The 57,671-nt window shown below is 38.5% G+C and carries 55 protein-coding genes, 1 rRNA gene and 1 riboswitch (1 of these 57 running past the window's edge); of the genes, 42 read left to right on the top strand and 14 right to left on the bottom strand.

The window, feature by feature from the left end; all coding sequences use genetic code 11:
- The 3 genes in view from narH to narI are tightly spaced (at most 27 nt apart) and all read left to right on the top strand, a layout consistent with a single transcriptional unit that may run on beyond the window.
- Nucleotides 1-1,425, top strand: the 3' portion of a protein-coding gene (gene narH / locus G4Z05_RS09245) for a nitrate reductase subunit beta (protein ID WP_163251680.1). 147 nt of this gene lie to the left of the window's left edge; only the last 1,425 of its 1,572 coding nucleotides appear in the window; its start codon lies off the left edge, out of view; the stop codon is at nt 1,423-1,425.
- Nucleotides 1,388-1,948 carry a nitrate reductase molybdenum cofactor assembly chaperone gene (gene narJ / locus G4Z05_RS09240; protein ID WP_328004371.1) on the top strand — a complete coding sequence of 187 codons (561 nt, stop codon included), beginning with the start codon at nt 1,388-1,390 and terminating at the stop codon, nt 1,946-1,948. Before narH ends, narJ begins: the two co-directional genes overlap by 38 nt.
- A gap of 27 nt (nt 1,949-1,975) precedes the next feature.
- Nucleotides 1,976-2,695 (top strand): respiratory nitrate reductase subunit gamma, encoded by a 720-nt coding sequence (narI, locus tag G4Z05_RS09235; RefSeq protein WP_163251726.1) that lies wholly within the window; start codon nt 1,976-1,978, stop codon nt 2,693-2,695.
- Between the two features lie 105 nt (nt 2,696-2,800).
- On the opposite strand, the gene G4Z05_RS09230 is transcribed toward narI, so the two are convergent.
- Entirely contained in the window at nt 2,801-3,232 is a 432-nt protein-coding gene (locus G4Z05_RS09230) for a hemerythrin domain-containing protein (protein WP_163251676.1), read from the bottom strand.
- Nucleotides 3,233-3,417: 185 nt separating this feature from the next.
- Here G4Z05_RS09230 and glsA point away from each other — a divergent pair, with 185 nt between their 5' ends.
- On the top strand, nt 3,418-4,347 hold the full coding sequence (glsA, locus tag G4Z05_RS09225) for a glutaminase A (protein WP_163251674.1): 930 nt from the start codon (nt 3,418-3,420) through the stop codon (nt 4,345-4,347).
- A 111-nt stretch (nt 4,348-4,458) separates the two neighbouring features.
- On the opposite strand, the gene G4Z05_RS09220 is transcribed toward glsA, so the two are convergent.
- Entirely contained in the window at nt 4,459-5,871 is a 1,413-nt protein-coding gene (locus tag G4Z05_RS09220) for a peptide MFS transporter (RefSeq protein ID WP_163251672.1), read from the bottom strand.
- A 575-nt stretch (nt 5,872-6,446) separates the two neighbouring features.
- On the opposite strand from G4Z05_RS09220, the gene G4Z05_RS09215 reads away from it, so the two are divergent.
- The 20 genes from G4Z05_RS09215 to G4Z05_RS09120 all read left to right on the top strand — a co-directional run bounded on the left by G4Z05_RS09215 (nt 6,447) and on the right by G4Z05_RS09120 (nt 30,533).
- On the top strand, nt 6,447-7,211 hold the full coding sequence (locus G4Z05_RS09215; RefSeq protein ID WP_038539859.1) for a MerR family transcriptional regulator: 765 nt from the start codon (nt 6,447-6,449) through the stop codon (nt 7,209-7,211).
- 229 nt (nt 7,212-7,440) lie between these two features.
- Nucleotides 7,441-8,454, top strand: a complete 1,014-nt coding sequence (locus G4Z05_RS09210; protein WP_038539863.1) for an ABC transporter ATP-binding protein — start codon at nt 7,441-7,443, stop codon at nt 8,452-8,454.
- Complete coding sequence (locus G4Z05_RS09205; protein ID WP_038539865.1) at nt 8,435-9,403, top strand: ABC transporter ATP-binding protein; 969 nt, start codon at nt 8,435-8,437, stop codon at nt 9,401-9,403. The genes G4Z05_RS09210 and G4Z05_RS09205 overlap by 20 nt, the downstream gene beginning before the upstream one ends.
- A 45-nt stretch (nt 9,404-9,448) precedes the next feature.
- A complete protein-coding gene (locus G4Z05_RS09200) occupies nt 9,449-11,065 on the top strand; it encodes an ABC transporter substrate-binding protein (RefSeq protein ID WP_163251670.1) in 1,617 nt (538 codons plus the stop codon).
- A 94-nt stretch (nt 11,066-11,159) separates the two neighbouring features.
- Nucleotides 11,160-12,167 carry an ABC transporter permease gene (locus tag G4Z05_RS09195; protein WP_163183474.1) on the top strand — a complete coding sequence of 336 codons (1,008 nt, stop codon included), beginning with the start codon at nt 11,160-11,162 and terminating at the stop codon, nt 12,165-12,167.
- 12 nt (nt 12,168-12,179) lie between these two features.
- The gene (gene nikC, locus G4Z05_RS09190) at nt 12,180-13,082 is read left to right on the top strand and encodes a nickel transporter permease (protein ID WP_038539874.1); all 903 of its coding nucleotides are present in this window, start codon (nt 12,180-12,182) and stop codon (nt 13,080-13,082) included.
- A 130-nt stretch (nt 13,083-13,212) separates the two neighbouring features.
- Nucleotides 13,213-13,749 (top strand): shikimate kinase, encoded by a 537-nt coding sequence (locus G4Z05_RS09185; protein ID WP_038539876.1) that lies wholly within the window; start codon nt 13,213-13,215, stop codon nt 13,747-13,749.
- The gene (aroD, locus tag G4Z05_RS09180) at nt 13,746-14,498 is read left to right on the top strand and encodes a type I 3-dehydroquinate dehydratase (protein WP_038539879.1); all 753 of its coding nucleotides are present in this window, start codon (nt 13,746-13,748) and stop codon (nt 14,496-14,498) included. Before G4Z05_RS09185 ends, aroD begins: the two co-directional genes overlap by 4 nt.
- A gap of 321 nt (nt 14,499-14,819) precedes the next feature.
- Nucleotides 14,820-15,869, top strand: a complete 1,050-nt coding sequence (gene argC / locus G4Z05_RS09175) for an N-acetyl-gamma-glutamyl-phosphate reductase (protein ID WP_338036756.1) — start codon at nt 14,820-14,822, stop codon at nt 15,867-15,869.
- Between the two features lie 32 nt (nt 15,870-15,901).
- Nucleotides 15,902-17,131, top strand: coding sequence for a bifunctional ornithine acetyltransferase/N-acetylglutamate synthase (gene argJ / locus G4Z05_RS09170; RefSeq protein ID WP_420872903.1), 1,230 nt, complete (start codon nt 15,902-15,904; stop codon nt 17,129-17,131).
- Nucleotides 17,132-17,145: 14 nt separating this feature from the next.
- On the top strand, nt 17,146-17,943 hold the full coding sequence (gene argB, locus G4Z05_RS09165) for an acetylglutamate kinase (RefSeq protein WP_163183471.1): 798 nt from the start codon (nt 17,146-17,148) through the stop codon (nt 17,941-17,943).
- Nucleotides 17,943-19,142, top strand: coding sequence for an acetylornithine transaminase (locus tag G4Z05_RS09160; protein WP_163251668.1), 1,200 nt, complete (start codon nt 17,943-17,945; stop codon nt 19,140-19,142). The genes argB and G4Z05_RS09160 overlap by 1 nt, the downstream gene beginning before the upstream one ends.
- A gap of 6 nt (nt 19,143-19,148) precedes the next feature.
- Nucleotides 19,149-20,222: a carbamoyl phosphate synthase small subunit gene (locus tag G4Z05_RS09155; RefSeq protein WP_163251666.1), complete on the top strand. Its 1,074-nt coding sequence runs from the start codon at nt 19,149-19,151 to the stop codon at nt 20,220-20,222.
- A complete protein-coding gene (carB, locus tag G4Z05_RS09150) occupies nt 20,209-23,442 on the top strand; it encodes a carbamoyl-phosphate synthase (glutamine-hydrolyzing) large subunit (RefSeq protein ID WP_163251664.1) in 3,234 nt (1,077 codons plus the stop codon). The genes G4Z05_RS09155 and carB overlap by 14 nt, the downstream gene beginning before the upstream one ends.
- On the top strand, nt 23,426-24,385 hold the full coding sequence (gene argF, locus G4Z05_RS09145) for an ornithine carbamoyltransferase (RefSeq protein WP_163251662.1): 960 nt from the start codon (nt 23,426-23,428) through the stop codon (nt 24,383-24,385). The genes carB and argF overlap by 17 nt, the downstream gene beginning before the upstream one ends.
- A gap of 82 nt (nt 24,386-24,467) precedes the next feature.
- Nucleotides 24,468-25,685, top strand: coding sequence for an argininosuccinate synthase (locus tag G4Z05_RS09140; RefSeq protein ID WP_163251660.1), 1,218 nt, complete (start codon nt 24,468-24,470; stop codon nt 25,683-25,685).
- A 72-nt stretch (nt 25,686-25,757) separates the two neighbouring features.
- The gene (gene argH / locus G4Z05_RS09135) at nt 25,758-27,134 is read left to right on the top strand and encodes an argininosuccinate lyase (RefSeq protein WP_038539903.1); all 1,377 of its coding nucleotides are present in this window, start codon (nt 25,758-25,760) and stop codon (nt 27,132-27,134) included.
- Between the two features lie 163 nt (nt 27,135-27,297).
- Nucleotides 27,298-28,155 carry a carbon-nitrogen hydrolase family protein gene (locus G4Z05_RS09130; RefSeq protein WP_038539906.1) on the top strand — a complete coding sequence of 286 codons (858 nt, stop codon included), beginning with the start codon at nt 27,298-27,300 and terminating at the stop codon, nt 28,153-28,155.
- Nucleotides 28,156-28,197: 42 nt separating this feature from the next.
- Nucleotides 28,198-28,869, top strand: a complete 672-nt coding sequence (locus G4Z05_RS09125; protein WP_163251658.1) for a GNAT family N-acetyltransferase — start codon at nt 28,198-28,200, stop codon at nt 28,867-28,869.
- Nucleotides 28,870-29,129: 260 nt separating this feature from the next.
- Nucleotides 29,130-29,238: riboswitch (SAM riboswitch) on the top strand.
- 65 nt (nt 29,239-29,303) lie between these two features.
- Nucleotides 29,304-30,533, top strand: a complete 1,230-nt coding sequence (locus G4Z05_RS09120) for a homoserine dehydrogenase (RefSeq protein ID WP_038542149.1) — start codon at nt 29,304-29,306, stop codon at nt 30,531-30,533.
- 44 nt (nt 30,534-30,577) lie between these two features.
- Here G4Z05_RS09120 and G4Z05_RS09115 read toward each other — a convergent pair whose 3' ends face one another.
- Both G4Z05_RS09115 and G4Z05_RS09110 read right to left on the bottom strand, forming a co-directional pair.
- Entirely contained in the window at nt 30,578-30,766 is a 189-nt protein-coding gene (locus G4Z05_RS09115; protein ID WP_038539912.1) for a YfhD family protein, read from the bottom strand.
- A 107-nt stretch (nt 30,767-30,873) separates the two neighbouring features.
- The gene (locus G4Z05_RS09110; protein WP_081905137.1) at nt 30,874-31,002 is read right to left on the bottom strand and encodes a YfhE family protein; all 129 of its coding nucleotides are present in this window, start codon (nt 31,000-31,002) and stop codon (nt 30,874-30,876) included.
- 195 nt (nt 31,003-31,197) lie between these two features.
- Here G4Z05_RS09110 and recX point away from each other — a divergent pair, with 195 nt between their 5' ends.
- Entirely contained in the window at nt 31,198-32,007 is an 810-nt protein-coding gene (recX, locus tag G4Z05_RS09105) for a recombination regulator RecX (RefSeq protein WP_038539915.1), read from the top strand.
- Nucleotides 32,008-32,038: 31 nt separating this feature from the next.
- On the opposite strand, the gene G4Z05_RS09100 is transcribed toward recX, so the two are convergent.
- From G4Z05_RS09100 to G4Z05_RS09090, 3 genes are all read right to left on the bottom strand, one after another.
- Nucleotides 32,039-33,523, bottom strand: coding sequence for a sodium:solute symporter family protein (locus G4Z05_RS09100; RefSeq protein ID WP_038539917.1), 1,485 nt, complete (start codon nt 33,521-33,523; stop codon nt 32,039-32,041).
- Nucleotides 33,520-33,723: a DUF3311 domain-containing protein gene (locus tag G4Z05_RS09095; protein ID WP_038539920.1), complete on the bottom strand. Its 204-nt coding sequence runs from the start codon at nt 33,721-33,723 to the stop codon at nt 33,520-33,522. The genes G4Z05_RS09100 and G4Z05_RS09095 overlap by 4 nt, the downstream gene beginning before the upstream one ends.
- A gap of 492 nt (nt 33,724-34,215) precedes the next feature.
- Nucleotides 34,216-34,884: an SDR family NAD(P)-dependent oxidoreductase gene (locus G4Z05_RS09090; protein ID WP_038539923.1), complete on the bottom strand. Its 669-nt coding sequence runs from the start codon at nt 34,882-34,884 to the stop codon at nt 34,216-34,218.
- 87 nt (nt 34,885-34,971) lie between these two features.
- Here G4Z05_RS09090 and G4Z05_RS09085 point away from each other — a divergent pair, with 87 nt between their 5' ends.
- On the top strand, nt 34,972-35,295 hold the full coding sequence (locus tag G4Z05_RS09085) for a YfhH family protein (RefSeq protein ID WP_269153303.1): 324 nt from the start codon (nt 34,972-34,974) through the stop codon (nt 35,293-35,295).
- 58 nt (nt 35,296-35,353) lie between these two features.
- Here G4Z05_RS09085 and G4Z05_RS09080 read toward each other — a convergent pair whose 3' ends face one another.
- The gene (locus tag G4Z05_RS09080) at nt 35,354-35,509 is read right to left on the bottom strand and encodes a small, acid-soluble spore protein K (protein WP_038539929.1); all 156 of its coding nucleotides are present in this window, start codon (nt 35,507-35,509) and stop codon (nt 35,354-35,356) included.
- Nucleotides 35,510-35,640: 131 nt separating this feature from the next.
- On the opposite strand from G4Z05_RS09080, the gene G4Z05_RS09075 reads away from it, so the two are divergent.
- Nucleotides 35,641-35,907 (top strand): YfhJ family protein, encoded by a 267-nt coding sequence (locus G4Z05_RS09075; protein ID WP_038539932.1) that lies wholly within the window; start codon nt 35,641-35,643, stop codon nt 35,905-35,907.
- Between the two features lie 43 nt (nt 35,908-35,950).
- Here G4Z05_RS09075 and G4Z05_RS09070 read toward each other — a convergent pair whose 3' ends face one another.
- Nucleotides 35,951-36,931, bottom strand: coding sequence for a metal-dependent hydrolase (locus G4Z05_RS09070; protein ID WP_038539934.1), 981 nt, complete (start codon nt 36,929-36,931; stop codon nt 35,951-35,953).
- 162 nt (nt 36,932-37,093) lie between these two features.
- Here G4Z05_RS09070 and mutY point away from each other — a divergent pair, with 162 nt between their 5' ends.
- Nucleotides 37,094-38,200 (top strand): A/G-specific adenine glycosylase, encoded by a 1,107-nt coding sequence (gene mutY / locus G4Z05_RS09065; RefSeq protein WP_163251656.1) that lies wholly within the window; start codon nt 37,094-37,096, stop codon nt 38,198-38,200.
- Nucleotides 38,201-38,237: 37 nt separating this feature from the next.
- On the opposite strand, the gene G4Z05_RS09060 is transcribed toward mutY, so the two are convergent.
- The gene (locus G4Z05_RS09060) at nt 38,238-38,429 is read right to left on the bottom strand and encodes a hypothetical protein (protein WP_163251654.1); all 192 of its coding nucleotides are present in this window, start codon (nt 38,427-38,429) and stop codon (nt 38,238-38,240) included.
- A 115-nt stretch (nt 38,430-38,544) separates the two neighbouring features.
- On the opposite strand from G4Z05_RS09060, the gene fabL reads away from it, so the two are divergent.
- From fabL to G4Z05_RS09035, 5 genes are all read left to right on the top strand, one after another.
- Nucleotides 38,545-39,294, top strand: a complete 750-nt coding sequence (gene fabL, locus G4Z05_RS09055; protein ID WP_163251652.1) for an enoyl-[acyl-carrier-protein] reductase FabL — start codon at nt 38,545-38,547, stop codon at nt 39,292-39,294.
- A 75-nt stretch (nt 39,295-39,369) separates the two neighbouring features.
- Nucleotides 39,370-39,582, top strand: coding sequence for a gamma-type small acid-soluble spore protein (locus G4Z05_RS09050; RefSeq protein WP_163251724.1), 213 nt, complete (start codon nt 39,370-39,372; stop codon nt 39,580-39,582).
- Between the two features lie 166 nt (nt 39,583-39,748).
- Complete coding sequence (locus G4Z05_RS09045) at nt 39,749-40,006, top strand: YgaB family protein (RefSeq protein ID WP_163251650.1); 258 nt, start codon at nt 39,749-39,751, stop codon at nt 40,004-40,006.
- Nucleotides 40,007-40,167: 161 nt separating this feature from the next.
- Nucleotides 40,168-40,698, top strand: coding sequence for a nucleoside tri-diphosphate phosphatase (gene ntdP / locus G4Z05_RS09040; RefSeq protein ID WP_038539952.1), 531 nt, complete (start codon nt 40,168-40,170; stop codon nt 40,696-40,698).
- Nucleotides 40,699-40,887: 189 nt separating this feature from the next.
- On the top strand, nt 40,888-42,657 hold the full coding sequence (locus G4Z05_RS09035) for an ABC transporter ATP-binding protein (RefSeq protein WP_163251648.1): 1,770 nt from the start codon (nt 40,888-40,890) through the stop codon (nt 42,655-42,657).
- A gap of 175 nt (nt 42,658-42,832) precedes the next feature.
- Here the strand turns inward: G4Z05_RS09035 and G4Z05_RS09030 are convergent, their stop codons facing one another.
- From G4Z05_RS09030 to G4Z05_RS09020, 3 genes are all read right to left on the bottom strand, one after another.
- Complete coding sequence (locus G4Z05_RS09030; RefSeq protein WP_163251646.1) at nt 42,833-43,903, bottom strand: FUSC family protein; 1,071 nt, start codon at nt 43,901-43,903, stop codon at nt 42,833-42,835.
- A gap of 199 nt (nt 43,904-44,102) precedes the next feature.
- The gene (locus G4Z05_RS09025; RefSeq protein WP_163251644.1) at nt 44,103-48,572 is read right to left on the bottom strand and encodes a glutamate synthase-related protein; all 4,470 of its coding nucleotides are present in this window, start codon (nt 48,570-48,572) and stop codon (nt 44,103-44,105) included.
- Between the two features lie 297 nt (nt 48,573-48,869).
- Nucleotides 48,870-50,165 (bottom strand): glutamate-1-semialdehyde 2,1-aminomutase, encoded by a 1,296-nt coding sequence (locus tag G4Z05_RS09020; RefSeq protein ID WP_276207636.1) that lies wholly within the window; start codon nt 50,163-50,165, stop codon nt 48,870-48,872.
- 169 nt (nt 50,166-50,334) lie between these two features.
- Here G4Z05_RS09020 and G4Z05_RS09015 point away from each other — a divergent pair, with 169 nt between their 5' ends.
- The 7 genes from G4Z05_RS09015 to perR all read left to right on the top strand — a co-directional run bounded on the left by G4Z05_RS09015 (nt 50,335) and on the right by perR (nt 55,375).
- Entirely contained in the window at nt 50,335-51,348 is a 1,014-nt protein-coding gene (locus tag G4Z05_RS09015; RefSeq protein WP_163251640.1) for an ABC transporter ATP-binding protein, read from the top strand.
- A complete protein-coding gene (locus G4Z05_RS09010) occupies nt 51,341-52,132 on the top strand; it encodes an ABC transporter permease (protein ID WP_163251638.1) in 792 nt (263 codons plus the stop codon). Before G4Z05_RS09015 ends, G4Z05_RS09010 begins: the two co-directional genes overlap by 8 nt.
- A 6-nt stretch (nt 52,133-52,138) precedes the next feature.
- The gene (locus tag G4Z05_RS09005) at nt 52,139-52,924 is read left to right on the top strand and encodes an ABC transporter permease (protein WP_163251636.1); all 786 of its coding nucleotides are present in this window, start codon (nt 52,139-52,141) and stop codon (nt 52,922-52,924) included.
- A 107-nt stretch (nt 52,925-53,031) separates the two neighbouring features.
- Entirely contained in the window at nt 53,032-53,430 is a 399-nt protein-coding gene (locus tag G4Z05_RS09000; RefSeq protein WP_338036754.1) for an ion channel, read from the top strand.
- An 82-nt stretch (nt 53,431-53,512) separates the two neighbouring features.
- Complete coding sequence (bcp, locus tag G4Z05_RS08995; protein WP_038539972.1) at nt 53,513-53,980, top strand: thioredoxin-dependent thiol peroxidase; 468 nt, start codon at nt 53,513-53,515, stop codon at nt 53,978-53,980.
- 287 nt (nt 53,981-54,267) lie between these two features.
- Nucleotides 54,268-54,816, top strand: a complete 549-nt coding sequence (locus tag G4Z05_RS08990) for a cob(I)yrinic acid a,c-diamide adenosyltransferase (protein ID WP_163251635.1) — start codon at nt 54,268-54,270, stop codon at nt 54,814-54,816.
- A 106-nt stretch (nt 54,817-54,922) separates the two neighbouring features.
- Nucleotides 54,923-55,375: a peroxide-responsive transcriptional repressor PerR gene (perR, locus tag G4Z05_RS08985; RefSeq protein WP_163251632.1), complete on the top strand. Its 453-nt coding sequence runs from the start codon at nt 54,923-54,925 to the stop codon at nt 55,373-55,375.
- 302 nt (nt 55,376-55,677) lie between these two features.
- Here the strand turns inward: perR and G4Z05_RS08980 are convergent, their stop codons facing one another.
- Complete coding sequence (locus G4Z05_RS08980; protein WP_038539980.1) at nt 55,678-56,028, bottom strand: YgzB family protein; 351 nt, start codon at nt 56,026-56,028, stop codon at nt 55,678-55,680.
- 151 nt (nt 56,029-56,179) lie between these two features.
- On the opposite strand from G4Z05_RS08980, the gene G4Z05_RS08975 reads away from it, so the two are divergent.
- Both G4Z05_RS08975 and G4Z05_RS08970 read left to right on the top strand, forming a co-directional pair.
- The gene (locus G4Z05_RS08975) at nt 56,180-57,055 is read left to right on the top strand and encodes a nucleotidyltransferase-like protein (protein WP_163251630.1); all 876 of its coding nucleotides are present in this window, start codon (nt 56,180-56,182) and stop codon (nt 57,053-57,055) included.
- 272 nt (nt 57,056-57,327) lie between these two features.
- Nucleotides 57,328-57,671: ribosomal RNA gene (locus G4Z05_RS08970) — 16S ribosomal RNA — on the top strand; the annotation flags it as partial.

The raw sequence follows: 57,671 nt of genomic DNA, 5'->3' as shown, positions 1-57,671 counted from the left end.
GTCGGCTATCCGAAAGAGTGGGAAAATCAAGATACCCATAAAGGCGGCTGGGAACTGCGAAATGGAAAAATTGAACTCAAAGCAGGTGGTCGACTCCAGAAGCTTTTAAACATTTTTTACAATCCAAACATGACCAAAATTGATGATTATTATGAGCCTTGGACATATACTTATGATCATTTGATTAAAAGTCCAAGCAAGGAACATCAACCTGTCGCCCGGCCGAAGTCACTTTTAACTGGTGAGTACATGGACATTCAATGGGGACCAAACTGGGAAGATGACTTAGCAGGTGTGTATGAGACGGGAAAGAAAGATCCGAATATGAATGGGGTCGATGCCAAAGTCATTCAAGAATTTGACCAGGCATTTATGATGTATCTTCCGCGGATTTGTGAGCACTGTATCAATCCGCCATGTGTTTCCTCTTGTCCTTCTGGTGCCATTTATAAGAGAGATGAGGATGGAATTGTCCTCATTGATCAGGACGCTTGCCGGAGCTGGCGTTTTTGTACGACCGGGTGTCCTTATAAGAAAACTTATTATAACTGGAAAACAAATAAAGCGGAGAAATGTACGTTCTGCTTTCCGCGGATTGAAAATGGTCAACCGACCGTTTGCTCGGAAACTTGTGTCGGCCGCCTTCGTTATATTGGTGTTGTGCTGTATGATGCCGACCGGGTGACAGCGGCTGCCTCTGTCCAAAATGAAAAAGATTTATATGAAGCACAACTGAATATTTTCTTGGATCCGTTTGACCCAGAAATTATCAAAGAGGCCAAAGCTCAAGGAATTCCGGAGGATTGGATTGAAGCAGCTCAAGCATCTCCCGTTTATAAACTTGCTGTCTTGCACAAAGTGGCTTTGCCGCTTCATCCAGAGTATCGGACATTGCCAATGGTATGGTACATACCTCCGCTTTCACCGATAATTAATCAATTTGGCGGTCTCATTGACAATCTTGATCCAAAAGTGATATTTCCAACAATTGACCAATTTCGAATCCCCATTCAGTATTTAGCGAATCTTATGTCAGCTGGTGATACAGAAGTGATAAGACGTGTATTACGAAAAATGGTGGCCATGAGAACTTTTATGAGAAGTTACCATTTAAATAAACCATATGATGAACAAGTACTTGAATCAGCGGGGCTTACCAAAGAAAGTGCTATTGATTTATACGAGTTGTCAGCCATTGCGAAATACAATGACCGTTTCGTGATTCCGAAATCTCACCGGGAACGTGCAGGTGATATGTATGAAGCCCAAGGCTCTACAGGATATGACTTTATGGAAGTTTGTAATGGTTGCAGAGTAAGTGAGGATAGCTTTGATGCCAAAGAGCTATATGCATTCAGTGAACAATATTGGAGGGATTTTGAAATTGGTGGTGCCATGGACGGAAGAAAAACAGTTGATTTTTAAACTATGTTCTATCATGCTCAGGTATCCTGATCAAGCATGGGTTAAAAGCGAGGAAATGTTAGATATGATTTCCTCGCTTGAGGATCAAAAAGTAAAAAAGGCGTTTCTTGCCTTTTGGGATTACATATCAAAAACAAGCTGGGAAGAGTTAACCGAAAACTATGTAAGATGGTTTGATTTAAGTGAGTCGACTACTTTGTATTTGACATATGGAATTTTCGGTGATAACCGTGAGCGAGGTCCTGCTTTTGTTCGATTAAAATTGGAATTTGCCAAGGCAGGGTTTTATTTGAAAGAAAATGAGCTACCTGATTATTTGCCACTCATTTTAGAGTTTGCTTCGGTCGCAGAGCCTAAGTATGCGCAAAAGGTATTTGCCATTCATTGGAAAGCAATCACTAACTTGCTAGAAGCATTGAAGAAGGAACAGAATCCATACATGAATTTAGTTCATATATGTGTCATGACAATGGAAAGTGTACTTCCGAAGACAGTGCAAAAAATGAATCATCATGCCAGTTAATTGGTGAAAGGAGGATGGTAGGATATGATCACATATTTTGATATATTTCTTTGGGTGGTTGTTCCTTATATCTCTTTGACTATCTTTGTATTAGGGCATATTTACCGATATAATACCGATCAGTTTGGCTGGTCGGCAAAGTCAAGTGAGTTTCTGCATAAAGACGCTTTACTAAAATGGGGTAGTATACTCTTTCACTATGGGATTGTCTTTGTTTTTTTTGGCCATGTAGCAGGAGTGCTCATCCCAAAAGGATTTTATGATGCAATTGGGATATCGGAGGAAATGTATCATTTCGGAGCAGTCTGGTTTGGTGGCTTGGCGGGAGTGGCCACAGTAATAGGTGGCTTTTTACTAACTGTTCGCCGAATGACGAATAAGAGAGTGGCAAGAAATAGTGCCAAAATGGATTTGCTCACTCTACTCTGGATTGGAGTAGTAGTGGTGATTGGATTTACCAATACGGTCGGTTATACTGCTTCTGGCGGAGAATTTGACTATCGGACAACCATTGGTCCGTGGTTTAGAGGAATTTTGACATTTAGGCCTTATCCAGATTTAATAGCTTATGCTCCAATTGGGTTTCAGCTTCATGTATTTGCAGCGTTTATTTTATTTGCGCTATGGCCATTTACCCGTCTTGTTCACGTTTGGAGTTTACCGCTGGAATACTTGACACGAAAATATGTATTGTATCGAAAAATAACACCTCGGAGAACGATCCGTGAGGTAAATAGGAGAAATTAAAGGATTTAAAAAATGTTTTTAAAGCAAAACAAAATGTCCTCATGACAAGCTCATGAGGACATTTTGTTTATGGTGAAACAGTTGTCATAATTCGATTCTATTTGTTTATGAATGGTCTTCAAACAAATACTTTTCTTCGTCTTCATTATGTATCTTTCCTATTACACTAATTGCTTTAAAACGATCGATGATTTCATCAGTTATTTTGCCATCACGCAGTAACTCTCTAATCTCTTTTACAATAATCCGAAAAAGCTCATGATCACGCTTTAACCATGTCACTTTCTCAAGCAAATCTGGATGTTGCTTTACTTTCTCTAAGTAAAATCCCTCTTCTTCTGAATCAGCGTGTGCTATCAATCGGGTTTCCCAATGTTCAACCAACGCTTCTGCGGCCATTAACGCATGTTTTTCATAGTTATCCGCTTTTTCCTGCAAGACTTTTAGTAAAAGCTCTAGTAAATCCCTTCCTTCAGTAAATACTCCTTCATGGATGGAACGATGTGCATCCAATTTATATAATGAAGGTCCTGACATTATGATCAGTCTCCTTTTTTCATTTACTATCCACCAGTATATTCATCAATTCCATCGATTAAACGTAAACGGAATTGCTTTATTATAAATGACAATACGAAAGTAGATTTTGGAGATTAGTTAATATTTCCGAATCTTTTTGTTAACTTTAGACTCATTTGCCCATACTACTAAGGGTGATGCGTATGGCATGTCAATCAAATGATGATTTAAGGGCATTAGTAGAAAAGGCAAGGCCGATAGCAAAAGAGGGAAAGGTTGCTGATTATATCCCAGCACTCGGAAAAGCGAATCCGAATGATTTGTCGATTGCCATTTACTATCCGGATGGGAACTGTATTTCAGCAGGGGATATTGATAGAAAAATCACTTTACAAAGTATATCAAAGGTAATCAGCTTAGCACTTGTATTAATGGATCGAGGTCCAAATTATGTATTCGAGAAAGTAGGAATGGAACCTACTGGTGATCCTTTTAATTCGATTGCTAAGTTGGAAACGACCGTCCCTGCCAAACCTTTAAATCCAATGATTAACGCAGGGGCACTCGTCGTAACCCATATGCTTAAAGGAAACAGTGTGGAGGAAAGGTTTCAACGACTTCTTAACTTTATTCAAGATCTTGCTGGGAATCAATCGATTGATTATTGTGCTGAGGTCGCCCGTTCCGAGTTTGAAACGGCACATTTAAATCGAGCTTTATGTTATTTTTTAAAACAACATCATATAATCGATGAGGATATTGAAGAGCTCATGGATTTATATACGAAGCAGTGTGCTATTGAAATGACCTGTTTAGATTTATCAAGAATCGGCTTGGTATTTGCAATGGACGGAGTAGATCCGGAAAGTGGCAGACAAATCATGCCATTAGATGTTGCTCGTATTTGTAAAACTTTTATGGTTACTTGTGGTATGTATAATGCTTCCGGGGAGTTTGCGATTAAAATCGGGATACCAGCAAAAAGTGGAGTTTCAGGAGGAATTATGGGAGCTGTACCTGGTCGGTTTGGCATCGGGATTTTTGGTCCAGCCTTAGATGAGAAAGGTAATAGTATCGCCGGAATTAAATTGTTGGAACTGTTATCGAAGACTTATAGCTTAAGTATGTTTTAATATCAGTGGAAAGTAATTGAAATTTAAGAGCCTTATTTTTTTATCATTGTAAAAAAAATCGGAAATAAAAAACGAAGTCACCAAAGAGGTTGACTTCGTTTTTAATATAAATTAGTTTGCTTTAGCAACTTGCTCTTCCATATTTTCGTTATCATCGTCTCCTAACATTTTCACAAGCTTCTTAGAAATGGATAGGAGAATAAGTCCAAGAACAATGACAGAAGCACCAATTACTGAGAATACTTCAAAGTATCCCATACTTTCAGTAAGAGCACCTAATTGTCCGGCAATAATATTGGCGACAAAGGAGCTTGCCATCCAAACAGCCATTAATAAAGATGAAAATTTAACTGGTGCATATTTACTTACAAAGGACAGACCAACTGGATTTAAGAATAACTCACCAATAGTATGGAAGAAATAAGTGAGAACGATAAAAAGGATATTTGCTTTTACAGTAATATTGGTTTCGTCGCTACCTGTTTGCATGATCGCAAATAGTAATACGATAAAACCAAGACCAAGCATAATCATACCCAATCCCATTTTTGTTGGAACGGCCAAGTCTCCACGTTTCGAATTAGATAATTTAACCCATAACATAGAAACAATTGGTGCAAAGATTACGATAAATAATGGATTAATGGATTGGAACCAAGAAGTTGGAACTTCCCATCCAAAAACTGTACGGTCAATAAATTTATCCGTATAAATGCTTAGTGCTCCCCCAGCTTGTTCAAATCCAGCCCAGAAGAACACAACGAATGCCGCTAATATGAAAATGACCGTTGTTCTGTTCTTTTCGACTTTCGTCATTTTTTGTTTTTCAACTGCTCCTGTATTGGAAACATTCGGCTTACCAACAGGTTTTTTACCAATATCACCTAAGAAGCGATTTCCTAATGCATTAAATAATATTTGACCAATTACCATACCAATTGCTGAAGCTAGGAAACCATACTTATAACCATATTCAATAACTCCGTTTGCTTGAACGGCAAACCATTTATCTGTAATGGCTCCAATGACTAATGGTGCGAAGAATGCGCCCGTATTAATACCCATGTAGAAAATTGTGAATGCTGCATCTCGTCGTTTGTCTTTTGGACCATATAGTTCACCAACAATGGTGGAAATATTTGGTTTGAAGAATCCATTACCGATAATTAACAAACCTAATCCAATATAAACGGCGGTAAAACTTTGGTGGGCAAACAGGACGAGGTTTCCGAGTGCCATGGTAATACCACCAATAGTAACGGCAAGTCTTTGTCCTAAAAATCGGTCTGATAAATAACCACCAATTAAAGGTGTAAAATAAACGGCTCCAGTGAAAAATCCGTAAAGCATAAGAGCCGTACTTTCTTTCATTCCTAATCCGCCACTAACTAAAGACTTCGTTAGATATAGGATAAGAATGGCTCTCATACCGTAATAACTAAAACGCTCCCACATTTCTGTCAAAAATAACAGATATAAACCAGGTGGGTGTTTTTTGGATTGATGATCCATTGTAGCTTCCATTTTTGTATTCCCCCTGAAGATGAATGTTATTTGGGTATAATTATCTTAATTTAAAAACATTTGAATCGTCAATGAATTATTAATAAAAACCAATATTGGAAAAATTGATAATTCCGTTTATATTTAGTTAATTATGGTGTCTACATTGAAAATAGTGAATTTATGATTTTTATATATGGAATAAATATGTAATAACAACTAATAATTACTATATTAAGAAAACAAGATGAGAGTGTACTACTTTATATCGTTTCATAACCGCTTTCTTCTTATTTAATAATTGTTGTTAGTGCAAAAACTAATTTCTGTAAGAATACTTCCGGCATTGTTTCACAATTGGATCGTATCATTTCATCTAGCTATTTCATTTAGTGTTTCCCCACTTTAATATAAATAATTTGGTCAAAGAGAATTACAAATACTGTAAAGAAACAAAATGAATGGATTAATTTTTCCATTACGCTTGTGAAGTTCCCTTCTTAATTTTTTGAAAAAAAATCAATAAAATGGGCTAATTTTTAATTGACCTTAACGTTGCGTAAAGGTGTATTGTGTACTTAAGAGGAGGTGAAATGATGGAGTATACAGTGCAGAAGCTTGCAAATTTAGCGGGTATTAGTACGAGAACCATTCGATATTATGATGAAATTGGTATTCTTAAGCCGGCAAGAATCAATTCTTCAGGATATCGGATTTATGGTCAAAGGGAAGTGGACCGTTTGCAGCAAATTCTATTTTATCGAGAATTAGGTGTTTGTTTGGATGATATTAAGTCGATCATGACAGACCCTTCCTTTGATGGTGCTAAAGCACTGGAAGAACATCTGAAAAAGCTCCTCGAAAAACGAAAACAATTAGATTTATTAATTGCGAATGTCAAAAAGACAATCGCTGCAAAAGAAGGGAGAATTCACATGTCGGATAAAGAAAAGTTTGAAGGCTTTAAGAATAAAATGCTTGAAGAAAACGAAAAGAAATATGGAAAAGAAATTCGAGAAAAGTATGGGGAAGAAGTGGTAGAAAAATCTAATGAGAAATTCCGAAATATGACAAAAGAGCAATATGAAGAGGTAACTCACTTGGAAAAACAAGTTACTCAGACATTGGCTGAAGCATTTAAAACGGGTGATCCTAAAGGAGAGCTCGCTCAAAAGGCAGCCGATCTGCATAAAAAATGGCTTATGTATTTTTGGCCTGAATATAGCAAAGAAGCCCATGCTGGTTTAGCTCAAATGTATGTAGACGATGAAAGATTCAAAGCCTACTATGATAAAGAACAGCCAGGTACTGCGGAATTTTTAAGAGAGGCTATTCTTGTATATACGGGAATAAAACAATAATATTTCATAAAAACTTTTCTTAAAATAATATAATCTCTTTTTGAGGGTATTTTCATTAGTGCTTTAACGTTTTACTGTTCTAATGAAAATACCCAATTTTTTAAATTTTTAAAAATTCATTATTGACAATTTTCGATAAAAAAGTAAAAATAAAAATAATCTGATTATATATAAATTTACTATATTGTTATATTTTTGAATTATAAATTAATTTCAGGCAGGTGTGAATGTGAGTAAAGAACCAATTCTTCGAATAAATGACTTAAAGATTTCGTTTCAATCCGGAAAGAAGTTGGTAACGGCAGTTGACGGAGTAAGTTTTGAATTAAAAGAAGGAGAGATTCTTGGAATAGTCGGGGAATCTGGTAGCGGAAAGAGTGTCACTTCCCTCGCATCGATGGGACTGATTCCCTCACCACCGGGAAAAATTGAAAAAGGCGAAATTATCTTTAATGGAAAGAATTTAACCAATATTTCTGAAAAAGAATGGCGGAAAATCCGGGGAAACCAGATTTCAATGATTTTCCAAGAACCGATGACCTCTTTAAATCCGTTATTTACTATAGGAAATCAGTTGATGGAAGCGATCCGATTACATACGAACCTCTCTAAGGCAGAGGCGAAAGCAAGAAGTGTAGAATTGCTGAAGCTGGTCGGGATTCCGAGAGCGGAAGGGATTTTAATAGAGCATCCTCACCAGTTATCAGGAGGAATGAGGCAGCGGGTTATGATTGCCATGGCAATGGCGTGTAATCCTAGAGTGTTAATCGCGGACGAACCGACTACAGCCCTTGATGTTACAATTCAAGCCCAAATTCTTGCATTAATGAAAGACTTAAACCAAAAAACGAATACATCTATCATCCTTATCACTCATGATTTGGGGGTTGTTGCGGAAATTTGTGAGCGAGTAATTGTAATGTATGCTGGACAAATCGTCGAGCAGGGGGATGTACGAAAGATATTAAAAGACCCGCAGCATCCTTACACGAGAGGATTGTTGAAATCAGTTCCAGACTTAAGAGGGAAAAAAGACCGCCTTTACAGTATACCAGGGACGGTTCCGGTACCAGGGTCTGTTATCAAAGGGTGCCGTTTTGCTGCCAGATGTGCGGATGCTTTTGAAAAGTGCCGTCACGAGTCCCCTATTCTCCATCAAACGGAAAATGATGGACATGAAGTGCGCTGTTTCCTACATACAATTAAGGAGGGGAGTGACGAGCATGTCAGAGTTACTTCTTGAGGTAAAAGGACTAAAAAAATACTTTCCTATCACAGGCGGACTTTTAGGTAGAAAACAGGGGGAAGTCAAAGCGGTTGATGATGTCTCTTTTTATGTAAAAAAGGGCGAAACATTGGGGATTGTTGGTGAATCTGGATGCGGTAAATCTACCACTGGCCGTCTGCTAATGCGTTTAATAGAGGCGAGTGACGGTAGAATTATTTTTGAAGATAAAGAGATTACAAAAATGTCCAAGTCGGAATTAAGAAGGGTTCGACGAGATATTCAGATGGTATTCCAAGACCCATATGCTTCCTTGAACCCGAGGCATTCGGTTGAGCAAATACTAGAAGAACCACTAATTGTTCATGGAATAGGGTCGAAAGAGGAGCGGAAAAAACGGGTTAAGGAAATGCTTGAAGTAGTAGGTTTAAGTAGTTATCACGCTAAGCGGTATCCTCACCAATTTAGTGGTGGGCAGCGACAGCGGATTGGCATTGCTAGAGCATTAATGACCAAACCTAAGCTAATTATTGCCGATGAACCTGTATCAGCACTTGATGTTTCTATTCAAGCACAGGTTCTCAATTTGATGAAGGACATCCAAAAGGAGTTTAACCTTACCTACATATTTATCGCTCATGATCTGGGCGTCGTTCGCCATATCAGTGACCGTGTTGGGGTTATGTATTTAGGAAGATTAATAGAGTTGGCTGATTGCGAAGAACTCTATGAAAATCCGAAACATCCATATACGAAAGCGCTTCTATCTGCTGTCCCGATTCCGGACCCAGATTTGAAGAAGCAAACTATTTTAATAGAAGGCGAACTGCCAAGCCCGGCCAATCCGCCTTCAGGTTGTGCTTTCCATACAAGATGCACTGAGTGCATGGATATCTGCAAAACAACTAGACCAGAAGAACACAATCTAAATGGTCATTATGTTGCCTGTCATTTATATAACAAATGAGAGGCGACATTTATGATAAAAAATATAGTTTGCAGGGGGTAAGAAATGAACACGAAGAATAAGACCTTTAAATGGCTGTTGATCTCTTTATTAGCCATCAGCATGTTCCTTGTTGGCTGCAGCAGCAAATCGAATGAAAAAACCGGTGGTAAATCTGCTAATGGTAGCCAATCCAAAAAAGATACTCTTGTTTATGGTCGCGGTGGAGACTCCACTTCCCTTGACCCTATTACCACTACTGAAGGGGAAGCATTTAAAGTTACAGAAAACATTTTTGAAACACTTGTTGAGTATGGTGACCAAGATACAACGATTAATCCTGGACTAGCTGAAAAGTGGGAAGTTTCGGAGGATGGTTTGACATATACATTCCACCTTCGTAAAGGGGTTAAATTCCATGATGGCACTGATTTTAATGCCGATGCAGTTGTCTTCAACTTTAACCGCTGGATGAACGGAAATGATGAGAAATTCCCTTACTATTCTATGTTTGGCGGCTATAAGAATGATGAAGGCCATGTAATTAAAGAAGTAAAAGCAGTGGATGAACATACTGTCCAATTTGTATTAAAAAGACCACAGGCTCCATTCCTTAAAAACTTAGCCATGTCTCCATTCGGTATTGCCAGCCCTTCGGCGGTTGAAAAATATGGAGACGATTTTAGAAGCCATCCGGTTGGAACAGGTCCTTTTAAATTCGTAGAGTGGAAACAAAACGATACAATCACACTTGAAAAGAACCCTGATTATTGGAAAGAAGGCTTACCAAAGCTAAATAAAATTATTTTCCGAGTTATTCCTGAAAACACTGCTCGTCTTAATGCACTTGCAAATGGTGAAATTGATGTAATGGATGGATTAAATAACTCTGATGAGGAAACGGTTAAATCCAACCCGAATCTTCAAGTAATCGAACGTCCATCCATGAATGTTGGATATATTGGTTTAACAACTACTCGTAAGCCATTGGATAATAAGCTTGTTCGTCAAGCGATCAATCATGCAGTGGACAAAAAAGCGATTATTGACGCATTCTATGGTGGTAAGGCGGAAGCCGCTGTGAATCCAATGCCTCCTTCAATTGAAGGGTATAATGATGCGATTGAAGATTATCCATATGATCTTGAAAAAGCAAAAGCTTTATTGAAAGAAGCCGGTTATGAAAATGGTTTTGAAATTGACTTATGGGCTATGCCGGTAGCACGTCCATACATGCCTGAAGCACAAAAAGTGGCTGAAGTCATTCAAGAAAGCTTGAGCAAAATTGGCATTAAAGCGAAAATTCAATCTGTTGACTGGGCCACATATTTAGAAAAGGCAACAAAGGGCGAGTTTGATATGTTCATGCTTGGATGGACCGGAGATAACGGGGACGCGGACAACTTCTTATATACATTGCTTGATAAAGATAGTATTGGAAGTAACAACTATACTCATTACAGCAATGACGAGCTTCATGAAGTATTGATTGCCGCTCAGACAGAAACAGATCAAGCAAAACGTAATGAGCTGTACAAGAAAGCACAAGAAATTATTAAAGAAGATGCGCCGTGGGTTCCGCTTGTTCACTCCACTCCATTATTGGCTGCATCAAAAGATGTTGTGAACTACTTGCCACATCCAACTGGCTCAGAAGCATTAACAAAAGTTGAATTTAAATAATCTTTTCTGGAAGGGGAGGGAGCTGTTCCTCCCCTTTTGTTAACAAAACATATTCTTAGTATTTTCTTAAAGAAAAAGAGGTAGGTGAAAACAATTGTTAACATATACGATTCGCCGTGTCCTTTCTTTAATACCAGTACTTTTTGGAATGACCCTTGTAGTTTTTGCGATTATTCATGCCATTCCGGGAAACCCGGCACAGGTTATTCTTGGTCAGAGAGCAACTGCCGAAGCGATTGCCACATTGACAAAGGAATTAGGTTTGGACAGGCCTTGGTACATACAATATTTTGATTATCTTGGTCAGCTTTTCCAAGGGGATTTAGGAACCTCATTAAGGACAAGAGGACCGATTAATGAAGAGATTTGGCCGTATTTAGGGGCAACATTTGAACTTACATTAGTCGCAATGATCATTGCGGTAATTGTTGGGGTCAATGCAGGAATAATCAGTGCCTGGTTCTCCAAATCTTGGTTTGATTATGCAGCAATGGTTTTTGCACTTATTGGGGTTTCCATGCCAATTTTCTGGCTTGGTTTGATGGAGCAGTGGGTTTTTTCTATTGAGCTTGGCTGGCTACCAACGACAGGTCGCGAGAACGTCAGAGATCCTGTAACGTCCATCACCAACTTATATTTAATAGATACATTGCTTCAAGGAAGAACAGATCAATTTTGGACCGTGGTGCAGCATTTAATTTTACCAAGTATGGCTCTTGCTACTATCCCAATGGCGATCATTGCGCGGATGACCCGTGCGACCATGCTTGAAGTGATGAAATCTGATTACGTCCGCACAGCGAGAGCTAAAGGGTTAAGCATGTTCTGGGTTGTGTACAAGCATTCTTTAAAAAATGCTGTTATACCTGTCCTTACGGTGATTGGTTTGCAAACAGGGCTTCTTTTGGGGGGAGCGATTTTAACAGAAACGATTTTTGGCTGGCCAGGGATTGGACGATATTTATATGATGCAATTGCTTATCGTGATTACCCAGTCATTCAGTCAGGAATCTTAATCATCGCCACAATTTTCGTGTTGATCAATTTATTGGTCGACTTGTTATATGTCTTCATTGATCCGCGTATTAAATACAACAAATAGGAGGGATTAAATGTGGCTGAACTTGCTAAAAATACATCAGCAGAAATCACAATGCAAGCTGTTGAGGAAAAGCTGACACCTCCATGGAAAGAAGCATGGCAATCGTTTTATAAAAATAAATTAGCTTTAGCGGGCTTAACTATTGTACTCTTTTTTATCATTATTGCCATTATTGCTCCGTGGGTGGCACCATATGGCTTTAAGGAGCAAGTCTTGACTGATCGAATGCAGCCGCCTTCAAGCAAACATTGGTTTGGTACAGATGATTTTGGCCGTGACATCTTTTCAAGGATTCTCTACGGCGCTAGGATTTCTTTATGGGTTGGCTTCTTTTCTGTCTTAGGTTCCGTGGTGATTGGAACGTTGCTTGGCATTGTGGCAGGTTATTATGGACGCTGGATAGACGCCATTATCTCGCGTATTTTTGATATCATGCTTGCTTTTCCAAGTATTCTATTAGCAATCGCCGTCGTATCCATCCTTGGTCCATCATTAAGGAATGCATTGATAGCGATTGCAGTGATTAACGTTCCCAACTTTGGCCGATTAGTTCGCTCGAAGGTTCTGAGTATCAAACAGGAAGAGTACATTATGTCAGCTAAAGCCATAGGGATGAGGGATACACGAATCCTTTTCCGACACATTTTGCCTAACAGTATTTCCCCGGTCATTGTACAAGCAACACTAGCAATTGCTACAGCTATCATTGAGGCAGCAGCACTTGGTTTTCTAGGATTGGGAGCCCAACCGCCAGAACCGGAATGGGGAAAAATGCTAGCAGATTCCAAAAACTACATTACTCAAGCACCATGGACATTATTCTTCCCAGGTATGGCCATCATGCTCACCGTACTTGGCTTCAACTTAATGGGAGACGGATTGCGCGACGTGCTCGATCCAAAAATGAAACAATAAATTTGGAGACTCCAGAGGGGGTCTCTTTTTGATGTCAGGCATTATTTGTTAAAAATCGTCATTTTTTGTCTTGTCAAGAAGTTTGACAACGAATAAACTCAAATAAAGGTTTTATTTAGGGGTTGTATTTATGGATATTAATGGATTAGAAAAAAGTATTGTATTTATTGGGTTCATGGGTGCAGGGAAGACCACGGTTGGAAATTTAGTGGCTAAAAAATTAGGCAGAAAATTTATGGATACGGATGAAGTGATTGAAAAAGAATTGGGAATGCCTACTTCACAAATTTTTAAAGAATTAGGTGAAGCGGTATTTAGAGAAAAGGAGAAAAGTTTAATTACTAGTCTGGCGCTAGAAAAGAATCTGGTTCTCTCATTAGGTGGTGGGGCATTTTTACAAGAGGAAATTCGCACTGCTTGTTTATCATCCACGTTTGTCATTTTTCTAGAAGTTTCATTTGAAAGCTGGCTTGAGCGAGTCAATCTCATTATTGACAGCCGTCCCGTCTTACAAGGAAAGTCTATAGAAGAGATGAAAGAGCTTTTTGAGAAGCGTCAAGTAATTTATGCCAATCATCATTTGAAAATCCAAACCGATGGGAAAACTCCTGAAGAAATAGCTCATTATATAATAGATAAAATGAGATGGAGTGAGACGGAAAGATGAAGAAAATCATAAAGGTAAAAGGTCTCACCATAGGTGAAGGAGCTCCAAAGATTTGTGTTCCGATGATCGGAAAAACGTTGAAGGAGCTGAAGTTGGAAGCGGAATATATTCAAAAACTTCATGTAGATTTGGTTGAATGGCGGGTTGACTTTTTTGAAAAGGTAGAGAAAATCGAAAAGGTTAAACAGGCACTTTCCGAAATTCGCAGTATTCTTCACAGTACCCCGATTATTTTCACGTTTAGAAGTAAACGTGAAGGAGGAGAAAAGGAAATAAATAACGGTTATTATATGGAGCTTAATAAAGTGGTGGCCGAGACGAGCCTTTCCGATTTCATTGATATTGAATTATTTAATGAAGAACAGGATATAAAAAAGTTAATTGATACCGCTCATTCCAATGGGGTATTTGTTATATTATCTAATCATGATTTTGAAAAAACACCACCAAAGGAAGAAATCATATCACGCCTTTGTAAAGCACAGGAACTTGATGGCGATATTTCGAAAATTGCGGTCATGCCTAATCATCCAGGAGATGTGATTACTTTATTAGAAGCGGCAAATACAATGAATGAGAAATATGCAGATAGACCATTTATCACCATATCGATGGGGGATTATGGAAAAATTAGCCGATTTGGTGGTTTTGGATCAGCCATTTCCTTTGGAGTAGCAACAAACTCCTCTGCTCCTGGGCAAATTTCAGTTGAAGAATTAAGAAAGGTATTGGAAATCTTATATAAATGAGATGACGATCAAATGTATAACTGGGGCTGTCTAAAAAGTCCATTTAAGAGAAAAATGAACCCAAATTAAAAACCCAAGAATGTTGATTTAACAGCATTCTTGGGTTTTGCTTTTATAAAGATTTCGGCTGAAATACCACTTTCCGGACAGCCCCTTTTTTAAGGTCATTTTGCATAAAGATTGTATATTTTATAAAAACAAAATGAAAGCGTTTCCAAATAAAATCCTAATAATTTTAGGATTAGATGAAAAAATCTAAATTTATAGATTGAATATTTATATATATGGATGTATAATAATTCAATATAAAAGGATGCGGGAGTGAGAGAAAGAATGAAGGCAGCAGTTATCGGCGGTACTGGGTATGGAGCAGTGGAACTAATTAGACTTATAAAGATACATCCACACTTAAAGATTGGTACCGTTGTATCTAACTCCCAGGCTGGAAATAGCTTTAGTGAGGCTTACCCTCATCTAACTGGAATACTAGAACAACCGTTAGAAAAATTTGATCCGAAAACATTAGCTGAACAAAATGATGTTGTTTTCCTTGCCACTCCATCTGGCGTAAGTAGCAGATTGGTACCAGAGCTAATGGAAGAAGGGGTAAGATGTATAGATTTATCAGGGGATTTTCGCTTAAAAACCGAGGAACAATATGAATTTTGGTATAAGCATCCATCTGCTGACCGGGCATATTTAAATCAAGCAATCTATGGATTAAGTGAGATTTACGCTGAAAAAATAAGTGATGCACGCTTAATTGCAAATCCAGGGTGTTATCCAACTGCAACAAATTTAGGACTCATACCTATTATAAGAACAAACTTAGTAGATTTTGAATCAATCATCATTGATGCCAAATCAGGTGTTAGTGGTGCGGGTAGAGGTTTATCATTAACAAGTCATTATGTTGAAATAAATGAAAATTTAAAAGCATACAAGTTGGGGAAACATCAACATATTCCGGAAATTGAACAAGTTCTAGAAGAGGAAAGCGGCCATCCAATCACCGTTTCTTTTACAACCCACTTGGTTCCGATGACAAGAGGAATTATGTGCACAATGTATGTAAACCTAAAGCGAAACCTTTCAACTTTAGAAGTGTATGAGTTATACAAAAAGTTTTATAAAAATAAGCCATTTGTCCGAGTAAGGCCGGTAGGGACGATCCCAGCAACTAAAGAAGTTTGGGGAAGTAATTATTGTGATATCGGTTTACATGTTGACGAGCGTACTAACCGTTTAACGATCATCTCTGTCATCGATAATTTAATGAAAGGTGCTTCTGGTCAAGCAATCCAGAATGCAAACCTGATGTTCGGCTGGGATGAAAGCACAGGATTAATCAATATACCAATGTATCCGTAAAAAAATGGTTGTTTACAAAGGGGGAAATGAGATTGGTTCAAGCGATATCAAGTGAAAAAATAGTAGTTTTTGAGAAAGAAAGTGTTACGTTACCGTTAGGTTTTAAAGCAGGTGGTATGCATTGTGGGATTAAAAGAAAACGGCTCGATCTTGGCTATATTGTTTCAGAGGTCCCTGCAACTGCAGCTGGTGTCTATACGACAAATGTGTTTCAGGCAGCCCCCTTATTAGTCACGCAAGAAAGCATTGCCAAAGAGCAAAAGCTTCAAGCCATTCTCGTGAACTCTGGAAATGCAAATGCATGTACTGGGGAACAAGGATTAATGGATGCTTATGAAATGCAGAAAAATTTTGCCGCTGAACTACATATTGATGACCATCTCGTTGCAGTAACATCAACTGGTGTAATCGGAGAATTACTGCCAATGGATAAAATCAATCAAGGCATTAAGCAAATTCTACAGAAAGAATATGAACAGGAAGACAACTTTAAAAAAGCAATTTTGACGACAGATACGACGGTTAAAAACACAGCTGTCCAATTAAAAATTGATGGCAAAACTGTCAGTATCGGTGGGGCCGCTAAAGGGTCTGGCATGATCCATCCCAACATGGCTACCATGCTCGGATTTGTCACAACAGATGCAAACATTGCTTACGATGATCTAGTCTCAGCCTTAAAGGATGTAACGAACCAAACATTCAACATGATTACAGTGGATGGTGACACAAGTACCAATGACATGGTACTAGTCATGGCCAACGGTTTAGCAAAAAATAACCAACTGACAAAAGAACATCCTGATTGGGATTTATTTGTGAGCGGATTAAAAATCGTATGTGAATCTCTTGCTAAAAAAATTGCCAGAGACGGAGAAGGAGCAACAAAGCTCATTGAAGTGAATGTGAGCGGTGCTTATAGTTTAGAAGCAGCACGAGCAGTTGGAAAATCAATTATTTCTTCTAATCTGGTAAAAACAGCGATCTATGGAACAGATGCTAACTGGGGAAGAATCGTGACAGCCATTGGATATAGTGGTGTTCCTGTTGACCCGAACACAGTAAAAGTAGGAATTGGACCAATCACCGTATTTGAAAACGGTCTTCCATGTGTGTTTGTAGAAGAAGAAGCAAAAGAATACTTGGAACAAGAAAATGTCCAAATATTCGTTGAATTAAATCAAGGAGATTGTAGTGCTGCTGCTTGGGGATGCGACCTAACGTATGATTATGTGAAAATTAACGCATCCTACCGCACGTAAGGGAGGGAACCGAAATGAAATACTTAGTCATTAAGTGTGGCGGAAGTGTGTTAGAAAATCTACCGAGATCCTTTTATGAAGACATCGTTTCCCTCCATCAAACTGGTGAATGGACACCCATTATCGTCCATGGTGGTGGCCCTATGATCAATCAATTAGTGAAAAGCTTAAATATTGAAACGAAATTTGTTAATGGCTTGAGGGTAACGAATCAAGATGTTTTGGATATTGTTGAGATGGTTTTGAGTGGTATGGTCAATAAGCAAGTTGTTCGGAATCTGATTGAAGTAGGGGGTACGGCAATCGGCGTGAGTGGAGTTGACGGTGGTCTACTCCAAACAAAGCCCGTTCAAAATGCAAATGAATTAGGTTTTGTTGGTGAAGTGGAAGAGGTGAAACACTTAGTAATTGAAGGGATTATTGCTCAAGGAAGCATCCCGGTCATTTCCCCCATTGGAATCGACGCATTTGGTCAGCGATACAATATCAACGGTGATATAGCTGCTTCCGCGATTGCTAAAGCACTACAGGCAAATCTTTGTTTTATCAGTGATATCCCGGGAATCTTAGTGGAAAAAAACGGGACTAAACAGAAACTTGATAAAGTATCCAAAGCAGTTATCGAAGAAATGATTGAAAAGAAAATCATCTATGGTGGCATGATCCCAAAGGTAAAAGCGGCAATCGATGGGCTTGTCCATAACATCCATGAGGTGGCCATCATTAGTGGTTTAGAAAAAAGTAGTTTGATTGATTACGTGAACGGTAAAAAAATAGGTACAAAAATTGTACTAGAAGAGGAGATTGCATGATGACATCAAATAATTCCATCTCCATGGCAACGCCCATTATGCCAACCTACTCTCGTTTCCCAGTTACCCTTGTAAAAGGGAAAGGGAGTTATGTGTGGGATGACAAAGGGTCCAAATATTTAGATTTCACTTCCGGAATCGCCACTTGCAATCTAGGACATGTTCCGGATGCAGTAAAAAAAACACTGGAGGAACAACTGCAGAATTTATGGCATTGTTCTAACCTTTATCATATTCCAAATCAAGAAAAGCTTGCCGCTTTACTAACAGCTAATTCCTGCGGTGATCAAGTTTTCTTTTGCAACAGTGGGGCGGAAGCAAATGAAGCAGCAATTAAACTTGCAAGAAGATATGCTAGCAAAGTGAAGGGAAGCAATTCCGTTCAAATTGTGACCTTTCAGCAATCCTTCCATGGCCGAACATTAGCTACTTTAACTGCTACTGGTCAGGAAAAAATTCAACATGGTTTTGCCCCTTTAATGCCTGGATTTAGTTACCTTCCGTTTAACGATGTGGCATCACTTGAAGAATTAAGCATTATCAAACCGGCAGCGGTTCTTTTTGAACTTGTTCAAGGAGAAGGAGGCGTCATACCAGCTGAACCAACTTGGGTGCAAAAGCTATCCCAAATTTGTAAAGAAAACGACATTCTCTTGATGGTTGACGAAATTCAGACGGGAATGGGAAGAACGGGAACCCTATTTGCTTATCAACAATACTCCATTCAACCGGATGTGATTAGTCTAGCTAAAGGACTCGGTTCTGGATTCCCAATCGGAGCGATCATTGCTAAAGAAAAAGTAGCAAAGGGCTTCGAGCCTGGCACACATGGCAGTACCTTTGGAGGGAATCCCTTAGCCACGGCAGCTGGAATAGCAACGATTTCACACTTACTTGAGAGTAATATACTGACACACGTGAAAGAAATTTCAGTGTACCTCGACCAGCAGCTTGAAAGTCTGAAGAAGAAGTACACTTGTATTAAAGAGATCCGTGGCAAAGGATTATTAAAGGGCTTGGTGGTTGAAACAGATGCATTAGCTATTGTTAAAAAGGCCATCCAATATAAACTCTTAATTCTAACTGCGGGTCCAAAGGTGGTACGGATTTTGCCTCCACTAAATGTAACACAAGAAGAAATAAACGAATGTATGATAGCATTGGAAAAAACGTTCCAAAGTTTAGAGAAAGGCGAGTGAGGTTAGTTGGAACAGGGGTATCTTACTTTGGAAACGGGAGAAGTGTTTGAAGGGGTATTGATTGGTGCTAAGAAGGATTCCCTCGGTGAAGTGGTATTTAATACGAGCATGACTGGATATCAGGAAATTATTACGGATCCTTCCTATGCTGGTCAAATCATCACATTTTGTTATCCAATCATCGGAAACTATGGAATCAATGCGATGGATGACGAAAGCATTTCACCGGCACTGGCAGGGGTTGTCATCGGAGATTTATGTGAAACACCTAGCCATTATCAATCCATCCAAAAATTTTCTGATAAATTAGCACAAGCCGGTGTTACAGGAATTGCTGGGGTCGATACAAGACTTCTCGTGAAAACGGTCCGTAGTCGTGGGACCGTAAGAGGGTATTTAAGTCACACAAAAAAAGAGGAGCTGCCGCCAGTAAAAAACACTTTTTGGGTGGAAAAAGTATCAACAAAGAAAACGAAATATTTTAAAAATAAAGGACCTCATGTGGTTTTAATGGACTTTGGTTATAAAAAATCTATTCTTACCGCTCTTTTGGATGAAGGCTGTGCAGTGACGGTTGTGCCATACTCTACCCCATTTGAAAAAATAAAAGCCATAGATCCAGATGGTGTCCTATTTAGCAATGGACCTGGCGATCCGATGGAGTTAAAAAAATGGTTCCCGGAAATTAAGAAAATTAGCCAGCATTATCCATCCCTAGGTATTTGCCTTGGCCATCAATTAATTGCCCTTGCCTATGGAGCACAAACGGAGAAGCTTGCCTATGGACATCGTGGAGGAAATCATCCAGTGAAAGAATTGTCAACTGGAAAAGTAAAAATTACTTCCCAAAATCATGGCTATGTCGTCGTTGATTCAAGTATTGATAAGAACGTTTTCAAAATCACTTACTTGAATGTGAACGATAAATCTATTGAAGGATTGAAACATAAACATTATCCAATCCAAACTGTACAATTCCATCCGGAAGCCCATCCGGGACCGAACGATACCGTTCATATTATCACTGAATTTGTAACTCAGATTGCTTCATTGGGAGAGACACGTTATGCCATTAAATAAAAAGCTAAAAAAAGTACTTGTTATCGGCTCTGGGCCTATTGTCATTGGGCAGGCAGCAGAATTTGATTATGCTGGAACCCAGGCTTGCATTGCACTTAAAGAAGAAGGAATAGAGGTTGTCCTCATCAACAATAACCCGGCGACAATCATGACAGACGAAACCATTGCCGATAAAGTCTATATTGAACCGTTAACAGTTGAAACGATTGAAAAAATTATTCAGAAAGAAAAGCCAGACGGGATCATTGGAACGCTTGGCGGTCAAACAGGGTTGAATCTGGCTGTTCAGCTTTATGAACAAAAAATCCTTGATAAATATCAAGTAGAACTCCTCGGGACTTCCGTTGAGTCGATTAAAAAAGGGGAGGATCGTGAGAAATTTCGTAATTTAATGCTAAAAATTGGTGAACCGATTCCGGAATCGTCGATCATTCATACTTATGAAGAGGGCGTCCAATTCGTTAAGGAGATTGGCTTTCCGGTTATTGTGCGCCCAGCCTATACGTTGGGCGGTGATGGCGGAGGCTTTGCCCATAACGAACAAGAGCTTGAAGTTGTTCTAAAAAAAGGTTTAGCAGCAAGTCCGATTCACCAAGTGCTTTTAGAGAAAAGCATTAAAGGGTGGAAGGAAATTGAATATGAGGTCATGCGAGACGCAAATGATACATGCATCATTGTCTGCAATATGGAAAACATGGATCCGGTTGGTGTACATACTGGCGATTCCATCGTTGTGGCTCCATCACAAACATTAACAGATGTTCAATATCAAATGCTCCGTGACGTTTCAATTAAGGTCATTAGAGAATTAGAGATTATTGGAGGATGCAATATCCAGTTTGCACTAAACCCAGAATCCAACCAATACTACATTATTGAAGTAAACCCTCGGGTTAGCCGTTCATCTGCCCTTGCCTCGAAAGCTACTGGTTATCCAATTGCAAGGATGGCGGCAAAATGTGCCATAGGCTATCATTTGGATGAAATTATCAATCCGATAACAGGCAATACCTTTGCTTCATTTGAACCGGCGATTGATTATATCGTGGTTAAACTACCACGTTTCCCATTTGATAAGTTTCCTGAAGCGGATCGAACGCTTGGCACGCAAATGAAAGCAACTGGTGAAGTTATGGCGATAGATCGAACCTTTGAGGGAGCCCTAAATAAAGCGATTCGTTCGCTGGAAATGAATGTATACGGTTTATGCCAAGAAAGTGTTCAATCCATAAAGGAAGCAGAATTATTCAAACTGCTTGAAACGGCCAATGACCAGCGACTATTCGTCCTTGCTGAAGCATTTAGAAGAGGGATCTCCATTGAAAAAATTCAGCAATTAACGCAAATTGATTTTTGGTTTTTACACAAAATAAGCGCAATGGTTGAGTTGGAAAAGAAACTGGCAACCTATGATTGGGGCAATGTTCCTGTTTCATTATTAAAAGAAGCAAAACGATATAATATCTCGGATAAGCTATTGTCTCAAATTTATAAAATTCCGGAAAAACAAGTTAGAGATAAGAGGAAGGAATTGAATTGGAAACCGGGATATAAGATGGTGGATACCTGTTCGGCAGAGTTTGATGCGGTGACACCTTACTATTACTCTACTTGGCACGGTTTTGATGAAGTCGAAACGACTAATTCGAAAAAAATTCTAGTCATCGGGTCAGGACCAATTAGAATTGGTCAAGGAATTGAATTTGACTACTGTTCTGTTCATGCTGCCAAGGCCATCAAGAAAAAAGGGTATGAAGCGGTTGTCATGAATAATAACCCAGAGACGGTAAGTACGGACTATTCTGTAGCTGATCGATTGTATTTTGAACCACTTGCTGTTGAGGATGTCCTTCATGTCATTGAAAAGGAACAGGTTGAAGGAGTATTGATTCAATTTGGTGGTCAAACGGCGATTAATTTAGCGCATGCATTGGAAGAGGAAGGCATTCCTATCTTGGGTACTTCCGTAAAGGATGTGGACCTTTTAGAGGACAGAAAAGAATTTTATCAATTGCTTGAGGACTTGAATATTCCACATATTGAAGGCAAAACGGCCGAAAATGTGGATCAATTGTTGGAAGCAGCAACAGAACTCGGATATCCCGTACTCGTAAGACCGTCTTACGTAATTGGCGGACAGTCAATGTTTACTATTTTTTCAAAAGAAGAATTATTGGGATACATCCAGCAACTACAACAAAATTCACATGAAAAAATGTGGCCATTATTAGTGGACAAATACCTACCTGGGCTTGAATGTGAAATTGATGTCATAAGTGATGGAAAGAATATCGTTGTTCCAGGTATCTTTGAGCATATTGAAAAAGCAGGAGTTCACTCCGGTGACAGTATATCCGTGTTCCCGCCTATTTCATTGGATGAACAAACAAAAGAAGTGCTAATCGATTATGCGAACCGTATTGCAATAGCCGCGCAAATCAAAGGGATGATGAATATCCAGTTCGTTATCCATGGAAATACAGTTTATGTCTTAGAGGTTAACCCACGTTCCTCTAGAACCGTGCCAATCATGAGCAAGGTCACAGGGGTGCCAATGATTGAGTGGGCCGTAAGAGTCCAAATGGGTGAGTCGTTAACTGATTTATGTCCAACAACTGGGTTATTAGTAGAACCAAACTATTATTCTGTGAAAGCACCGATCTTTTCATCAAGTAAGCTGAAAGGAGTCGACCATGTGCTTGGACCTGAAATGAAATCTACTGGAGAAGCACTTGGAATCGACATGAATTATCAACAGGCACTTGATAAAGCTTTACCGTCTATTTCTGGTTCGGTTGTAGGTGATTATATTTTCTGTTCAATTGCAGATCGGGAAAAGCCTGAGAGCCTGCAAATTTTCCAACAGTTGAAAACAAAATACAATTTGGCAGCCACAGAAGGAACAGCCCATTTTCTTCAAAGCCATGGGATTCCTGTTGAAAAGGTAGTTAAAGATGAACAAGATGTTCAGCAATTATTTAAAAATCAAATGGTAAAGTTGGTTGTAAATATTCCAAATCAAGGGAGAAATAAACAGAAATTTGGGTTTCAAATTCGTGAGCAGGCGATTCGATTTAAGGTGCCGGTCCTTACCCATCTGGATACAGTAAAAGTAATGATGGAACGATTAAAAGGATTTACTTCTGATATAGAAGTAAAGACCGTAAGTGAATTTCATAAATTAGAGAAAAGAGGTGCCGTTCATGCTAAATGCCATTAAGCCAAGTGAATTGTTATTTAAAGGGAAAGATTTTTTGCAGCTCTCTGATTTTACACAAGAGGAAATCCTTTATTTACTTGAAGAAGCGCAAGAATTAAAAGCGATGCAAAAACAAGGCAAGCCACATCCTTATCTTGCTGGTAAAGTATTAGGAATGATTTTTGAAAAATCTTCTACGCGCACCAGAGTGTCGTTTGAAGTGGGGATGTTGCAGCTTGGGGGACATGCGATTTTCTTAAGCTCTAAGGATATTCAGCTTGGCAGAGGGGAAAGCATTTCTGATACGGCAAAAGTGCTATCTCGCTATGTGGATGGCATTATGATCCGAACATTTTCTCATGATTCCGTGGAAGAATTGGCAGAGCATGCAACCATACCTGTTATTAATGGATTAACCGATTTACAGCATCCAACCCAAGTGTTAGCGGACCTGTTAACAATATTAGAGCATAAGGGGAAATTGGCCGGCTTAAAACTTTGCTACATTGGTGATGGTTATAATAATATGGCACATTCATTAATGGAAGGTGCGGTTAAGGTTGGAATGAATATTAGTATCGCCAGCCCGCAAGGATATTTACCGGATGAGGCGATTACTGAAAAGGCGATAAAAGTTGGGAAGCAAACGGGAAGCACAGTAACGGTAACGAATGATCCTCTAGAGGCAATTAAGAATGCAGATGTCATCGTTACAGATGTTTGGACCAGTATGGGACAGGAAATGGAGACTGAAAAGAGGTTAAAAGATTTTCAGGGCTATCAAGTGAATCAGGAGCTTTGTCAATATGCGAAAGAAGATTTTATCTTCTTGCATTGCTTGCCAGCTCATCGTGGTGAAGAGGTAACAGCAGAGATAATCGATGGTCCTCATTCCGTGGTTTTTGATGAGGCTGAAAATCGTCTTCATGCACAAAAAGCCATTTTAAAATTATTACTAGGTTAATAGTGGATTTTTTTAAAATTAAATGTATAATAATACTTAAATATGAATAATAATACAAAACTGATAAATAAGGAGCGTAACAATGGCTAAGGAAAAAATCGTATTAGCATATTCTGGTGGTTTAGATACATCTGTTTCCGTGAAATGGATCCAAGAAAAATATGGTTATGATGTGATTGCATTAGGTCTCGATGTTGGTGAGGGGAAAGACTTAGAAGCTATTAAAAACAAAGCATTGAATGTTGGGGCGATCAAAGCCATTATGGTGGACGCAAAAGAAATGCTGGCAAAGGATTATATTTTACCAGCTTTAAAAGCGAATTGTTTATATGAAGGGAAGTATCCGTTATCTTCTGCATTATCAAGACCACTTATTTCAAAATTATTGGTGGATATTGCTGAACAAGAAGGTGCCACAGCAGTGGCTCATGGTTGTACTGGTAAGGGAAATGACCAAGTTCGTTTTGAAGTTTCTGTTCAGGCTCTCAATCCAAGCTTAAAAGTGGTTGCTCCGGTCCGTGAATGGGGGATGACACGTGACGAGGAAATTGATTATGCGAAAAAGCACGGTATTCCTATTCCGGTAGACTTGGATAATCCGTTCTCAATTGATGCTAATATTTGGGGACGTGCTTGTGAGGCTGGGGTTTTGGAAGATCCTTGGGCAGAAGCGCCGGAAGAAGCATACGAATGGACGAATCCAATTGAATTAACACCGGATGTTGCTGAATATGTTGAAATTGAATTTGAACAGGGCGTACCAGTGGCTTTAAATGGAGAAAAAATGACACTTGTTCAATTGATTGAAACATTAAACAAGGTTGGTGGCAAGCATGGTGTGGGCCGTATTGATCACATTGAAAATAGATTAGTAGGAATTAAGTCTCGTGAAGTATATGAGAATCCTGCAGCACTGATTTTGATCAATGCCCATAAAGAATTGGAATTTTTAACATTGCCTCGCGAAGTGACTCAGTTCAAAACACAAGTGGATCAGCAAATGGCGAAAATCATTTATGAGGGACTTTGGTATTCACCGTTAAAAGCAGCTTTAGATGCCTTTATTGAGGAAACACAAAAAGTGGTGTCAGGCACCATTCGTGTGAAGCTTCATAAGGGAAATCATACGGTAGTGGGCCGCAAATCTGTACACAGCTTGTACAATGAAGAACTGGCAACATATACAAAGGGCGATGCATTTGACCATAACGCGGCAGTTGGTTTTATTAAGCTTTGGGGACTTCCTACAAAAGTCTATTCTGAAGTGAACAAGAAAGAAGAATCGGTTGTAAAGCAATAATTTGTTTTAACTTTCGGATTGCCCTCGAAGCTGATTCGAGGGCAATCTTCTTACATTTAGGGGGGAGAAGATATGTCAAAGTTATGGGGCGGACGTTTTACCAAGGAAACAAATAAGCTTGTAGAGGAATTCACAGCATCCATTTTTTTTGATCAAAAGTTGGCCAAGGAGGATATTGCTGGGAGCCTAGCCCATGTACAAATGTTAGGAGAGTGCGGGATTATTCCGAAGGAGGATGCGGAAAAAATCATCGACGGGCTTCTTTTGATCAAAGAAAAGGTGGATCGAAATGAGGTTAATTTCTCAGTAGAAGATGAAGACATTCATATGAATATTGAAAAGCTATTAATTGAACAAATCGGGCCTGTTGGGGGCAAGCTACATACTGGGCGCAGCCGGAACGACCAGGTGGCAACAGATATGCATCTTTATTTGCGCACGAAAACAACAGAGTTAATCAAACTGATTGAAGATGTACAAAAGGCAATACTTAGTCAGGCAAAGGAACATGTCGAGACTTTAATTCCAGGATATACTCATCTGCAGCGAGCTCAGCCTGTCTCGTTTGCCCACCACTTGATGGCCTATTTCTGGATGCTTGAGCGTGATAAGGAGAGATTGTTAGATTCATTAAAACGAATCAACTGGCTTCCGCTCGGTTCCGGTGCTTTAGCAGGGACCACCTTCCCGATCAATCGTGAGCGGGTGGCTGAAATATTAGGATTTGAAACGATTTATCCGAATAGCATGGACGCCGTCAGTGATCGTGATTTTATCCTTGAATTTTTGTCCATTGGTTCCATCATTATGACCCATATTTCTCGTTTATCCGAGGAGTTGGTGATTTGGTCAAGTCAAGAATTCCAATTTATCGAGCTTGATGATTCTTTCTGTACAGGCTCAAGTATCATGCCGCAGAAAAAGAATCCGGACGTGCCGGAATTGCTTCGTGGAAAAACAGGGCGAGTATATGGTAATTTGGTAGGTTTGTTGACAGTGTTAAAAGGGTTGCCACTTGCCTACAATAAAGATTTACAAGAAGACAAAGAAGGCATGTTTGATACGGCAGAAACTTTAGAGGGTTCATTAAAGCTTTTGGCACCGATGATTGAAACGATGACTGTTAATAAAGAAGTTATGCGCAAAGCGATCAATAATGATTTTTCTAATGCGACAGATATTGCTGATTATTTGGTACGCAAGGGACTGCCGTTCCGTGAAGCACATGAGGTAATTGGAAAAATTGTTCTTTATGCGATTCAATCAGGTAAGTTTTTATTGGATTTATCCCTTGACGAGTATCATCAGTTTAGTGGTTTGTTTGAAGAAGATATTTACGATGTGTTAGCACCGGAACATGTTGTAGCCGTCCGCAACAGTTTTGGGGGAACTTCACCAGAGCAGATACGTGAACAAATTAAACTAGCTGAGGCCAAACTTACTAGATAAGTGAAAAATGACGTTTTTCATTTGTTATGTAAATAACTCTACAAAGCCACGTTTGCTGGCTTTTTCTGTTTATTGCAGCATATTATTTGTATTAAAATATTAATTTATAGATAATTTGTATATGGAATCCTTTTTTCAAAATATTACACATGGAGGGTTGCCCATGAAACTGAGAGTATCTGCAGTACAATATCATTTGCATACGATCCATTCTTTTGAGGAATTTGCCGCTCAATGTGAACATTATATAAAAACTGCCCAGGAATTTGGGGCTGAATTTGTCCTTTTTCCTGAATTCTTTACAACACAGCTTTTGTCCATCGGAGACGAAAAAGGGAACAGTTTAACGATTAACGACTTACCAAGCTTTACTGAAAGTTACCGTGAACTGTTCACGAAATTCGCTAAAGAAACCAATATGCATATTATTGCCGGAACTCATGTTTTAGAAAAAAACGGCAAGTTATATAACACAGCACATTTATTTTATCCAGATGGCAGAATTGGCGAGCAGGCCAAACTTCATATTACCCCAACCGAAGTTAACGAATGGAATATGGCCAAAGGAGATTCGTTTCAAATTTTTGAAACGGAAAAAGGAAAAATAGCCATTCTAACATGCTATGATATTGAATTTCCAGAAATCGTCCGTATGGCCAAGGCAAAAGGAGCAGACGTTATTTTCTGTCCATCTTGTACCGATGATCGCCACGGGTTCCACCGAGTCCGGTACACCTGCCATGCTCGGGCAATTGAAAATCAGGTATATGTGGTTCTAACAGGAACAGTCGGCTCATTGCCAACCGTTGATTTTATGCGAGCTAATTTTGCGCAGGCTGCTGTTATCACACCGAATGATATTCCATTCCCTCCGCAGGGCATACAGGTACAAGGGGAAATCAATAATGACATGATCGTAACCGCAGACCTTGACCTTCAATTATTATATGAAGTTCGCGAGCGTGGTTCTGTCACGACATGGCGCGACCGTAGAACCGATCTGTACACTGATTGGAAATAAAAAAAGAAGAACTATAAATAGTTTTATGGAGGGGTTGGTAAAGTGTATCACAGTGAATTGTATGTTTTTGACCAAGATCGTCCGATTCCAGTTTGTATTCGCAATTATACGAAAGACGACTTTGATCAGCTTATTGAAATCCAGTCCGAATGTTTTCCACCTCCTTTTCCATCGGAATTGTGGTGGAACAAAGAGCAATTAACCAATCATGTTACTCTTTTTCCAGAAGGAGCTTTATGTGTTGAGATCAATGGGGAATTAGCTGGGTCACTTACCGGACTTTGCGTAGACTTTGATCCAAATGATGCTGCCCATACGTGGGGAGAGATCACTGACCACGGTTATATTCGCAATCATGACCCTAACGGTAATACTTTATATATTGTCGACATTAGTGTTCGTCCCAAGTATCGCAAACTTGGGCTAGGAAAATTAATGATGCAGGCTATGTACCATGTCGTAATTGAAAAAGGGTATGATCGATTGCTCGGAGGAGGGCGTATACCAGGCTACCATAAAGTGGCTGATCAAATGTCACCAGAAGCCTATTTGCAAGCCATTATTAGCGGGCAGTTAAAGGATCCTGTTATCACGTTTCTACTCCGATGCGGGAGAGTTCCTCTTGGGATTGCCAAAGATTATCTCGAGGATGAAGAATCTTGTAATTATGCGGTTCTTATGGAATGGAAAAACCCTTTTAAAAATAGACAGTGATATACTTTACAGATCATTTTTACTCCACGTTCTTCGTTTTTTGAGGACTGGAGAATTTTCTAAGTGATTTAGCCTGCGGTTTATCCCTGACCAGAATTTGCGCAGGAGTTTAAATGCTTTTCACCCTAGTGTACTTGTACTAATTTATCAATTCTTACAAGTTTTATTGATTATTCTGAAAAGAGAAATATTGACATCCTTAGTATAGTTGACTATTATTGTTATTAATATGTTGGAAAATAATGAATAGTGAAATATAACTCTTATCCAGAGTGGCGGAGGGACTAGGCCCAATGAAGCCCGGCAACCTTCAAGGTATTCCTTGAAAAGGTGCTAATTCCTGCAGGTTTATTACCTGAAAGATAAGAGGAGGAAACAAAAGCCCTCTTCTTATGAAGAGGGTTTTTCATTTTAGTAAAGGGGTGGAAGAGAAAATGTCTGTAATTAAAGTGGCAATACTCGGATTTGGTACGGTTGGTGAAGGAGTTTATCGGACCATTCAATCTCATTCTGATGAGCTGTCAGCTGTTTTAGGAAAAAAGGTCGAAGTAGCGGCTATTCTAATTAAAAACAAAGATCGAAAAAGAAATATTCATGATGAAGTTTTTGTTACTACCAATTTTGAAGAAATCCTTCAACTGCCTCAACTGGATGTGGTTGTTGAAGCAATTGTCGATAAGGAACCTGCTTTTACATATTTGAAAAATGTCATTCAGCGGGGCTGCCACGTGATTACAGCTAATAAGGAAATGTTCGCCCATCATGGAAAAGAGCTACTTGAGCTGGCGGAAAAGAATAGTGTATCTGTTGGATTCGAGGCAACGGTAGCCGGAGGAATACCAGTCATTCAAACGTTGAGACAGTTATTAAAAATTAACCGTGTCCAGCAGATTGAAGGGATTTTAAATGGTACATCAAATTTTATTCTTACAGAAATGAGAGAGAAAAAACAGTCGTTTGAAGAAAGTTTGTTGCAGGCGCAGGAAAATGGTTATGCAGAAGCGAATCCTACGAATGATGTTGAAGGCTTTGATGCATTTTATAAAACAATGATTCTAAGCCAAATCGCCTTTGGAGTGGAACCTGAGTGGGATGAAGTTGAGCGAGAAGGAATCACTTCCATAACAAGTGAATTGATGGAAACTGCCGGAAAAATTGGATTGAAGTTTAAACATATTGCCAGCCTAATCAATGAGGGAAATCAAGTTAAAGCATCGGTTAAACCTGTTCTAGTAGGAAGTGAGCACCCTTTTTATCATGTGGAAGGGGTAGAAAATGCAGTAGCCGTGCATTCCGATCTGGTAGGACGGATTACACTTCAAGGTCCAGGTGCTGGGATGTTCCCAACCGCAAGTGCAGTAATCGAAGATCTTGTTTATGTTTGTCAATCGTCATCCTCCAAGAAGCTAACTGTGAAAACTTCTTCTGTACTTCCAAATCAGCATAAAAAAATAAAATATTGGCTTGTACAAGGATTAATACCACATAATTGCCCTCCATTCATTAGCCTTGAAGAAGAAATTGGGGAAGGGATTTTTGTCGTTAAAGCGTCTAAGGATGATCTAAATCACCTTGAAAAGCAACAAACCGCTATTCGTTATTTTTCCATCGAAGGAGAGTTTCAATCCAAAATCGTTTCCAAGGAATCTGTGACAGTTAATTAAAATAAGAAGCAGGTAAAAACCTGCTTCATTTACTCTTTTCACCATTATTTTTTTCTGCGTGCATTGACACGTTGGTTGGCGGCATTGGCCCGGGAAAGTGCCTCAAGGTCAGCTCCATCTGCCATTTCTTTAGAGAATTCTACATCATTTCCGTCAGATTTCATGTTTTTAGGAACTTGTGGGAGTGAAGCTTTATTACGATCACGAGTTTTTTGTCCTCTTGAGCGGCCCATTAAAATACCCCTTTCAAATGTGACTAGTGGAGCTTAATATGCTCCCTTTACTAGCTTTTACAATTTGGATGGGGTCGATTAATGGAAAAAATTAATCAGTTTGGGTATTACCTTTTATTTTTTAAATACCCGCCTGCTCTGTCAGCCATTTTAAATTCATGGCCGTATGTAACTTCTTGCATACTTGTTAAATGGCTTCTTTCACGATCTCTATTTCTTTTCTTTTTTTCCGACAATTTGATCATCCTTTCCATTATTTTAATAAGTAAAATGGTACATAATGTACCCATCTCCATTTTTACCTTTTAAAAATGGAATGATACCGTATTTTAGGAAATATATTTAATAAGTTAAGGGTCAATGGAATACCAATATCTTTTTCCTTCATAACAAATGTACTCAATGGTAAAGTAGAGGTGAGGTGAAGGGATATGGGAATCATTACAAAAATCACCACACAGCAGAAAAATAAAGACCGGTTCAATATTTATATGGATTCCGGTCAAGGAGAAGAATTTGCATTTAGTGTAGATAGTGATGTTTTAATAAAATTTCATCTAAAAAAAGGAATGGAAATTGATGAGTTTTCATTAATGGAAATTCAGTATCAAGATGATATCCGTAAGGCATACAATTTAGCTGTCCATTACTTGGCGAGGAGAATGAGATCGGAAAAAGAAGTGCGGGATTACCTTATTTCAAAAGAGGTGGATGAGCCGGTAATAAATGAAGTATTACTGAAACTTTCTGAACAAAAATATTTAAACGACTGTGAATTTGCTGCTGCCTATGTTCGGACACAGGTTAACACGACTGATAAAGGTCCAGAGGTAATCAAGATGGAATTAAAGGAAAAAGGAATCTCTGAAGCCTTGATTAATCAGGCACTTGACGAGTTTCCTCAAGAGCAGCAAATTGAAAAAGTATCAAAAATCAGTGAAAAGTTTTTCAAAAAAAATTTGAAAGAATCATTTCGCATTCAAAAGCAAAAACTTGAGCAAATGTTGTTAAGAAAAGGGTATCCATACGAGGTCATCCACATTGTGATAGATGATATGGATAGGCATAAAGAAGAGGACGAGGAAATGGAAGCCATCCGCTATCAAGGGGAGAAGGCTTTACGGAAGCTTTCTAAATATGATGGTTATGAATGGAAGCAAAGAATGAAACAGACACTTTATCGTAAAGGATTTTCGATGGAACTAATAGAAAAATATCTTTCAGAACAAGAAAAATCATGACAGATGTCATGATTTCTTTAATTTTTATTACTTATTTGATAAATTCTTCTGCCATATTAGGACTTTTTCTTGTATCCAATGAGTTTGTTGCCAAACTTACACCCACTGCCACTAAAATATTAACTGCAATCGCTACAAAACCAATATTAATATCATTGATGATACTTGGAATATTTGGGAAAATATCTGCTAATTTAAATGAAGTAACTGCGTTAAATAAGACGATCGATACACCGGTTACAATACCAGTAATGGCCCCGTAAGTATTCATAAATTTTGTTTGAAAGAAGCCGAAAATCATAGCTGGAACTAATTGGGTAATTAAACCATAAGACATAATATTGAGAATGGCTAATGCTTTCCCTCCTATAATGGAGAAAACATAGGCGGTTACAATAATGAATATTACCAATAATTTAGATACTAGTAATTGCTGACGATCGCTGGAGTTTGGTCTTAATAATGTATAGAAACCGGTCATTAAACCAACTGCTCCGGACATGACCATAACGGATACTGGTACTAATGCAGTAAGTAAACCTGCACCGCCAACAATACCTACAAACCAAGGATCGAATGTTTGCATCGTGAGACGTAACAGCGATAGGTCACCATCCGCGCCTTGTAATCCTGGCACTTGAATAATGGCTGAAAATCCAATAAAGAAGGCAAATAAAATTAATATCGTATACAACGGCAATGTGATGGCATTTTTCTTTAAGGCTCGTTCACTTTTAGCTGTTAATACTACACTAAAAGATTGAGGTAATAAGTAAAACCCAAAAGCATTTAAAATGATGGTAGAAATAAACCAAGATTGACTATAGCCTTCAGATGCAAATGTTAAAGCTTCCGGTTTCACATTTTCGATGGCTTCAAATAAAGGTTTGATCCCGCCAAAATAGTGGTATGGAATATAGATTCCTAAGAATACAATGACAAATAAAATCATGATATCCTTTAATACTGCGTTCCAAGCGGATCCATGGATCCCTGAGATGGTCACATAAATAGTGACAATAACTGCACCGATTGTAGACGCCATAAAGGGAGAAATGGTTCCATAGGAAGATTCAGATACAATAATTCCTAATCCTTTTAATTGGATAACAATATAGGGTATTAATGCAATTAACCCGATAAAAGCAACAACAACACCAAGGGCTTTACTATTATAGTTTTTCATAAAATACTGAGGTTGAGAGATAACGTTATGCTTTTTCGCGAATCTCCAAATTTTTGGAATCATCCAATAAGAAAGCACATATGCTAAGCAAATATAAGCTGGAACATAATATGCTGCGGCTCCTTTAGAATAAGCCCATCCACTACCACCTAAAAAGGTAAAGGTTGTATATACTTCACCTGCAATTAAGAGGAAGACGATTAATGTGCCAAATCGCTTATTCCCAACCGCAAACTCATTGATGTTCATTTCTTTTCCTCGGCTTGCCCGAATCCCTAAGAATAAAGCAATTGCGGCAGTAATAAAGATGATGATCAGGGCACTGTTCATTCATATTCACTTCCTTCATTCGTAGGATCAAGTTTATAAACGATGAACAGAACAAGGGATGATAATACCATCCATAAAACAAGCCAAAATAATAAGAAAGGCATTCCTAATATATAAGGTTCAATACGATTGGCTATTGGTAGAAGAACGCACATTCCTATAAAAGGAATGATTAGTAAGACCTGCGCATACTTTCTCATTTTTCACTCTCCGATCTTTTTAGGTTACATTCATTTTTGTTGCACTACGAATGGATATTTACCTCTACAAGCTTTTTATTTATTTTTCAACTATTTCAGTAATCTTTCCATTTACTAAAGTTGTCCAAATTATTAGCTCACCTATCTATCAGAAAATTAAGAATATAAAAAAATATAACACAATATTTTTTGAAATGTACATGAACAGAATGTAAAGTAAGTTCTTTTCGTGGTTTTACAATATGTTGGATTTATTCTAGGCTTCACTTATTAGCGGGATGAGTTTTTATTGAGGGTCTACTAAAAGGAAGGGAATGCTTAATCGTTGTAGACGAAAAATGTAATTTCAATACGACTTTTTCTTGCAATGAGTGAACGAACTCTCCTTCACCTCGATAGTAAGTAACATTAATTTAAGACATTCATTCTTTCATCGCAGTTAGGAGAGTTCCAGTGCATACTGATCCTTATCTTATCGTGCAGAGTACTTTTCTATTTTTCAATAATGATTGTATCTTCATCCATCTTCTCTATAATGATTTCTGCCACTTCTCTAGGGGATTTTAGCCGTGAGCGATCTTTAACGAAGTTATTTTCGTCCCAAAATGGAGTATCCATGCCTCCCATGTACACAGCATTGATTTTAATGTTGTTGTTTTCGTATTCTTTTTGAAGGCTTTCGGTAAAACCACGAACAGCAAACTTGCTTGCACAATAAACAGTTTCATGTACCTTGCCACGCAAACCTGCTGTGGAAATGATATTCATGATACGACCTTCACCACGCTCAAGCAATAAAGGTAATACAGCTTTCGTCATATAAATAGTTCCTAACACATTCGTGTTTAGCATTTCGGTGATTTGCTCCTCAGTCAATTCAGGAAACGGTCCAAAATGGCCGACACCTGCATTGTTGACTACTCCAAAAATATCAAACTGCTCGCGAACTTCCTCCATTTTCTCCAATATCTCTTTGTTATTACGAATATCTAAAGTAAGGATATCTGCCTTTCCACCTTGAGATTCAATCATATTTTTAACGTTTGATAATTTATCAGCGTTTCTCCCTATAAGTAATAGATGAAATCCTTTTTGGGATAAAAGTAAGGCCAATTCCTTTCCTAATCCGGAACCGCCACCAGTAATTAATATTGTTTTCATAAAATTGCCTCCTACTCAGTAGTTGTACTTTATTAATTGTACAAAAATTACTATACTAAAATAAAGAGAAGGATGGGAGTGAGGAAGTTGCATCAGGAGAAACGATATAGTGAAATGACTGAACAGGAGTTAAGACAGGAAATTTCCAAGCTACAGGAACAGGCGAGAAAAGCGGAGCAAATGGGAATGGTTAATCAGTTTGCAGTATTAGAAAGAAAGGTTCAAATGGCTCGCGCATACTTAATGAATCCTGATTCGTTCAAACCAGGGGAAATTTATGAAATTGAAGGAGCTCCCGGGGAGTATTTCAAAATAGACTACATGAACGGGGTTTTTGCATGGGGTTACCGCTTAAATGGTGATGGTAAAGAGGAAGCATTGCCGATTTCTCTGTTAAAGTGGTTGAAATAAGTGGAAAGAGCCAGAGATGAACTTTCTCTGGCTTGTTCCATTATACATTGACATAGGACTATTCTTCCCGTTGTCCGGACGCTCTCATTCGCTCTTGCGGATGGGTATTAATGGTACCGTCAGCTCGTTTGGATGCATATTCTGCTTTAGCCTGCGGTTCCCCTTCCAATTTATTGTTATTTTGGTTCGGGAAAAGTCTTTCTTTATTTCTCATAATGTACCTCCATAAAAAGGAATGAGAAAACGTGAGAAACAAAGCGATTCACTTTGCCAACCACGTATAGTTAGTATTTACTTATATATATCGCTTATGTTAAAAGAAAATGGAAAAGGAGTGAATGATTAATGAATGATTTTCATGAAAGATTAACAAAGATATTGTTGGATAAGAATAACCAACTTTCCTATAATCAGGCCCGTACATGGATTGAACTACTTTGGGAGGATTTTGAGACTACCTTTGCCAAGGCAGGGCAGCAGTATATGGGCAGTGAAATGACGGAAAGAATCGTCAGACAATGGATCGAAAATTACGGGGATAAGCTTCATGATTTTATAGCAACAAATCCAAAGTATGAAAAATATTTCCAACTAAATAATAATGTCCATTAAAAAAATCGGCTTGGGTTTCCACGCCGATTCTTTCTATATAGATTTATCCGGGAATCATTCTTAATTTTTTTCGCAGCTTTTTCTCACTGTACACCCAACCGGTATAGGAATTAATCACTTTTAAGTCCCGATCCAGCTGAACAACGGCTACAAATGGATAATGACCATTGCTACGATACCGCAAGTCGATAAAGCGAACCTCGTAATAGTTATCGTATTCATCCACTTCCCAGCGATATACGGGTGAAAAGGAGAGAAAGGCAGATACATTTTCATCATTTTTAGCCGCTTCAATCACAGGGGTTTTTGGGACTGGAATCCGTCGAAAACGATCCAAAATGTTTACTTTTCCATTTTCTGCTCTACCGACAAAAAAGGTATTCTCGTTCATTGCTGCAATTCGCCATTGATGGAACCTCAATGTCGGGGCAATAATGATGTCAGTAGCATCCGGAATTAACTTTCTAACTTCAGCAAGTACTCTTTTTTTCGCTTGATACCGTTTAATATAGTATCCAAAAATGATCAGATACATAATTAGGAAAGTATAGCCTGGATTTGCTCCCAAGGCCCAAATAATTATGCCAACTACGTGAATCGTAAAAATGAATGGATCAAAAGTATTAATTACCCCTAACGCCACCCATTTGGAGGTAAATGGCCTTAGTGCTTGTGTTCCGTAAGCATTGAAAATGTCAACAAATACATGAATAAAGACAGCTGCAAATGTCCACGCCCACAAATGCAGAATGTTGGCTTCTGGAAAAAGAAAATAAACAACGGCAGTAATAAGGAGAGGCCATATTAAAACGGCGGGTATGGAATGTGTAACACCGCGGTGGTTTCGAATATAAATAGCGTTATTTCTAAGTTTTAAAACTGTGTCAATATCTGGAATTTGCGACCCGACAATGGTGCCGATAAATACACTAGTTGTGGTAGCAGAGCTTGCTGCAACAACAGGGTCAAGAGTGGCAAGCCCTCCAAGGGCTATGCCCATTACAATGTGAGTTCCCGTATCCAAGAAAATCCTCCTTTATTTCACTTCTTGTCAAATTGGACAAATTGACTTATCGTAAAACAGACTGCTTTTACATTTTTAAAATATAGTATGACCAACGTTCATTTGAATTTCTCATCATATCCCCTAATTTATCATGTTTTATAGCGGAGGATTTTATTAGTTATGTTAATTGAACTAAAAAATATCAATAAAATCAATATCACTTCTTTTCAAAATGATTTAATAACTTGGTTTCAACAAGAGAAGCGTGACTTGCCTTGGCGCAAGGACCGGGATCCTTATAAAGTATGGGTTTCAGAGATCATGCTGCAGCAAACGAGGGTAGACACAGTCATTCCTTATTTCAATCGCTTTATTGAATGGTTCCCAGATATTGATGCTTTGGCTGAGGCTGAAGAGGATAAAGTTTTAAAAGCATGGGAAGGACTAGGTTATTATTCTAGAGTAAGAAATTTGCAATCTGCTGTTCGTGAGGTAAAAGAAAAATATCATGGGAAGGTACCTGACACCCGTGAGGAAATTGCCACACTAAAAGGTGTTGGTCCTTATACAGCGGGGGCGATTCTTAGTATTGCCTATGGCATTCCAGAACCGGCTGTTGATGGTAATGTTATGAGAGTCTTGTCGAGAATTTTGTTAATTTGGGAAGACATTGCCAAGGCATCCACTAGAAAAGTGTTTGAAGAAGCTGTCAGGAAGCTCATTTCACATGAAGACCCTTCATCTTTTAATCAGGCGTTAATGGAACTTGGGGCACTTATTTGTACTCCAACCTCACCATCATGCTTGTTATGTCCTGTTCGTGAACATTGTCAAGCATTTGAAGAAGGGGTTCAAAATGAACTCCCCGTAAAAACAAAAAAAACAAAAACCCGTGAGGTTCAGTTAGCAGCGGCGGTTTTATTAAATGAAGACGGGAAAATCTTAATCCATAAACGTCCGTCTGATGGATTACTTGCAAATTTATGGGAATTTCCAAACGTGGAACTCCATCATCCGATTCAGCATGAACGGGGAACTATAATGGATTTATTTGAAAATTCATTGGGTTTAAATGTTCATCTAAACAAAGTTATAGGACAAATCGAACATGTTTTTTCTCACCTTGTATGGAAGATCAAAGTTTATATTGGAACCATAAATAACAAAATTGAAGAGAACAGCGAATGGAAACTAGTCTCAACCGAAGAAATTGAGGAATATGCTTTCCCAGTCTCTTATCAAAAAATGTATCAATTATTCCTAAAACAGCAAAGAACGCCAAAATAAAAATGGCGTTCTTTGCTTTTCAATGAAGAAAATATAGTCATTTACCTAGCGTTTTGATCCCACCTCGCCTTTCTATTTCCTCAATAATCTCTCTGTGAATGGTCTGCCCCTCACTATTTAAATAAGGTATCATTTGTTGCAGTGCATGATGAAAAAAAGCAAGCTCATCATTATTCCAATCTGATATGGACATCATGGAAAGCTCTGTCATATCCCGTCCTGTGTACATATCATTCCATCCTTTCATAAGGGATCTTTTGCCTAAGTTTTGTATAATCATTGTCTTCTATGCATGGAAAAGCTAAAATTAAACTCAAGACAAAGAGTTAGAAAGGAAATGAAAAATGACGCAAAAGGTAGCATTAATTACCGGCAGCAGTCGAGGAATAGGAAAGGCGACTGCCATCAAGCTTGCAGAAGCTGGATATGATATTGTTATTAATTACGCACGAAGCAAAAAAGGTGCATTGGAAACAGCTGAGCAAGTTGAAGCTTTGGGAAGAAGGGCATTGGTTGTTAAAGCCAATGTTGGTGATGTTAACAAAATTAAAGATATGTTTGCACAAATTGAACAGGAATTTGGTCGTCTAGATGTATTTGTGAATAATGCAGCATCTGGTGTGCAGCGTCCAGCGATGGAATTGGAAGAATCGCATTGGGATTGGACATTAAATATTAACAGTAAAGCTTTATTATTTTGCGCTCAGGAAGCTGCCAAATTAATGGAAAAAAATGGTGGAGGAAAAATTGTAAGTATCAGCTCTCTAGGTTCCATCCGTTATTTGAAAAATTACACAGCAGTAGGTGTTTCGAAAGCAGCACTAGAAGCATTGACAAGATATTTAGCGGTTGAGTTAGCACCTAAAAATATTGTTGTAAATGCAGTATCCGGAGGAGCGGTTGATACCGAAGCACTGAAACATTTTCCAAATCGGGAAGAACTGCTACAAGAAGCAGCTGAGAAAACTCCAGCCGGCCGAATGGTCGAAATTGATGATATGGTTAACTGTGTCATGTTTTTAATTTCCGATCAATCAAGTATGATCAGAGGGCAAACCATTATTGTTGATGGAGGTATTTCTTTACTCGTCTAGTTTTTCATCTTAATTTAAATTTTTTTGGATAATCTCCACAGGGAAGGGTAAATTAATCCCGTGGAGGTGATAACAATGGCAAACAATCAACAACAACCAAACAAAACTACTGCTGGAACTAACATCCAAGAAGTAAGACAACAAAACGCACAATCAGCAACTACAGGTACTACTGGTAAATTTGGTACTGAATTTGCTGCTGAAACAAACGCACAAGAAGTTAGAAAACAAAACCAAGCTGCTGAAGCACGTAAAGGCCAAAACGCTGGTCAATTTGGCCAAAGCTAATTAACCATACTTAAGAAAAAGGCGCTCCATCTCGGAATGGAGTGCCTTTTTCAATTCTATGGTACAAAAAAGACAAAATATCCTTTCATTCAACATAAGTAGTCAAAGGAAAAAAGAAGATCTGAAAGAATACATAGTATAGTAAATTTTTTAGGCGGTGAAGGGAATGGATCACTTTAACAAACTAGTTTCAGAGCAAATGGTTACGATGGACAAATTATTATATCTTCAATCTGAACTTGAGCGTTGTCAAAAAATCAAAGCCGAACTACAAGCATTACAGAATGAGACAGACCTTGAGAGCATTCAATCAGATATTCAAAAGATGAAAAAAGAATTAAAAGAAATTCAATACATTTTTGAAAAACAAACGGAAGAGGTTATTAATTCTTATCGAGAAATGAATATAACGACTGCTTTATAGTGTTTTTTTTCAAAGGGCCATGGAAATAATGGCTCTTTTGTTTTAAATTCTGTGTTCAACCGTTATAATAATAGAAAAAAGGAATTTACTTTGTTGCCTTTTGTCGTAATGAATGGAAAGATTAGGTTGCAAAGCGTTCGGTAATGAAGGTAGGGGAGAAAATGGGCGTACCCATCGAAGGTGAACCAATACAAATACATAGCTATAAACACAATGGGCACATCCATCGCGTCTGGGAGGAAACGACGGTTTTAAAAGGAACACAGAATTTGGTCATTGGCGGAAATGATCGGACTCTTGTAACAGAATCAGATGGAAGGACATGGATAACTAGAGAACCGGCCATTTGTTACTTTCATTCTCAGCATTGGTTTAATGTAATCGGAATGATTCGAGAAGATGGAATTTATTACTATTGCAATATTAGTTCACCTTTTATATTTGATGGTGAAGCATTAAAGTATATCGATTATGATTTGGATATTAAGGTATATCCTGACATGACCTTTCATTTGCTCGATGAGGATGAGTATGAACGCCATCGCCGGGAAATGAATTACCCGGACGTGATTGATCAAATTTTAAAAAGAAATGTGGACAAACTCATTCAATGGATCAGACAGAGGAGTGGCCCTTTTGCCCCCGATTTTATCGATATTTGGTATGAAAGGTATTTAACATACAGACGATAATTGAATGTAGGGGAAAATGCCTGTTGAGAGAGTCAACAGGTATTTATTTTTTTGATAGGAAAAGAAGGGTTAAGATATTTGGCGGTGAGTTAACCATTGGTTAAATAACTTTCTTGGCCATTAAATCATTTATATCTAGTGCGGTGCAAAAGGAACAGTTAAGTTATTTAGGAAGAGGGGGGACTGTCTGTGAGCAGTATCCGAAGATACCTTCAATTTGTTAAACCATATCGTTGGCAAATCATAGCCACAATAATTATTGGGATTATTAAATTCTCCATTCCTCTCATTATTCCGATGTTAATTAAATATGTCGTGGATGACATTGTTCAAAATCCAGAACTAATCCCGGATGAAAAAATAAAAAAATTATTATTTATTTTAAGTATGATGTTCATTATTTTTGTTATCCTTAGGCCACCTATTGAATATTATCGTCAGTATTTTGCACAATGGACATCTAATAAAATTTTATATGATATTCGGAATACGATGTATAGGCATATTCAAAAGCTCAGCTTTAAATACTATAGAAACAACCGTGCAGGGGAAATCATCTCTCGTGTGATTAATGATGTAGAGCAGACAAAAACTTTTGTTGTAACAGGATTAATGAATCTATGGCTCGATGTTGCTACCATCATTATTGCTATTTTTCTCATGTTTTCTTTAGATATAAAACTAACATTTGTCTCGATTTTGCTTTTTCCTCTTTACGCTTTCTCAATCAAATACTTTTTCGGAAATTTGCGTAGGCTAACAAGAATACGGTCTCAAGCACTTGCTGATGTGCAAAGTTATTTACATGAAAGAGTACAAGGGATGCCAGTCATAAAGAGCTTTGCCATCGAAAAACATGAACAAGCTCTGTTCGACAAACAGAATCGAAATTTTTTGGACAAAGCGCTAAATCACACTAGCTGGAATGCCAAGTCATTTTCCGCAGTCAATACTATTACTGATATTGCTCCATTAATTGTGATTGGTTATTCAGCTTATTTGGTCATACAAGGGCAACTTTCATTAGGAACTATGGTTGCGTTTTTTGCTTATATTGACAAGTTATATAATCCACTTAGAAGATTGGTTAATTCTTCTACTACGATTACACAGTCTTTTGCTTCTATGGATCGGGTTTTTGAGTTTTTGGATGAAAAATATGATATTACGGATGAAAAAGACGCGATGGATTTGAAACAGGTAAAAGGGGATATTATTTTTGAGAATGTTTCCTTTTCCTATCATGAAAAAGAGGATTTGGTTTTAAAAAATATTAATTTACATGTGAAAAAAGGGGAAACCATAGCACTTGTTGGTATGAGTGGTGGAGGAAAATCAACGCTAGTAAGTTTAATTCCACGTTTTTATGATGTGACAGAGGGGAGGATCCTCCTTGATGGAATGGATATTCGGCGTTTTCGTGTCCAATCTCTAAGAGACAAAATCGGTGTGGTTTTCCAAGATAATTTTTTGTTTAGTGAATCAGTTAGGGATAATATTCTATTAGGAAAACCAGACGCAAGTGAGGAAGAAGTAGTTCGAGCGGCGATTGCGGCAAACGCTCATGAATTTATTACACAGTTGTCAGAAGGATATGACACAAAAGTCGGTGAAAGAGGTGTGAAGCTCTCTGGTGGTCAAAAACAGCGGATTGCTATTGCTCGTGTGTTCTTAAAAAATCCGCCAATCTTAATATTAGATGAGGCGACTTCTGCTCTTGATTTAGAGAGTGAACATTTCATCCAAGAGGCATTAGAAGAATTAGCAAAGGATCGGACGACTTTTATTGTTGCTCATCGCTTATCGACGATTACTCACGCTGACCGAATTGTTTTGATCGAACATGGACAAATTGTGGAGATAGGTACACATGAGGAATTAATGGTAAAAAAAGGGAATTATTATCAATTATTTCAAGTTCAGCAATTGGAAAGTAGAAAAGAGCAAGCACCGTGCTAAGCCATAAAAGGGTCTTCGAAAGACATTCCATGAGTTGAAAACATACATTTTCATCAAAACGTAAGAGGGTGTTCCTAAAAGTATAATTTTAGGAACACCCTCTTTTTGGTTATTTTCTCCCTTGTCTGTTGATTTCTGTTGTAAAATTTAGCTTTTTATCAATGTGCAAGGAAGACTATTGATTCTCTTCAATGCACATTTCGTCGTGATGGTAGTAATGAAAACTCGTAATCAGCACATCGAGATGTTCTACTTGTTCTGAATAATCAATAATCGCCGAAACAATTTGCATCGTATGGAAAAGATGTGGATTATTTTGACCATACATTTCACTTTGATAGGCTAAAAAGAAATCATATAGTTCCTTTTTATTAATGGTTACTTTTTCTTCTTGATTAGAAGGGGGAGTAGGCACTTTTCCAATAAATCTCAGCATCAGCTGCTCGTGGAAATAAATAAGATTATCCACTTGTTCTTGTAGTGCTTGCCTAAACTCCTCAGGAAGCATTAATACTTCGTTTTCAAATCGATGTAATTTTTTTAATGTATTTAATCCTTTATTGGCCGTTATGATCATCTGCCGGTAAATTACCAGTTTGCGGGATTTTTCTAAATGTTTCTTTTTGAAATAGCTTCGTTCTTCCTTATACATCGAATAAAATTGCTCCATCGCTTTCACACTGTCTCTTAATTTTTCAATTTCGGTTTTGAGGAGCTGATGGTCGAAGTCTTGACGAGTGCTTAAGCGAATCCATTTAATAATCTTTTCTGTCGTTTCCACAATCTTTTGGTAGAGTTTGTTTTCATATTTAGGGGGCATAAATACAAGGTTTACAAGGAAAGCAGAGAATACCCCTATCATAATAGTGGAAAATCGAATCCCAGCAAATTGTATGAAATTTTCAGCAGGTGTTTCCATGATAGAAATTAAAGTAACTAAAGAAAGTCCAATCGTGTTTTCCAGCTTCAGTTTTAAATTAAGTGTAATCACAAGAATTGCAGCTAAGCCTACGACAATAAAATGATTTCCTAATAGTAATACACAAAAAACTGCTAGTAAGGCTCCGATGATATTGGATTGAATTTGTTCAATAATGGTTAAATAAGACCGATAAATGGTCGGTTGTATCGCAAAGATCGCGGCAATTGCTGCAAAAACTGGTGAAGGAGAATTTAGCAACTGAGCCAGATAAAGTGATAAAACAATTGCTATTCCCGTTTTAAAGATGCGGGCACCTAACTTCATGTTATTAAAAATCCTTTCGAAATTTACATTTCATCATTAATAAACAACTAAGTACTATACATGGATTAAACCATATAATCAAGTGAAATTTTATGTAGAAATGATAAATTTTTTGTTAAGTTTTTGAAATGTATCTTACATGAAAAAAAGCATCCGCCAATTGAATGCGGATGCCAAAAAAGGAACCTATTAAAGGAAATTATTCAGTTGAAACGGATGGGTCGGCTTGCTCTTTAACTGGAACAATCTGCACAAAGTGCTTCTCTGGTGCCTGAATTAAACATTGCAGCTGCTCAGCTTCTTCGGCCTGACCATTAGATTCTAGTAAATTAGCATATTTTGTTAATAGTTCAAGAACGTCCTGTTTGCCTTTTTCATTTAATTCTTCAATAGATACTTTAGCACCTTTGGCAATTCTTCTCTCAATAGCTTTTTTCGTTAACCCCATTTCAGGCTGTTGACGAATATAAACGACACCGCCAGTCATACCTGCACAAATCCATGGACCTGGATCCCCGAGAACAAGGCCTCGCCCGTTAGTCATGTATTCGAATGCAAATCCTTTAATATTTGCATTCGAACCTATATTTCCATTTTCATTTTCAGGGATAGGTTTTACCAATTGACCGCCAATGATCATGTCTGCACCAGATAAGCGGATGCCGGCACGAGCATCTGCGTTTCCTTGAGCAACGAGTAGACCACGTTGTGCTCCATAACCAAATCCTTTACCAACAGACCCGTTTACATATTTGCCATTTTTTCCTTTTGCTTTAAGAACATGAATACTTCCACCATAAGATGTTTTACCAACGCCGTCTTGACCACCACCATTTACGGTGATCTCGATTCCATCACTGTTGTAGGCACCAAGGCCGTTTCCAGGAATGGAACCTTCCTTATACTTAAGCTGAACAGGAGGAAGCTGCCTATAAGAGCCGTCCAAACGGCCACGCACGCGGTGGCAGGAAACACGGCTTCCCAATACACGCTGATTGGATGTGACACTGACAAATTCCCTTGAAGATTGAAGTTGATCTACACTTGCATCTAAATATTCCGCACCGCAAGCCACTTGCATGAGTACTTCCAATGTAGATTTTGAATCTTCCATTTTTGCAAATTGGCTGATGAATAATGGTTTGAGTAAATATGAAAGGTTAAGCTGTCCTTCACCTTTCACCTGTTCTAATAGATCGGAACGTCCAACAGCATCTTGGAGATTCTTAATTCCCATTGAAGCAGCAATGGCTTTTAATTCTTGGCCAAATGCGCCAAAAAGGTTTACGATTCCTTGTACCGCTTTATCAAATTGACGTGGTACAAATCGGCGGAGCCCATGTTCTTTCGCCTGTGCTTCTGATTCAATTTGAGTCGCGATACCAACATGGCAGGTGTCTAAGTGACAACCACGACATGTCGTACAGCCGATAGATAGCATTGCCAATGTACCAAAACCGACACGGTTGGCTCCAAGTAGCATAATTTTCATGACGTCCATGGCACTTTTTATACCACCGTCAGCCCATAGCTCTACTTTATGGCGTAATCCACTCTCCAATAGAGCGTTATGAGCTGCTTTTACTCCGATTTCAACCGGTAGACCAACATGTTGCAGAGCATGGATTCTGGCAGCACCAGTTCCACCGTCAAATCCACTTAATGTAATAATATCTGCACCAGCTTTTGCGATACCAACTGCAATGGTTCCAATGTTCGGAACGACAGGTACCTTAACCGCAATTTTTGCTTGGTCATTGGCTGTTTTCAATTCAAGGATCATTTGGGCAAGGTCCTCAATCGAATAAATGTCATGGTTATTTGATGGTGAAATTAAATCGGAACCGAGCGTCGCATTCCGTGCAGCTGCTACCTTTGCTGTTACCTTTGAACCAGGTAAGTGACCGCCTTCACCAGGTTTTGCCCCTTGGCCAATCTTAATTTCTAATAGATTAGAAGAGTTTAATAGCTCAGCATTGACACCAAATCTACCAGATGCTACTTGTTGACCGCGGGTGCGTGGATATTTGCCAAGCATATCTTTGATTTCTCCGCCTTCACCGTTTAGACTCACCATGTTTAAGCGGTCTGCCCCTTCTGCATAGGCACGGAAGGCAATCTCATTTTGCGAGCCAAATGACATGGAAGAAATGACAAATGGCAAATCATGTTCTCCTACACGAATGTCGACTTCCTCAGGTGATAATGGCTTTTCACTCTGTTTCAATCCAATTAAATGGCGAATTGTTGTTGGATTCATTGTTTCTTGCTCTGTAATCTTATCGCGGTACACACCATAATCTCCAGTACTTGCTAACTCGCTAATGGACTTCCAAATACGTGGGAAAAGATGGAAGGTTTTTCCGATTCGTTCTTTTTCATTATGGAAATCTTCTGCTCTTTTCAAAGCATCTTGCTTCATTGCTTCAAAGTCGGTCTCTATTTGATCGGAACCAAAGAAGTTGATGATATTTAAAACTTTAGCAACCTCTTCATGTAACCCTATGCTTGAGAATAGGCGACCATACCCGCGGAGTTCATGGATTCCAATGGTGGATATTACTTTTTCTAACCCTTTTGTTAAAGCACTGTATAAATTGATTAATGGTTTTTCCGTCTCACCTAGAACAGTCAGGAACATATAATAAGGACTGATTAAATCTGCTCCTAAGCCAAATACAGTAATGATGTCGTGTAAAGAACGAATGGCTGCTGAACGTACTAATAATGAGCAATCTCTTCTTAACTCTGCTTTGACTAATGCCTGATCAATGGCGGATGTCACTAGATGTGGGTCAATCCAATAGGCCTCTTCTTGATGAGCTTTACTATCATCTAAAATGAGCAAGCTTTTACCTGATTGGACTGCTTCGACTGCTTCATTTGCCAATCGATCAAGCGCCTCATTTAACGTCTCATCTTTAGAAAATGTCATTGAAAGATAGGTAGTCAATTTACGTATTTGGAAAAACTGCACGACTTGATCGAAACTTGGCTGTTGCAGGGTTGTCGAACAATTGTATCCTGCTTTTCCTTCTATAAGTAATGGGGTGGTTAACTCTATTACGGTTTCAGCGTCTTTGTTCGTAAACAAGTCAGGACGTTTTCCGATGATGACACGGGTAGAGAAATGCTCTGTTTCTCGCTCGCGGTCAATTGCAGGATTCGTGACTACAGCTACGCTTTCCTTAATATAATCAGCAATGTTGACACGTTCTGGATTTAAAGCGGCAAGCGGCGCGTCATGACCGAGTGAACGAATAGGCTCCACACCTTTTTCAGCCATTTGCTCGATTAATTGGATATGGTCTCTCTCCCATCCAAATGCCTTATATTGGCCATTATGAAGTTTATCCGGATATTGCATAGTTACAGTTTTTTCAAGAGAAGGTGGTGTTAGGCGCAGTCTCGATCCACTAAGATTTAATCGATTGGAAAAACGACGATAGACTTCATTTTGATATTCGGTATGTTCGTAAACATCAAGCACTTGGCCATTCCATTTAAAGCCCACCTTTTCACCAGGTGCTAATGGCTTTGGATCATTTACATACTCGGTTGTTGGAATAATTCCCGGTTCAGACGAGAAGAGGTATGAGGTTTCCGTTTCGAGCATCCAAAGTGGTCGAAGTCCTAAAGCATCCACGCTAAACACAGCTTCATCAGCATAGCGGGATACGATACCGGCCGGACCTTGGGCAAAGTGCCCCCATCCTTCACGGAGATAAGTATATAAATCTTGTAAATGATCTGGATATGCTTTGATTTCATTGATGATAGGCGGGAACAAAAGGTCCATCACTTCAAATAGGGTATAGCCATCTCGACAAATGAACGTTTCCATTGTCCGGCTTAGGTCTTGTGAGTCACTGCCGTCTTTTACAAGAGGCACACCAATCATTTTAGCTTCGTCACGAAGCTTGGCAATGGTGTTAATTTCTCCATTATGACCAAGGACGCTGAAAGGCTGTACCCGGAAAAAGTTTGATAGTGTATTTGTCGAATATCGGTTATGTCCAAGTGTCATTGTCGAAGCCACGAGCGGGTTGGCTAAGTCGTTATAATAACGCGGAAGAATATCTCCGGCTCCCATAACTTTGTAGACGACATGGTTTTGACTTAATGAGGCAACATGAACATGCTCATTTTTCTCAAAATCTATTAATGTTTCAAAAAGGACCTTGGTTAGTTCTTGCCCTTTTTTGTCAGAAAGACAAGCAAACTGCCAAAAGACAGGATTCTCCTGAATGGCAATTGGACCAAGGGCAGTTGGGTCTGTAACCTGATCTGTCTCAAATATTAGTTCTAATCCATGATTTTTAATTTTCGTGATTAATTCCTGTTTTGTAGTTTTCCAATCTGATTTTTGGCTAACAAAAACATGGCCGACAGCAAATTGTTCTTTCTCCACGAGAGAAGGATTTAGATCTGCTTGAACTAATTTCTCTTTCCAAAGTGCAACTGGAATATCGATATGAATTCCAACACCGTCGCCCTCGCCATTAATAAAACCTGCACGGTGGTTCATCGTTACAAGGGCGTCAATACAGTCAAAAATATTTTTCCTTGTTGGGATTTTGTGCTTTTCAAGGCAAGCGACAATCCCACAAGCATCATGTTCCTGCTTATGGAAATCTTTGAAAATAGCTGGGGTCCATTTTTCTGTCATGTTATGGGCTTTTCGAGGTATTCCTCAGTAAGCCACTTCACCTCCTATGATAGATTAATTGCGAGTAGTATTGTGAATTGGATTTGACACTTTAATGAGGCATAAAATTAAAGAATGGAAAAATAATAAATTTATATTATCATATGAATTTTCGGAAATCAAATAAATATTCAAAAAAGTGGATGAAGATAGGAATGAGAGATAGAAGGAGAAGCCTAAAATTGCAAGCGTTTTCATTTAGGTTATAAAGAAAAGGGAGTGATTTTTCACTCCCGAATTTGCATAAAAAATGTATATTTATTCCGGTTTGAGTGCGGAGAATGCATTTCTTACTGCATGTAATGTAGCTTCAACATCCTCTTCTGTATGAGCAATGGTAAGGAACCATGCTTCATATTTGGAAGGGGCGAGATTAATTCCTTGGTGGAGCATTAATTTGAAAAATTTAGCAAACATTTCACCATCAGTATTTTCCGCCTGCTCGTAGTTTTCTACTTTTTCATTTGTAAAGTAGACTGTTAAAGCACCTTTTAAACGATTGATTGTAATTGGAATATTGTATTCTTTGCTAGCTTCAAGAATTCCCGCTTCAAGAATGGCGCCAAGACGGTCGAGATGCTCATATACACCTTCTTGTTGCAAAACTTCCAGGCAGGCGATACCGGCAAGTATGGAGGCGGGATTTCCAGCCATCGTTCCTGCTTGGTAAGCTGGGCCAAGAGGGGCTACTTTTTCCATAATGTCTTTTCGACCACCATAGGCACCAATTGGAAGGCCACCGCCAATAATTTTTCCTAGTGCCGTTAAATCTGGTTTAACGCCGAGTAAATCTTGGGCACCACCGTACATAAAACGAAATGCTGTAATGACTTCATCATAAATGACTAAGGCTCCGGCTGCATGAGTTAGTTCATTGACTTGCTCTAGGAAGCCTGGCTTCGGTTCTACAATCCCGAAATTTCCTACAATCGGTTCGACTAATACAGCAGCGACTTGGTCACCCCATTTATCTAAAGCTTCTTTAAATGGTTCAATATCATTAAATGGTACGGTAATCACTTCTTGAGCGATTGATTTCGGGATGCCGGCAGAATCCGGTGTGCCTAGAGTCGAAGGGCCTGATCCTGCTGCTACTAACACAAGGTCGGAGTGGCCGTGATAGCAACCGGCAAATTTAATGATTTTGTCGCGGCCGGTATAGGCACGGGCCACTCGGATAGTGGTCATAACAGCTTCCGTCCCAGAGTTGACAAAACGAACCTTTTCAAGGGAAGGGATTGCTTCCTTAAGCATTTTGGCAAATTTGACTTCATGTGGGGTTGGTGTTCCGTAAAGGACACCTGTTTCAGCTGCACGCTTAATGGCTTCGGTAATGTGTGGATGAGCATGACCAGTAATGATAGGTCCATATGCTGCGAGATAGTCGATGTATTGATTGCCGTCCACATCCCAAAAGTATGCGCCTTGCGCACGTTCCATAACGACTGGTGCACCGCCACCAACAGCTTTGTAAGAGCGAGATGGGCTGTTTACGCCTCCAACTATATGTTCCAATGCTTCCTTATGTAACCGTTCTGAATTCGTAAATTGCAAGGTAATTACCTCCTTATTGTTCTTATCCATCTATTTTAACACGTTTTTCCTGTTTTAACTTTTTGACAATTCCCTCAGTGGGACATATTGTGCAGGACGTTTGTCTTCTCCTTCCCATTTAGCTAAACTATTTCATTAGGGTATGCATCAAGGAGGTGCTTGAAAAACGATGAATGCCATTGAAGTAAAAAACTTACGAAAAGAATTTAAAGCCTATTCCAGCCGATCAGGTTTAGCGGGAGCGTTTCGAGATCTTTTTACAAGAAATTATAAAATCATTCCTGCCGTAAACGATATTAACTTTACCGTTAAGCAAGGAGAAATGGTTGGTTATATTGGTGAAAATGGGGCAGGGAAATCTACAACCATTAAAATGCTTACGGGGATCCTTACGCCAACTTCAGGTGAAATTACCGTTAATGGAATGAATCCTCATAAAGAGAGGGAAAAATTTGTTCAGACAATTGGGGTTGTATTCGGCCAGCGTTCCCAATTGTGGTGGGATATTGCTGTTCAGGAATCCTTTCGTCTACTGAAAAAAGTATATAAAGTATCTGATGAGCAATACAACAACCATATGGACCATGTGATTAAAACTCTGGATATTGAACCACTGCTCGATAAACCAGTTCGTAAACTATCACTCGGTCAAAGAATGAGGTGTGAGCTGGCGGCGGCCCTTATCCATAATCCGCCTTTACTGTTCCTTGATGAACCGACAATTGGCTTAGATGTCTTGGTAAAACTAAAAATCCGGGACTTTTTAAAAGAAATAAACGAAAAGTATAACACCACCATTCTTCTAACCACCCATGATTTATCTGATATTGAAGCCTTGTGTGAACGCGTCATTATGCTTGATGAAGGGAAAGTCATCTATGACGGGGCACTGAAAAAGTTAAAAGAGACGATGGATGACGGAAAAGAAGTGCAGTTTCAATTCCTGCAAAATGTCGACCTCACTCAAGTCACTGCTTTAACAGCAGGTATGCCGGTGAAATGGGAGCTCAATGAAAAAGAACAACTTTTTACCGCCTATATTGAGGATCAAGATGAACTGATTTCGCAACTGATTTCAAAGGTGGTTTCTGCTTATAAGATTAAAGATATTAAAATTAACGAAACCTCTACAGAAGAGTTGATTCGCAATATTTATGAAAAGGGTGCGGTTGAAGTTGGATAAATATTTGGAAATGATTCGAATCCGGTTTTTAATGATGCTTGCTTACCGGACCAATTACTACACTGGCATTCTCATCTATAGCATTAATATCGGTGCTTATTATTTTTTGTGGTCGGCCATTTATGGTTCTAAAGAACAGATTCAAGGGCTTTCAGTTACACAAATGACTACCTATGTGGCCATTTCATGGATGGCTCGTGCGTTTTATTTCAACAATCTCGATCGCGAAATGGCTATGGAAATTAAAGAGGGAAGAGTAGCTGTAGAATTAATCCGACCATACAACTATCTTGGGATGAAAACCATGCAGGGACTAGGAGAAGGTATTTTTAGATTGATTTTTTTCTCTGTACCTGGTTTTATACTGGTCTATTTACTTTTCCCTATTCAATTATCTTGGAAACCAGATATTTGGGCGCTTTTCGCTGTCTCTATCCTCTTAAGCTTTTTCATCAATACGGAGTTGAATCTATTAACCGGAATTACCACTTTCTTCTTATATAATAATACAGGCCTTATTAGGGCCAAGCGTGTAGTGATTGATTTGTTTTCCGGCCTTCTCTTGCCAATGAGCTTTTTCCCTGGCTGGGCACAGGAAGTCATGAGATATTTGCCTTTTCAGGGAATTAGTTATATCCCAAGTATGATTTTTACTGAAGGGTTTACTCACCATCAGGCTTTTGAGGCGATCGGCCAGCAATTCCTTTGGGTTATTCTTTTATTTATTCCCATTCGTTTGATATGGTCAATTGCTAAGAAACAGATAGTCATTCAAGGGGGATAAGTGGCCATGTTTTATGTAAAGATATTTTTCCAATACATGTCACAATATATAAAAACTAGGCTCCAATATCGAACTGATATTTTTGTTGAATTTTTTTCAGATTTACTTTCCCAAGCGATCAATTTGATTTTTATTTTGGTGGTATTTGGCCATACTCAATTTTTAAATGGCTGGAACAGGGATGAAATTATTTTTATTTATGGGTTTTTCTTGGTGCCTTTTGCTGTCTTTTCCGCCTTTTTTAATATTTGGGATTTTAATGAACGGTATATTGTTAAGGGGGAACTAGACAGGATTTTAACAAGGCCGATCCATAGTCTATTTCAGATTATATTAGAACGAATGGAGCTTGAAGCCCTTTTAGGTGCTATTACAGGACTCGCGGTTATGCTCTATGCTGGTTTACATCTTCATATAAATGTCGAATGGTATGATCCGCTACTCTTTATTTTTTTCGTCATTGGTGGTGTGTTAATTTATGGCGGAATCTTTATTATGTTGGCTTGTATCAGTTTTTGGGCAGATGCACGGACTTCGCTCATGCCAATGATGTATAATATTAGTAATTATGGGCGGTATCCGGTAAATATTTATAATCACATTATCCGCTTTGTATTAACTTGGATATTACCATTCGCATTTGTCGGTGTTTATCCTGCCGCATTTTTCTTGGAAAAACAAGAATGGTTTTGGTATTCCTTTTTAACACCTGTAATGGGCATAATTTTCTTTACTATTTCCGTGATTCTCTGGAATCAAGGGATTAAACGATATCGCGGAGCTGGGAATTAATAAACCAAATTTATTATAAAAATAATGATGGGCAGATGGGACGGTTTGGATATTTTCATGGTCAAGCCGGCATAGAAATAGAATAACCCATATCGAATTAGAGGTGTGTGTTATTGATCTATTTCCTATTGCCCATCGTTATTTTTTGCATTTTTATGAGTATCCGTACTTTATTCATTCCAAATACGATTAAAGGGAAGATTGTTTCCATTGATAATTTTTTTTATTTATTGACGCTTTATTTGACTGTAATAATCGGCTTTGGCTTGATTTACTTAATATTTGAATTAATCGGTTTAACTGTGCTTCTTGAGGTGAATCCCGAAAATCGAAATAATCCCTTTGAATCCAGCTTTTATTTTAGTGCCATGATGTTGTTTTCAGTTGGAAATGGGGATGTCATTCCTCATGGAATCGGCCGATTAATTGCCGCCGTGGAGGCATTAATTGGGTATACTTTACCAGCAGCTTTTGTGGCAAAAGTATTTTTTGATAGGGAAAAATAAAATGGATTAGGCAGAATAGTTGTATTCCTCCAAATCTTTGGTTAGGCTGTTGATAAAGAATGACCATACTGGAGGGATTGAAATGACAGTAGAAGTTGGAAAGCAAGCCCCAGATTTTACACTAACAGCCCATAATGGGGAGACAGTAACTTTGTCCAATCTTAAAGGGAAAAATGTTGTGTTATATTTTTACCCAAAAGACATGACACCAGGTTGTACGACTGAAGCATGTGACTTTAGAGATCAATATGAACAGTTTGCCGAATTAAATGCTGTGATTTTGGGAGTCAGCCCGGACCCTGTTGAGCGCCACCAAAAATTTGTAGATAAATATGGACTACCGTTTTTGTTGCTTGCAGATACAGATCATCAAGTTGCTGAAGCTTACGGTGTTTGGAAACTAAAGAAAAATTTTGGGAAAGAATATATGGGAATTGAACGATCTACTTTTATTATTGACAAGGAAGGCATCATTGTAAAAGAATGGCGCAAGGTTCAAGTAAAGGGTCATGTAGAAGCAGCTTTAAACTATATAAAGGAAAACCTTTAAGCCTATTTTTATCAGTAAAGGCATTTGTCCAATGCATAAAAACTTTCATTGAATATCATTTTATTAGGGCATACCTCCTCAGATTATTTTCGGGCCAGTAAGTGGCCCCTTTTTTATGCAGTAAATTTCTAAATGCAACCATTCGATGATATGATAAAAGAAAATATAATAAATGGAACGGGCTATTTTGTCATGTAATGAGAATCATGACTGATAACCATTTTCGCTGAATCTTTAACAAAGCATGTTGAACCTTATCTTTTCTTAAAACAAAGGGGGAGTTATGGGTGAAAATTTACACAAAAACAGGGGATAAAGGAACAACCTCTCTCATTTATGGTCAGAGAGTGGCGAAAACGGATGTTCGTGTCGAAGCGTATGGCACATGTGATGAAACCAATTCCATGATTGGTCTGGCTTTAAGTCATTTAAAGAAGGAAAATTTTCAAGGGAAAGAAATAATTGAAAAAGTATATCATAAAATACAAACAAATCTATTTCATGTAGGAGCAGAGCTAGCTACACCAAAAGGGAAAGAAGTAAAATGGAAGCTTGGTGAGGCAGACATCGAGGAAATGGAAAAACAGATCGATGAATGGGATGCAGAGCTCCCAACACTAACGAATTTTATTTTACCAGGCGGTCATCCAGCTGGCGCAGCATTTCACGTTGCCCGGACAATGGCGAGAAGAGCAGAAAGATGCGCTGTTGCTTTAGAGGATGTTAATCCATTAGTTTTGGCTTTTTTAAACCGTCTATCTGATCTATTGTTTGTAACGGCACGCTATGTGAATTATCAGTTAGGAGAAAATGAGCAAACATTGCATAGTAAGTAATATTAACAAAATGTTTATGCGGCATCATATTGACAAAACGACAAATTACTTAGTAAACTAATTATAACAATTATAAAGTAATAATATTTTTTGAAAAGTGAGGTGCATGACGATGAATCAGTTAAAAGAAGCGTTGGAGACCTTAAAGGAAACAGGAGTACGCATTACTCCACAACGTCATGCGATTCTTGAATATTTGATAAATTCAATGTCACATCCTACAGCAGATGAAATTTATAAAGCTCTTGAAGGGAAATTTCCAAATATGAGTGTGGCAACGGTTTACAATAATCTACGCGTATTTCGGGAAGTCGGCCTTGTAAAGGAATTAACCTATGGCGATGCTTCCAGCCGTTTTGATTTTGTCACATCCCATCATTATCATGTAATCTGTCAAGACTGTGGGAAAATAGTGGATTTTCACTATCCAGGTTTGGATGAAGTAGAGCAACTGGCCACTCATGTGACTGGCTTTAAGGTATCTAACCATCGTATGGAAATTTACGGTTCATGTCCTGAATGTACGGCAAAAGAAGAGAAAAAAGAAGTACAACATTAATATCTAAAAAAGACTGATTTGAGGAAAATCAGTCTTTTTTAGATTAAGGAAAGATCTTATCGACTTCTTGAAACGTCGAACAAAAGCGTTCCATTGATTTATATCCTTTCGCTCCCAGCCTTTAGACAGTCAAATATTCACCTTTAATTTGTTTGGATGGAATAAAAAAGTAGGCTTTGGCAGCAAATGCATCATATGTCCAAAAGTTATAATTTTTTTGGAAAATGAATACCGTTACCAAAGAGTTTTCGCATTTGGGATATTAAAAAGGATGAATGGGCAAATGCCGCATCATCCTTTTTTTATTTTCTAGATTTTTTATTATAGGATTCATCAAACTCTTTTCCTTCAAGTGTCGGATCAAGAGTTAGAGGCTCTCTACAATACATACACATGTCCACACGGCCAAGCATTTTTGTCGTTTTCCCACAGCCAGGACATATTACTTGAATCGTCCTAGTTGACAGCATGCCGATCCAAAAATAAACAATTGTGCTGGCGATAATAAAAAGTAGACCAAGGATCATAAAAATGGTCATAATAATTGGTGAGGTACGGAAATAGATACCCCCATACATAACAATAAACCCAATGAAGATTAACGATAAAGCAAAAGAGCGGATTTTATTTATTTTACTAGAATATTTCGCCATGGTCTCACCCTCCTAGACAAACTATAACACAATCAAGCTGGGAGAAAAATAAAACTGTGGCCAGATGTCGAATTTTGTCTGAAAATCTAGCAGGAAATTTTAGCGCGTTGTCGAAGTAATATTGCTATCGAGAAAATTGGAGGTTGGATTCATGGAGGATATTCTTCGGCCCATCTATCAGGAAAGGGCTAGCCAACTAAATACTCTAGGAGTTTTATTGGTTGAAAAAAAACAAAAGTCAGCTCAAACCACAGATTTTTTTGATGTCATCTTACTTGTCATTGTCAAAGAAGCAGATCAGCCTGTGTTTATAAAACATTATTCTTACGATGATAAAAAAGCGGCCATGCATGTTGTAACGGAAGAAAAACTACAGCAGTGGCTGTTGTTGGGAACCAACAGAAAGATCTTTGAATGGATAGAACATTCCAAAATTATTTTTGACCGAAACGAATTTGTTGCTCATTTAAAAACAGAGTTACGCGAATTTCCTTTTAATGGACGGAAAATCAAAATGGGTCTGGAATTTGCGAAGTTAATCCGCCGATATGTTGATGGCAAAGCATTTTTTGAAAGCAAACAATACTTGGATGCTTATAATCATGTTGTGCATTCCTTGCACCATCTTGCAAGATTAGCCATTATTGAGCATGGATTGCATCCAGAGTTGACCGTTTGGCAGCAAGTAAAACAAATTGAACCGGAAATTTATAAATTATATGAGGAACTTGTAAATAGTGAAGAAACACTAGAGAAAAGATTGGAGCTCTTATTTCTTGCCAGTGAATTTTTAATTCACTCGAGAGTCCATATCGGGACCTCGCATTTATTAAATGTGCTAAGTCGCAAAGATTATTGGATGTTTAATGAAATCATGACAGAAAAAGAATTGCTTCCTTATTCCGTAGATTTGTCTGTCTTAATTGAATATTTAATTGATAAACATCTAATTGAGGTCGTTAATCTTGAAACAAAAGGTCAGGGTGTTTACCACCGATGTTATAGGTTAAATAAAAAAACATTATAAAAAATTACAAAAAAACTATTGACCTATAATGAAATACTTGGTATATTAATAACCGTCGCTGCGATACAGTTAAAAAACACAAGTTGCAGTTGACGGTTGATTTTTTTAAAAAAAATAAAGTGTTGACAACAATGAGCACTTTATGATAAATTAAAAAAGTCGCTCTTAACAAAATTGTTCTTTGAAAACTAAACAACCAAAAACGTCAATAAATCACAATATTCGTTTCTATCGAAACGAAGCCAACGTTAATTTTATGAGCTAATCAACTTTTTTTGGAGAGTTTGATCCTGGCTCAGGACGAACGCTGGCGGCGTGCCTAATACATGCAAGTCGAGCGGACCAATAGAAGCTTGCTTCTGTTGGTTAGCGGCGGACGGGTGAGTAACACGTGGGCAACCTGCCTGTAAGACTGGGATAACTTCGGGAAACCGGAGCTAATACCGGATAATTCATCCCCTCGCATGAGGGGATGCTGAAAGTCGGTTCACGCTGACACTTACAGATGGGCCCGCGGCGCATTAGCTAGTTGGTGAGGTAATGGCTCACCAAGGCGACGATGCGTAGCCGACCTGAGAGGGTGATCGGCCACACTGGGACTGAGACACGGCCCAGA

It is taken from the genome of Neobacillus thermocopriae (assembly GCF_010975035.1).
GTDB classification, from domain to species: Bacteria; Bacillota; Bacilli; order Bacillales; family Cytobacillaceae; genus Neobacillus; species Neobacillus thermocopriae.
The sequence above is the reverse complement of the archived record's forward strand: the minus strand, read 5'-3'. Positions and strand labels throughout refer to the sequence as shown.

Excerpts from the sequence above, each read along its gene's own strand:
- G4Z05_RS08975 (WP_163251630.1), top strand. The coding sequence starts at position 56,180 with ATGGAGGATATTCTTCGGCCCATCTATCAGGAAAGGGCTAGCCAACTA.
- G4Z05_RS09230 (WP_163251676.1), bottom strand. The coding sequence starts at position 3,232 with ATGTCAGGACCTTCATTATATAAATTGGATGCACATCGTTCCATCCAT.
- ntdP (WP_038539952.1), top strand. The coding sequence starts at position 40,168 with ATGGGCGTACCCATCGAAGGTGAACCAATACAAATACATAGCTATAAA.
- G4Z05_RS09205 (WP_038539865.1), top strand. The coding sequence starts at position 8,435 with ATGTCAGAGTTACTTCTTGAGGTAAAAGGACTAAAAAAATACTTTCCT.
- G4Z05_RS08980 (WP_038539980.1), bottom strand. The coding sequence starts at position 56,028 with ATGGCGAAATATTCTAGTAAAATAAATAAAATCCGCTCTTTTGCTTTA.
- G4Z05_RS09060 (WP_163251654.1), bottom strand. The coding sequence starts at position 38,429 with ATGTACACAGGACGGGATATGACAGAGCTTTCCATGATGTCCATATCA.
- G4Z05_RS09025 (WP_163251644.1), bottom strand. The coding sequence starts at position 48,572 with ATGACAGAAAAATGGACCCCAGCTATTTTCAAAGATTTCCATAAGCAG.
- G4Z05_RS09160 (WP_163251668.1), top strand. The coding sequence starts at position 17,943 with ATGACATCAAATAATTCCATCTCCATGGCAACGCCCATTATGCCAACC.
- G4Z05_RS09215 (WP_038539859.1), top strand. The coding sequence starts at position 6,447 with ATGGAGTATACAGTGCAGAAGCTTGCAAATTTAGCGGGTATTAGTACG.
- G4Z05_RS09200 (WP_163251670.1), top strand. The coding sequence starts at position 9,449 with ATGAACACGAAGAATAAGACCTTTAAATGGCTGTTGATCTCTTTATTA.
- carB (WP_163251664.1), top strand. The coding sequence starts at position 20,209 with ATGCCATTAAATAAAAAGCTAAAAAAAGTACTTGTTATCGGCTCTGGG.
- argH (WP_038539903.1), top strand. The coding sequence starts at position 25,758 with ATGTCAAAGTTATGGGGCGGACGTTTTACCAAGGAAACAAATAAGCTT.
- G4Z05_RS09050 (WP_163251724.1), top strand. The coding sequence starts at position 39,370 with ATGGCAAACAATCAACAACAACCAAACAAAACTACTGCTGGAACTAAC.
- argF (WP_163251662.1), top strand. The coding sequence starts at position 23,426 with ATGCTAAATGCCATTAAGCCAAGTGAATTGTTATTTAAAGGGAAAGAT.
- fabL (WP_163251652.1), top strand. The coding sequence starts at position 38,545 with ATGACGCAAAAGGTAGCATTAATTACCGGCAGCAGTCGAGGAATAGGA.
- G4Z05_RS09095 (WP_038539920.1), bottom strand. The coding sequence starts at position 33,723 with ATGAGAAAGTATGCGCAGGTCTTACTAATCATTCCTTTTATAGGAATG.
- G4Z05_RS09045 (WP_163251650.1), top strand. The coding sequence starts at position 39,749 with ATGGATCACTTTAACAAACTAGTTTCAGAGCAAATGGTTACGATGGAC.
- G4Z05_RS09130 (WP_038539906.1), top strand. The coding sequence starts at position 27,298 with ATGAAACTGAGAGTATCTGCAGTACAATATCATTTGCATACGATCCAT.
- G4Z05_RS09075 (WP_038539932.1), top strand. The coding sequence starts at position 35,641 with ATGAATGATTTTCATGAAAGATTAACAAAGATATTGTTGGATAAGAAT.
- G4Z05_RS09140 (WP_163251660.1), top strand. The coding sequence starts at position 24,468 with ATGGCTAAGGAAAAAATCGTATTAGCATATTCTGGTGGTTTAGATACA.
- G4Z05_RS09080 (WP_038539929.1), bottom strand. The coding sequence starts at position 35,509 with ATGAGAAATAAAGAAAGACTTTTCCCGAACCAAAATAACAATAAATTG.
- perR (WP_163251632.1), top strand. The coding sequence starts at position 54,923 with ATGACGATGAATCAGTTAAAAGAAGCGTTGGAGACCTTAAAGGAAACA.
- G4Z05_RS09220 (WP_163251672.1), bottom strand. The coding sequence starts at position 5,871 with ATGGAAGCTACAATGGATCATCAATCCAAAAAACACCCACCTGGTTTA.
- G4Z05_RS09115 (WP_038539912.1), bottom strand. The coding sequence starts at position 30,766 with ATGGGCCGCTCAAGAGGACAAAAAACTCGTGATCGTAATAAAGCTTCA.
- G4Z05_RS09090 (WP_038539923.1), bottom strand. The coding sequence starts at position 34,884 with ATGAAAACAATATTAATTACTGGTGGCGGTTCCGGATTAGGAAAGGAA.
- G4Z05_RS09005 (WP_163251636.1), top strand. The coding sequence starts at position 52,139 with ATGTTTTATGTAAAGATATTTTTCCAATACATGTCACAATATATAAAA.
- bcp (WP_038539972.1), top strand. The coding sequence starts at position 53,513 with ATGACAGTAGAAGTTGGAAAGCAAGCCCCAGATTTTACACTAACAGCC.
- recX (WP_038539915.1), top strand. The coding sequence starts at position 31,198 with ATGGGAATCATTACAAAAATCACCACACAGCAGAAAAATAAAGACCGG.
- argB (WP_163183471.1), top strand. The coding sequence starts at position 17,146 with ATGAAATACTTAGTCATTAAGTGTGGCGGAAGTGTGTTAGAAAATCTA.
- G4Z05_RS09030 (WP_163251646.1), bottom strand. The coding sequence starts at position 43,903 with ATGAAGTTAGGTGCCCGCATCTTTAAAACGGGAATAGCAATTGTTTTA.
- G4Z05_RS09015 (WP_163251640.1), top strand. The coding sequence starts at position 50,335 with ATGAATGCCATTGAAGTAAAAAACTTACGAAAAGAATTTAAAGCCTAT.
- G4Z05_RS09100 (WP_038539917.1), bottom strand. The coding sequence starts at position 33,523 with ATGAACAGTGCCCTGATCATCATCTTTATTACTGCCGCAATTGCTTTA.
- G4Z05_RS09185 (WP_038539876.1), top strand. The coding sequence starts at position 13,213 with ATGGATATTAATGGATTAGAAAAAAGTATTGTATTTATTGGGTTCATG.
- aroD (WP_038539879.1), top strand. The coding sequence starts at position 13,746 with ATGAAGAAAATCATAAAGGTAAAAGGTCTCACCATAGGTGAAGGAGCT.
- glsA (WP_163251674.1), top strand. The coding sequence starts at position 3,418 with ATGGCATGTCAATCAAATGATGATTTAAGGGCATTAGTAGAAAAGGCA.
- G4Z05_RS09120 (WP_038542149.1), top strand. The coding sequence starts at position 29,304 with ATGTCTGTAATTAAAGTGGCAATACTCGGATTTGGTACGGTTGGTGAA.
- mutY (WP_163251656.1), top strand. The coding sequence starts at position 37,094 with ATGTTAATTGAACTAAAAAATATCAATAAAATCAATATCACTTCTTTT.